This is a genomic window from Arthrobacter sp. P1_B3, from assembly GCF_056406615.1.
Map to the genome: position 1 here is coordinate 309373 of NZ_JBFTZV010000005.1, position 57671 is coordinate 367043.

Genomic DNA, 57671 nt, shown 5'->3' on the forward strand with positions numbered 1-57671 from the left:
GCCGAGGCGCTCGCCCGCGTCGCCGGCCAATGGCACCACTACCAGTCCAGTGCAAGGCTCGACGCCGCCGAAGCCGGCCGCAGGCACAGTCCGGAACGCTACGGGACCCTCATGACCGGGCATCTGGCGCAGGCTGCGGGCAGGCTTTTGTGAACGGCAGCCCTGCCCCCCGTGCGGCCTCCGTACCGGCCGCACCAGCCAAAACGGCGCGAGGCGTCCGGTGGAGCTTCGGGGCAGTGCTGGCCCGGCAGGGATTCCAAATGCTCTGCGCCGTGGTTCTGGCCCGCCTCCTGGGGCCGCAGAGCTATGGAGTCATCGCGGCGGCCACCGTGTACATCAACCTGGTGGCGCTGCTGTTGGACCAGGGCCTCTCCGCGGCGCTCGTCCAGCGGCCGGACGTGACCCGCCGCCTGGCAGGTGCCACAGCCATGCTAAACATCCTGGTGGCGGCCCTACTCGCGGTGGTGACCTGGTGCGCCGCTCCCTGGATTGCGCAGTTCTTCGGCGTGGCTGAGCTTGAGCCGATCCTTAGGCTGCTGGCTCTGGCGATCCCAGTCAAAGCCCTGGCCATCACACCGCGGGCCATGCTGTCCCGGAACCTGGCCCTCCACAGGGTCGGCGCAGCGGACATTGCGGCGGCAGCCGCGGGCAGCGCGGCCGGGATCGGCGCTGCGCTTGCCGGCGCCGGACCGTGGTCCATGGTCTACCAGGTGGTCGCCACTGACGTCGTCTGCAGCGCGTTGTTGCTGGCAGCGAGCCGGGGTCCCGTCCCCAATTTTGCCTTCCGGACCATCGCGCCGCTGTTCCGATTCAGCTTCAGCGTCTTTGCCACCGACTGTCTGGCCTACTTCTCCCGGAACCTGGACAACATCCTCGTGGGCCGGGTGCTCGGCGTCGCCGCACTCTCCCTTTACGGGATGGCCTACCGTATCCTCGTCATCCCGGTCCAGTTGATTGGCCAGACCGTCAACCGGGTCATGTTTCCCGCGTTTTCCCGCGCGGCCGGCAGCCCGGAGACAGTGGCCGCAATCCTTGTCTCCGCGACGAGGCTGCTGGCGATCTCCGCTGTTCCGCTGATGGTCTTTGTGGCATGCGCCGCCCCCGAGCTCGTGGGCCTGGTTCTGGGCCCCGAGTGGCTGCCCGCGGCCGGGCTGGTAAGTGTGCTCGCCATCGGGGGCGCACGCGAAACCGTTTTCTACGTCACGCCCTCCCTGATGAAGGGTCTGGGGCAGAGCGGGTTGATCGTGAGGTACGAGATCCTGGCCGCCGTTGTGCAGGTTGGCGGTATCGTGATCGGACTCCAGTTCGGCGTCTTCGGCGTCGCCGTCGGATACTGCGCTGCCGGCTTTATCCTCACGCCCGTGCTCCTGCGCATCCAGTCCCGGCTGACAGGTGTGACGACGATGTCCCAGCTGGCGGCAATCTTCCCCGCTGTCCACGCCGCAGCCTGGGGTGCGGCCGGATACGGGGCGCTGTCCCTGGCCACCGCACACGGCCCGTGGCACCTGTTCGGCGGGCTGGGGCTCTTTGCAGCCCTCACCCTCGCCGCGCTGCGGGTTTTCCACCGGCGCATGCTCTCGGGCTATCTCGAACAGGCGCGGGCATTCATTGGACGGCCTGCCCCGCGGCAAGCCCCTACAACGACAAGAGGTCAGAATGACTGACATCACACACCCCAGCGTTCGCCCCTCGGGCGACGAACTCGCCGTCAGAATCCCGGCGGACGGCCTCGTCGTTGCGGTGCTGACCTACCGCCGGCCCGATGACATCGCCCTGGCGCTGCCGCGGCTGGCGGCCCAGGCCGGTACAGTCCTGGTCTCACCGGGACAGGGAGGCCCAGACGGGCCCGAAAATCCGCAGGCCACCGTGCTCGTGATCGACAACGACCCCGAGGCGAGCGCCCGCCCCACCGTGGAACGGCTCGCCGGCACTCTCCGGCCGGGGCTGGTCCGGTACGTCCACGAGCCGAAGCCCGGCATCGCGGCGGCGCGGAACCGCGCCCTGCACGAGGCGGCATCAAGCGCGCTGCTCGTCTTCATCGACGACGACGAAGTGCCCTCGGAGCAGTGGCTGGCGCAGCTGGTGGGCCTGCAGCGCTCCAGCGGCGCCGCCGCCGTCGTGGGTCCGGTCATCAGCGAATACGAACACGCGCCGGAGCCCTGGATCGAGGCCGGCAGGTTCTTCCACCGCCGCAGGCTCCCCACCGGGACCCGGCTGGACGTGGCGGCGACGAATAACCTGCTCCTGGACCTGCGGCAGGTCCGCGCCTTGCGGCTCGCGTTTGATGAACGCTTCGGTCTCAGCGGAGGATCGGACACGCTGTTCACCCGGCGACTCGTCCAGCGCGGCGGATCCATGCTGTGGTGCGATGAGGCCGTGGTGGTGGACCGGGTTCCGGCCTCGCGGCTCACCCGCAGGTGGGTCTTGCGCCGCGCCCTTCGCAGCGGGAACTCCGCGGCGCGTGTCGACCTGGAACTCGCCGCAGGCATGGCGGCCCGGCTGGGGGCCAGGGGCGCTTCCCTGGGATCCGGATCAGTCCGGTTCGTCGGCGGGTCGGCGCGCCTGGCAGCGGGACTCATCAGCGGCTCAGTGCGGCAACAGGCGCAGGGAATGCGGGCCGCCGCCCGGGGCCTGGGTATGGCATCCGGCGCCTTTGGCTATGTTTACAGCGAGTACCGCCGAAAATAGTTTTGCTGCAGTTCACCGTCTCTGAGGCGTCGCCGCGGCAGGTTGGATACGAGGGAAATTTTGCAGCTAATACAAGCGACACGCCCGGGCGCGATCAAGCTGATATTCGACACGCCCCGTCGTTACCAATTTGCAACCTGCCGGGCACCTCGACTAGCGTGTCTGCACAGAAGCCGGGGTCGGGGAACGCCTCCCGGGAAGTCAGTCGCAAGGGCCACGGGTCCGCCCACGCCTCGCCCAGGTCTCAGTCACCTGGGCCTCAAGAACACAACTTGCGCTGACCATGCACCAAGCAACATACCGGCGCGGTCTCCACGCCGCCGGCAGACAGGCCCCGCGCGGGCCTCCCGCCAGTTCCGCTATGTCCTTGCGATTCCCCGTGCCCGGAGAGTAAGACAAAAGAGGTTTGACACTATGGCCATTGGCACGAAGAAAGTCCAGCGCAAGAACGTCCGCGCAACGTATGCCGCGGGCGCTGCGGCAGTGACAATCACTGCCCTCGCCCTGTCCGCGGCACCGGCCGTCCAGGCTGCGCCCGCAATGGCGCCCGCAGCGCTGACGGTTGGGTCCTACAAGCCGAGCGCGTCCACCACCGGTGTTCCGGCCGGAACGGCCCTGAAGCCGTACAACACCTCGGGTGCGGACCTCGTCATCACCAGGGACGGCACGGTCCTGGACGGGCTGGACATCTATGGCGACATCAAGGTCCGGGCCAAGAACGTGGTCATCAAGAACAGCCGGCTGCACGGCGGCAAGGCGATCCCGAGGTCCAACACCGGCGTCGTCGACGCCAACAACGCCGCCGTGGTCAACCTGGTGGTCCAGGACAGCACGATCGTCCCGGACAGGCCGTCCTACTACCGCGACGGCATCGTCGGCCACGACTACACCGCGCGGCGGAACCACATCCAGCGCTCCAACGATGGCCTGGGCATTTTCAACCGCCCGGGTGGCCCGGTGACTGCCAACGTCACGGCCGAAGCCAACTACATCCACGGGCTGACCTACTGGTCCTACGACCCTGCCCACAGCGACGGCACGCACAATGACGGCATCCAGGTCCAGGGCGGCCAGAACATCCGCATCGTCGGCAACAACATCGTGGCCAACTCCACGCCGGGCACCGGCAGCGCGCCGAACCCGCGCGGCACCCACGCGGGCATAGGCATCATGCTGCAGCAGAACGTTGCCAAGCTCGCCAACGTAGTGGTCGACAAGAACTGGGTGGATGACGGCCAATCGTCCATCAATATCGACAACGGCAAGTACTCGAACATCACGGTCACGGTCTCGAACAACAAGCTCGGCCGCAACCAGTTCGATTTCGGCAACGGCTCGAAGTACCCCGTCCGGGTTATCAACCGCGCCGCCAGTACCGTGGCCGGCCTGACCACCAGCAACCGCTGGGCCGACACCCAGGCCCTGCTGGTGGAAGGCAAGACCGGCGGCATCCGCTACAACTACTAGGATCCATGAGCGGGTCCTGACGGGCCGGATCCGGATAAGATCCGGCCCGTTTTGTGTGTCATCTGGCTTTCAGGCTCACGGTGGCGGACGTCTTGGCGTTGCCGAACGAATCGTTGGCCACAATCTTGTATTCATGGGTGGTTCCGGACGGCACGGAGTCGACGTGCTGCATCGTGGGACGGTACCAGAACCTGGACGAGACCCAGCGGGTGCTGATGATCTTCCCGTCCCGGTACAGCTTGTAGTTCAGCCTGGAGTTGTCACGGTCCCAGTTGGCCTGCCAGCTGATGCTGATCGTGCCGGATGAGGGCGATGCCAGCACGGGGTTTGTGGACGCGGCCGAGGACCTCGGCCCCTCCTTGTTCGGGGCGATGCTGGTTACGGCAAAGCGTGCAAGCCCCTGCTGCCCGCGCAGGTTGACGTTTAGGAATTCGCCGCCCATCACCACGTACTGATCATTTCCGGCAACGGTCCACGGCCCCTGGTTCTGGCCCGTGGCCGTCCCGGTGTCCATATCCGGGAACCACACGAGCAGCGTCGGCATGGGCTGGCCGGTGAAGCTCGGAAGACGTGAACTGGGCCGGGTCAGGGTCCCCGTCGCCGCCTTGCTGTAGGCGAGCGCCCGGTGCCAGGACCGGGGGTCGGTTTCTGGGAAACCGTCGATCTTCCCGCAGTCATGGGAGTGCCCCGCCTTGTACACCGCGGTGCTGCTGGCAAAGGTGCTGTAAGAGTCGCCCCGGCAGTCATCGATCCACTTGATGGCGAGGTTGGACCAGTTCGCGGCGAAGGATCCCTCGAGGTTCCCGGTGCCGCCGCTGTCAATGAGGATGAACGCCGTCCCGTACCAGCTGGTCCCGTCGCTCGAGAGTGACGTGATGGCCGCGTAGGTGCCGGCGTTGCGCACCACTTCGTTGGCCGGCGTTGGCAGGTTCTTACCGCCGACCGGGTCCACGGCGCCCAGGCCAAAGCCCGGCTCGCTGCTGCCGTTGAGCGTGGTGAAGGCCCCGCCGACAACCACCCTGCTGCGGTCGGGAGCCAGGACCAAGGCATTAACCCGTCCCCCGCCGGCCGCAGGCTTCCACGCCAGCAGGCCGCCGTCGGAAGCGCGGACCGCCGCCAGCCTCGATCTCACGGCGGATCCGACCGCGGTGAACGAGCCGCCTAGGTAGACCGTGGCCGGCGTGGCCACGATCGCGCGGACGGAGCCCGACATAGGCGGGGCCCAGCCGGGAATGAGGGCCCCGGTCGCCGGGTCGAGGGCCGCAACCTTCCGCACGGCGTGGCCGTTGACCTGGGTGAAGTCGCCGCCCACATAGAGCCGTTTGTGGTCCGGGGACGCCGTCACGGCCAGGGCCTGGGCATTGAGGGACGCCGTAAAGCTGGTGATGAGCTTTCCCGTGGTCAGGCTGAACGCCAGGATGTTTTTCCGGGCCGTCGTCTGCGTGCCGGCCGGGGCGCCGGCGGGGCGGGCAGTACTGAACTTACCCACGGCGTACACCGTGTCCGCGATGACGGTCTGCTGCCACACCACCCCGTCCACCTGGACCGTCGGCAGCGAATCCGCCGTCACCGTCACAGGGCTCGAGGGCAGGCTCGGGTCGGCGGGCGCGGAGTCCGCGGTTGCGCCCGGGGCGGCCGTAAAGGCCAGGGCTGTGGCCAGCGCAGCACTGGCACCCGCCCTCCAGACCCGGACCGCAGCCGGCCATCCGCGCCGCCATCGACGGAAACGGGGACCGCTCCGGGGCGGTTCTCCGTGGGCATGAAGCGCGGGCGCGCCCCCAGGCTTCCAGGACATCAGAATCCTCCTTCGCTCAGCATCGCCAATCCTTGAGTTACTTGAGTGACTTGCCCGGTTGCGGCTGCCCGTTCCCGGCCTTTCTGGTCTTACCTTCCATTCGCCCCGTCAGATGGGCCGCACATCGAGGTTGTCGAACCGTGCCAGCACCGGCGCGTTGGTCGCGGAGCTAGACAGGTAAGACAGGAGGCCCACGCCTCCCCCGCCCTGCAGGCCGGCGGTAGAGTCGGTGGCCGTGACGCTCCACGGTCCAGGCTCCGCCGCTCCCGTCCGCCAGGTCTTCGCCCGGAGCGTGGTGGGCGAGGCTCCCGAGACTTCCACCCTCAGCTGCAGCTGCTGGCCGGCCGCGAGCGTGATTCCCGGCGTGAACTGCCCGAGGACGGTCTCCGCACCGCCGGCGAGGCGGGTCAGCTGGAGCGTGGTGGCTCCGTTGGCCGCCACCTTGACCTTGCCGCGGTACTCGGCGGTTCCCACGCGCCGTCCGATCACTCCGAGGTAGGAGCCCCCTCCGTTGCCGATCTTGTCCAGCGATACCGTCACGAGCGAGTTGCTGGCGGCAGTGGAGACCGACGGCAGGAATGCTGACGGGCCCCGGCCTGCGGCCAGGTTCATGGTTCCTTGCCCTCCGCCGACCGAGAAGAACGACGCCGAGCCGTTCAGCGACCACGCTCCGCCGGTGTCCGCCGTTCCCCAGCCGGACGCCAGCGTCCGGCCAAAGGCGTCCTGCGCCAGGACCCCGCCGGAACTGACGGTGACGTCGTGGCTGACCGTACCGGTGGCGCCGCTGTTGTCCGTCACGGTCAGTGTCACGGTGTAGGTACCGCCGGACGCGTAGCTGTGCGACGCCGTGACGCCGGTGCCGGTGCCGCCGTCGCCGAAGGCCCACGAGTAGCCCGCGATGGTGCCGCCGGGATCCGAGGACGCGGCGGCGTCGACGTTCACCGTCAGCCCCGTGGTGCCGGCCGTGAAGGCAGCCGTCGGCGCGGTGCCGGAGGAGCCTGCGATGGTGATGCTGCGACTGTCTCCCGTGACGGTGTTTCCCAGCGGATCCCGGGCGGCGATCCTGTAGCTGTGCGCACCGGCGGCCAGTCCGGCGTCGTTGAACTCCAGGGCCGGGCGTTGCCAGAACGTGGACTGCGCGGAGACGGTATGCACCGGGACGGGGTTTCCGTCGCGCAGGACACTGTAGGCCAGGAACGAATTGTCGCGGTCCCAATTGGCCTGCCACTGCACCCGGACCCGCCCGGCGGCGGGGCTGGACAAGGTGGGCACGAACGCGGCCCCGGTGACGCGCGGGCCCTGCAGGTTGGGCGCCGCATCCCTGCGCGCAAACCGGGCCAGGCCCTGTTGCGGCTGCTGGTTGACGTTGCGGAACTCCCCCACCATCACCACATAGGTGTTGTTACCGGTCACGGCCCAGGGGCCCTGGCTTTGGCCGCTGGCAGTTCCGTTGTCCATGTCCGGGAACCAGTTCAACAGCGCCGGCGCAGGCTGCCCGGTGAAGGAGGGGTAGCCGAGGGGATCCCGCACGAGGGTCCCCGTGGCGGCCTTGCCGAAGGCGACCGCCCGGTGCCAGACGCGCGGGGTGACCTCGGGGAATCCACCCAGGTTGCCGCAGTAGTGCGGGTGCCCGGCGACATAGACCGCGGTGTCAGTGGCGAAGGCACCGTAGGAATCGCCATGGCAGTCCTCTACCCATTTGATCCGGCCGTCGGACCAGTTGGCCGCGAAGGCGCCCTCCAGGTTGCCGCCCGTGCCGAAAATGTAGCCGGTGCCGTAGAAGCTCGTGCCGTCCGTGGACAGCGACAAAACCGCCGAGTCGGTTCCCGCGTCGCGGACCACGTCGTTGGCCTGCAGGGGCAGGTTGGCGCCGCTGAGCGCGTCCACCATGCCGAGCCCGTAGCCCGGGCGGGACGAGTTGTTCAGCGTGGTGAACGCGCCGCCGACCACCACCCGTGCGCCCTCGGGAGAAAGGGCCAGGGCGTTGACCCGGCCGCTCGCGGCAACCGGCGCCCACGGCAACAGCGCTCCGTCCGCGGCGCTGACGGCCGCGAGCCGGGAGCGGGACGTGGTTCCGACGCCCGTGAAGGTGCCTCCCATCCACACGGTCCCGCCCGATGTCGCGATGGCCCGGACGGAGGCGTTCATCCTCGGCGCAAACGAACCGATCAGCGCTCCGGTCGCGGGGTCCAGCGCGGCGACCCGCAGGCGCTGCACGCCGTTGACGGACGTGAAATCCCCGCCGATGTACAGCCGGGATCCGTCCGGCGATGGCGCGACGGCGAGCGCCTGGGCATTGAGGACGGGCGCGAAGCCGGTAATGAGCCGCCCTGTGGTGATGTCGAAAGCCAGGATGTTGGCCCGGGCGGTCAACTGCGTCCCGGGGGCGGCGCCGAAGGGCCGGGCGTTGCCGAACTTGCCGACCACATAGACGGTGTTGCCGATCACGGCCGTTTGCCACGCCACGCCGTCGTGCTGGGCGGTGGGGAGGCTGTCTGCCGTGACGGTCACCGGGGTCTTGGGGTCGTTTGGGTCAAGGGGAGCGGAATCGGTGACGCCGTCGGGTGCCCACACGAGCGCCGCGGCTATGAACAGGGCCAGCGCAGCGGCCAGGGCACCCGCCACGGCAGCGGCGCGGCGGGTGCCCTGGCTTGTGGAGGAGCGGGCCCGCGCAGTGGTTGCGGGCTCCGCAGTGCTTCCGGTTCCGGCTTCTGTTCGCCACGTCATGGAATGATCCCTTCATCTGGAAGACGGGTACCCCTCCTCAGCCCGGCCCGTCCCGCGGTCAAGTCTTCAACGGCCCGCCCTCAGGTAGGCCGCACATCGAATTCGTCAAACCTCGCCTGCACCGGCGCGTTGCCCGCGGTGCTCCACAGGAAGGACATCAGCCCGACCGACCCGGCGCCCTGGAGCGTAGCCGAGGCGTCGCCGGCTGTGACGAGCCAGGATGCCGGTTCGGTGGCGCCATCGCGCCAGACCTTCGCCTGGAGGGCGGCGGGTGCCGCACCGGTCACGGTCATCCGCAGCCGGAGCTGGTCTCCTGCGGCCACGGTCAGGCCGGGCACCGTGACGGACTGCAGCGTGGTTTCCGTGCCGCCCACGAGCTTGGTCAGGTACAGGCTCGTACTCCCGGTGGAGGAGATCTTGAGCTTGGCCCGGTACTCGTCTGCCCCCGCCTTCCGCCCGATGATGCCGAGGAACATGCCGCCGCCGTTGGCGACCTTGTCCGTCGAGGTCTTGACCCGGACGTCCGCGGCCGGGACCGAGACTCCGGACAGGTAGGCCAGGCGCTGGGCTCCGGCCGTGCCCAGCGTCATGGAGCCAACCCCCGACGCCACGGCGTAGTTGCCCGCCGTGCCGGCGGCTGTCCAGGCCCCTCCGGTATCCGCCGTGCCCCAGCCCGGGGCCGCGGTCCGCCCGAAGGCGTCGGCGGCGATGGCCGAGTTGGGCGGCGGGTCTGTGACCGTGACCGTCGTCGTGGCGGTGCCGGTGGCCCCGTCGTTGTCCGGCACTGTCAGGACGACGACGTAGCTGCCGGCCGCGGCGTAGGTGTGCGATGGGGCGACGCCGGATCCAGTGGAGGCGTCGCCGAAGTCCCAGTCGTAGGAGGCGATCGTGCCGTCCGGATCTAATGTCCCGGCGGCGTCGAAGGCTGCGGTGCGGTTGGTGACCTTGGCCGTGAACTGCGCGGCCGGGGGCTGGTTTGGCTGCACCGAGACCTGCACGGTGTTTGTGCTGGACGCCCCGTCGTTGTCCGTGACCGTCAGGGTGACCGGGTAGGTTCCGCCGCTTGCGTAGCTGTAGGATGTGGTTTTCCCCGTTCCTGTGGCCGAGTCGCCGAAGTCCCAGGCGTAGGAGCCGATGGTGCCGTCGGGGTCCGCGGACGTCGACGCATCCACGCTCACAGTCAGCTGGCTGGTGGTGGACGTGAACGCCGCCGCGGGCGGTTGGTTCCCCGGCGGGGCCGTGGCCGTGATGGTCCGGGTGGTGCTCGTGGAGTTGCCGTCGCCGTCGGTCACGGTGAGTCGGACGGTGTAGGACCCGGCAGCCGCGTAGGCGTGCTGGGTGGTGACGCCCGTGCCGGTGCTTCCGTCGCCGTACGCCCAGGTGTAGGAAGCGATGGGTCCGTTCGGGTCCGAGGAGCCGGAGGCGTCGGCGCTGAGGCTCAGGTAGGTGATCGAGGAGGTGAAGGCTGCCGTGGGCGGCGTGGCCGGGACGGTGAGCGTGCGGCCGGAGGCGCGGTAGTGGTTTTGGACCTGCTGGAGGCCGAGGGCGGCGGGATAGAGCGCGACTTCGTCGATGTCGCCTTTGAGGCTGCCGCTGCTCGGCTGGCTGGGCCAGGTGCCCACCAGGTCCGATCCGATCCGCCAGTACCCGTCAAAGACCCGGCCCGAGGTGACGTCGGTGCGGAAGGCTGCCCGGGCGCCGTCGATGTAGAGGAACATGCCGCCGCCGCTGAGGGTGGCGGTGATCTGGTGCCACTGGCCGTCGTTGAACCCCGTGCCGCTGTTGATGCTCCGGACTGCCCCGTTCCAGAGGCCAAAGTAGATCCGGCCGGCGTCGTCCATGTAGACATTGCGGTCAGTGACCCGTGACGTGCCGCTGGCAACGTTGCCGAATCCGATGATTTTCCCGCCCGTTGTGCTGCTCGTGCGGACCCACGCTTCCGCGGTGAAAACGTCCGGCGCGCGCTGGAACGCGTTGTCCGCGGCGACTCCGTTGACGGTGCCGTCAAAGGTTCCGGCGCCGGCGGTTTCGCCGACGACGGCGCCGTCGCCCCGCAGCCCGGTTCCGGCAGCGGCTGCGAGGTCCTCGGCGCCGGCGGAATCCACCAGGGTGGGTCCGGAGGTGTCATTGAAGCGCCAGAAGTTCCCGGGGCGGTCAGCCTGGACGGCGTCGGCGTAGCCGCTGGCTGGCGTCGAGGCCGCGGCCGTGATCGAGACGGTGTCGGACCGGGACTCGTTACCGAGCGCGTCCGTGGCGAAGATCCGGTATCTGTAAGTCTGGCCCGGCACCAGCCCGGAATCGACGTAGCTCATGCCGGGCCGCTTCCAGAACGTGCTGTCCTGCGTGACGGTGTAGACAGGGGCGGCGGTGATGCCGTCCCGGATCACGCGGTAGGTGAGCCGGACATTGTCCGGGTCATGGTTGGCCTGCCAGCGCACCCGCACCGTCCCGGCTGCGGGCGAGCTCAGGGTTGGGTTGCTGCGGGCCCCGCTGAGGACCGGGCCGCGCGCGTTCGGTGCTTTGTCCCGGACGGTGAACCGGACGAGGCCCTGCTGGCGTACTCCGTTGACGGTGGTGAATTCCCCGCCCAGGACCACGTATTGTGCGTTGCCGGTGACGGCCCAGGCGCCTTGGTTCTGTCCGGTATAGGTGCCGGTGTCGAGGGCCGGGAACCAGTTGAGCAGCGAGGGTGAGGGCTGTCCGGCCCAGTTGGGGTAGCCGAGCGGGTCCCGGATGATGGTGCCTGTAGCGGCCTTGCTGAACGCGATGCCGCGTTGGAAGCTCCAGGGTTCGGTCTGCGGATAGCCGCCGACGTTGCCGCAGTAGTGGGCGTGGCCCACCTTGTAGATGACGTCGCCGGCCGGATAGACGGCGTAGGTGTCGCCGTGGCAGTCTTCCATCCAGGTGATCTGGCCGCCGTTCCAGCCGGCGGCGACCGTCCCTTCGAGGTTGCCGCCCGTGCCAAAGACGTAGCCGGTCGCGTAGACGTTGTCGGCGTCGCCGCTCAGGCTCGTGATGGCGGAGTTGACTCCCGCGTCCCGCACCCGCCCGTTGACGGCCCAGGGCAGGAGCCCGCCGTTGAGGGTGTCCACGGCGGCGAGCCCGTAGCCGGGATTGGCGGAGCCGTTGAGGGTGGTGAAGGCGCCACCGACCACCATGCGGGTGCCGTCAGGGGACAGGGCCAGGGCGTTGACCCGGCCGCCTTCCGCCGAGGGCGCCCAGGCTGTGAGGCCGCCGTTGGTGGCCTGGACGGCCGCCAGCCGGCTGCGCGCGGCTGATCCCACCGCGGTGAACAGACCGCCAAGGTAGACGGTGCCGGCGGTCGGCACGATCGCCCGGACGCTTGCGGCGACCTTGGGCAGGAAGGAGGGAATGAGCGCCCCCGTTCCGGGATCCAGGGCGGCGACCCGCCAGACGTTCGCACCGTTGACAGTGGTGAAATCACCGCCGACGTAGATCCGCGAACCGTCTGGCGATGCGGCGATGCTGAAAGCCTGGGCGTTCAGCACGGGGGCAAAGGGAAGCAGTTCGCCGGTGCTGAGGTTGTAGGCCAGGATATTGCGGCGGACCACGGTGTTGGTCCCGGCCGGTGAGCCCGCCGGCCGGGCGCTGCCGAAGCTCCCCGCCGCGTAGACGGTGTTGCCGACCACCACCTGCTGCCAGACGACGCCGTCGATCTGGGCTGTCGGCAGTGCATCCGCCGTCACCGTGGCCGGGTTGGCGGGATCGGCCGGCCCCGGCGGGACGCTGTCCGCCCCCGCCGGGGCCACTGCCGCCAGCCCCAGCGACAGCGCGAGCGCCGAAGCCGCCACGGCTGCCACGACCTTTTCCAGCAACCGTCGCGGGGCCGGGCCGCGGCCCCGCGCCTTTCCTGGCGCGGGTCCCTGCAGTGACTCCGGCATCGTCATGGCCTCCCCCAATGCCCTAGGCCTACGGGATCTTCACGGAGAGGGTGTCAAAACGCAACACCACCGGGAAGTTGGTGGACGATCCCGAGAGGTAACCGACGAGTCCTGCGCCGCCGGCCACCTGGAGCCCGGCCGTCGAGTCGCTGCCGTTCAGCTGCCACGCTGCCGGTTCGGCTGCCGATGCCCGCCAGACCTTCGCGCTGAGCGCCGTCGGTGCCGTGCCGGTCAGGCTGAGCCGGATGATCACGGGATCGTTCGGTGCCATGGTCAGGCCGGCAATCGCGAGGGGCCCGGCAATGGTCGTCTCGGCGTTGTTGATGACCCGGGTGAGGTACAGGGAGACGGCACCGTTGCTCCCGACCTTGATCTTGGCCCGGTAGTCGTTGTTGTTCGCCCGCCTGCCGAGCAGGGAGGCGAACATCCCGCCGCCGTCGGCGATCTTGTCGGCGGAGACCGTGACGGTTCCATCGAAGGCGGCGGTGGACACCGAGTTCAGGAACGCGCTCCGGCTGGCTCCGGCGGCCCCGAGGCTCACAGCACCGGAGCCGTTGTTCACTCCGAAGTTGGTGTTGCCTCCTGAGAGCGTCCAGGCTCCCCCGGTGTCCGCCGTGCCGAAGCCTCCGGTGACCGTCCGCCCGAAGGCGTCCGCGGCGACGACGGTGTTGGCCGCCGGGGCCGTGACGGTGACCGTGCGGCTGAGCGTGCCCGTGGCGCCGTCGTCGTCGGTCACCGTCAGGGTGACGGCGTAGCTGCCGGCACTGGCGTAGGTGTGCGACGCCGTCGCCCCGGTTCCGGTGCTTGCGTCACCGAAGTCCCAGGCATAGCCGGTGATGGTCCCGTCCGAATCCGCTGATTCCGAGCCGTTGAAGGAAGCGGCAAGGTCGGCGGCGGTCGAGGTGAACGCGGCGGTCGGGGCCACGTTCGCCGGCGGGGCCACCACGGTCACGGGATGCCCGACGCTCGCGGTGTTTCCGGTGTTGTCCGTCACCGTCAGCCTGACCGTGTAGGTGCCGCCTGCCGCATACGTGTGCTGCGCAGTCACGCCGGTGCCGGTGCCGCCGTCGCCGAAGTCCCAGGCGTAGGTGGCGATGGGTCCGTTGGCGTCCGCGGACGTGGTCCCGTCCACCGATGCCGTGAGTCCACTGGCCGCAGAGGTGAAACCGGCCACGGGCGGTGCGGGAGGGGCGTTGACCGTGCGGCCCGAGGCCACGAAGTGCGCCTGCACCCGCGACAGCGGCAGCACGGCCGGGTAGATGGCGACGTCGTCGATCTGGCCGTTCAGGTAGCGGCTGGTCGGACGGTTGGGCCAGCCGCTCAGGTTGTCGCCGCCGATGCGCCAGAAACCGTCGATCGGCCACGCGGACGTGGTGTCGGTCCGCCCGGCCGCGAGGGCGCCGTCGAGGAACAGCTGCATCCCGTTGGGGCCGAGGGTCGCCACGACATGGTGCCACTGGTTGTCGTTGAACGTCTTGGTTGTGCTGACGGTGATCCGGGAGGCGGTCCCGCTGGTGCCGGTTGGACGGACACCGAAGGAGAGCCGGCCGGCGTTGTCCATGTAGACGTTGCGGTCGAAGTCGGCCGAAAGTCCGGTCTGTGAATTGCCGTAGCCGATGATCTCGCCGCCCACGTTGGTGCCGGTCCGGAACCAGGCCTCGGTACTGAAGACCTGGGGGCGCATCGAAAGCGTCGGGCTGCTGGCCACGGAGTCGGTGGTGCCGTTGAAGGCGGCGGCGTTGTCTGCGTCCCCGGTCATCGCACCCGCGGCGCCGAAACTGACACCGGGCCGGACCATCAGATCGTCCTTGCCGGCGAGGTCCACGCCGGTGGCCCCGCCGGTTTCGCCGAGGCGCCAGTAGTTGCCAGGCTTGTCGGCCAGCACCTGCTGGGCGTAGCTCCCCGGTGCCGTGGTGGAGCCGGGGACCGTGATGGTGACGGTCTCGCTGCGGGCCTCGTTGCCGAAGGGGTCCCGGGCGAAGATGCGGTAGCCGTAACTCTGGCCGGCGGTCAGGCCTGAGTCCAGGAACGTCATGCCGGGCCGGTTCCAGAAGGTGGAGGCCTGGTTGACGGTGGAGATGACGGCGCCGTTGCGGCGCACCTCATAGGTGAGGTTCTCGTTGTCCTGGTCCCAGTTGGCCTGCCACCGGACCCGCACGGTGCCGGCGGCCGGGCTGGACAGTGTCGGGTTGAAGTTCACGCCGCTCAGCCGCGGCCCGCGCAGGTTCGGCGCGAGGCCGGTGCGCGGGAACCGGGTCAGTCCCTGCTGGGGCTGGTTGTTGATGGTGGTGAATTCGCCGGCCATCACGATGTAGTCGGCGTTGCCGGTAACCGACCAGGCGCCCTGGTCCTGCCCCGTGAAGGTGCCGGCGTTCAGGATCGGGAACCAGTTCAGGAGCGACGGTGCCGGGTTCCCGGCGAAGTTGGTGTACCCGTGGCTTTCGGCGGTCACCGTGCCGGTGGCCTTCTTGCTGAAGGCGATGCCGCGGTTGAACTGCCAGGGTTCGGCCTGCGGGAAGGCTCCGATGTTGCCGCAGAAGTGGGCGTGCCCGGCCAGGTAGACCGCGTCGCCCAGGGGCTGGATCGAATACGTGTCGCCGTGGCAGTCCTCGAGCCAGGTGGTGGAGCCATCGGACCACTTGACGGAGAACATTCCTTCCAGCGTGCTGCTGCGGCCAAAGGTGTAGCCGGCGCCGTAGACGTTGACGCCGTCGGTGGCGAGGGTGGTGATGGCGCCGGTCGAGCCGCCGTTGCGGGCGATGTTGTTGATCTGGAAGGGCTGGACGGCGCCGAGGGCCGTGTCCACCTTGGCCACGCCGTAGCCGGGGTTGCTGGAGCCGTTGAGGGAGGTGAAGGCCCCGCCCACCACCATGCTGGCGCCGTCCGGGGAGAGCGCGAGTGCGTTGACCCGGCCGCCGGCGGCAACCGGGTTCCAGGGCAGGAGCGCGGCGTTGGAGGCGCTCACGGCGGCGAGATTGCCGCGGGTCACGGAGCCGACGGCGTTGAACAGGCCGCCAAGGTACACCGTGGTGGACGTTGCCACGATCGAGCGGACCGACGCGGACATGCGGGGCAGGAAGCTAGTAATGAGGGCACCGGTAGCGGGGTTCAGGGCGACGGCCCGCCACACTGTGGAGCCGTTGTACGCGGTAAACGCGCCGCCGACGTACAGCCGCGACCCGTCCGGGGACGCTGCCAGTGCCGTCACCTCGCCGTTGAAGCTGGGCGCAAACGTGCTCAGCAGCTCACCGGTGGTGAGGTTGTAGGCCAGGATGTTGTTCCGCGGGACGGTGCCGGTGCCGGCAGCGGCGCTGGCGGGCCGTGCCTCGGTGAAATTGCCGCCGACGAACACCGTGTTGCCGATAATGACCTGGGCCCAGGCGACGCCGTTGATCTGGGCGGTGGGCAGGCCGTCGGCGGAGACGGTCACCGGGGTGGCGGGGCTGGCGGGATCCGCGGGAGCGGTATCCGCCGCGGCGGGCTGGCTGCCGACCAGTCCCAGCGAGAGGGCGACGGCGGCAGCCAGCAGCAGCGCCAGCAACTTTTTCGCGCCTGCCCGTGCACCCGTCAGGACGGTCGTGTAGGCGGTCTTGGCGGGTGCCGGTGCCGTCGTCGGTGCCGAGCCGGCGGGCGGCCCGGCCCCTCTCCTCCGAGCGCTCCCCAGCGTTGCGTTCCTGAGCATTTTCTTGTCCCCTTAGTTCGGTTGATGACTGACCGTGCTGGCACCCAGCGCGGCCACATCCTCGGCCGAAAAGAGGCCTCGAATGCAGTGATCGTTTTGGTTCTCTCCCACGTTTGTGCTCATGAGGCTCTGGCCTTGGCTGCCAGGAATGATCGGGAAGTGCCGGGGCACTGGCCCGATCTGGCGCACCGGGATTCCGGCGCGCAGGGCCACCCACTTCAGCCAGATGTCATCCGCGCGCGGGCACGAGGTCAGGAAGCCGTCCCCGCGCAGCCGCAGCGCCTCCAGCATCGCCGGCGGGTAGATGACGCCGGACACGCCGGTGGCGAAGTTTCCCGCCCGCACGGCCGTGTCACGGGCCCACGGCCAGGTCGAGTAGCCGGATACCTGGCCCCCCTCGATCCCCATGATGCTGACCCGGTACGCGCCCACGGTGCCGGGGTGGCGCTCGCCGGCGTCCACCAGCAGCGCCAGCCACTTCGCCGGGTAGACGATGTCGTCGTCGGCCGTCACGAGCGGCACGGTGTGCCGTGGCACGGATGAAACGTAGGGGTAGTACTTGGTGTGGGGTCCGTAATTGGACGCTCCGCCATTGGATGCCGCCCGGATTTCCAGGCCGCGGCGTTCAAGGCGCCGCAGTGACGCCGGGCACGCCGCGATGTCTTCAGGCGACTGCAGCCACAGCACAAGGCGCTGCGGCCGCACCGTGCCGCGGGCAATCGATTCCACCCCGAGCGACACCGTGCGGATCCGGTCACCGTAACTCGTCAGGGAGACGACCACCGGCGCGGATCCGGTGACGGGCCCGCGTGCCACCAGGTTGCGGACCTGCAGGTAAGCCACGGCGCTGGCGGCCCGCAGCCCTTTGCCCAACTTGCGTGCCCGCCGGACCATCCGGCGGGGAGCAGAGACCGGCGGGCCGCCCGGTGCCGGTGTCATGGCTTGTTTCCGGCCGGGGCACGGCCGGCGAACGTCGCAATGGGCGTCTCGGCTTCCAGGTTGAAGTGGATCGTCACGGTATCCCGCGCGTCGAGCGGCACGGCGAAGATGAACACTGCGACGCCGGTGGCCCCGGGTGCGACGCTGGCCGGGAAGGGCGCGGGGTCCGGTCCGCTGAGCTGGCTCGCCGGGGCATCGTCCTTGCCGTAGCTGACATCTACGAGCGCCCGGTCAAGCGCGAGCGGCGCCGCGGTGCTGTTGACCACGCTGATTTTGAACCGCACGGCGGGTCCGGCCACTTCGCCGATGCCGGTTGCCACGCCCTGGACGGCCGTCATGTCTGTGATGGTCGCCGACACGCCACCTTTGACGGTTTTCTTGGCTGTCAGCTCCACCGGGGCGGCCGTGGGCTGCGCGATCGCCGCGAGCTCCTGGTCCGTTTTGCCCTTCCGGTCCACGGGGGCCGGGTTGACCTCGGGCGGGCCGGACGGTTTCGTCGCCGTCGGCCGTGCGCCGGGGACGGCCGCCGGGTCCAGCGTTCCGGGGGCGGCGGCGGTGCTGGCGCTGCCCTGCCGGGCGGTATCGGGGCTGGCGGCCCCCTGCTGGGTGTTGGCGGGGTGGGCGGGGGCGCCGGCCGTGCTGTCCGGCCGGGCCTCCGGCGCCGCAGCGTTCCCGGCGGAATAGTTAAGCCCTGACGCCCACGCGACGCCGCCAATAGCCAGGAGCGCGGAGACTCCGAGCGACGTCGCCACCAGGCGCGTGCGGCGGCTGGTCATCCGGGGCTTGTCCGCGGGGGTGTTGGCCTGCTTGTTCATGGCCGGTCTCCCTTCGTGACGGGCTGCTCTGCCGGACGGGATATCGGCTGGACGGCGGAGAGTTCACGGAACCACTTCACTGACGCGAGCACGAGGAACCCGGCTGTGGCGGCGAAGATCAGCGTGTAGACGGTAAGGAAGACGGGCAGCACGCCGTAGCTGATGAAGGACAGACAGAGGACGCCGTAGTCCATCGGGATCACCAGCAGCGAACGGATCCAGGACCGCCCGCCGGGGTCCGCCACGGACACCCGTCCGCTTTGGCGCCGGAGTTGTTCGGTGAGGATCATGCCGAAGAACAGGACGGCGGACACGATTGCCGCACCCAGGGGAACCACGAGCCACCACCGGTCCACGGCGCCAAAGCGATAGAGTCCGACGGCGAGCGCGAGCGGCATTGTGGAGGTCTTCACGGCGTCGACCATGTGGTCCAGCCATTCCCCCGCGGGCGACCCGCCGCCCCGCATCCTGGCCACCTGGCCGTCGGCCGAATCACAGGCGTAGCCGACCACGAGGCACAGCGCCACACCGATGCCCAGCGCGCCGGAGGGCGGGAAGATCATCAGCAGGGCGATCCCGGCGAAGGTGAAGGCCGCGCTGATGACTGTCACCGCGTTCGGGCCCAGCCCTGCCTGCATCGCGGCCGCAGCCAGGAGCCGTCCCAGCCGGCGGTTGATGTAGCGCGAATACGCCGGTGCGCTGCGCGCGGCGGTTTTCTGCCCCACCGACAGGGCCCTCACGGTGTCCCAATAGCCGGCGGCGGCACTCTCCACGTGCGAATCGATGGCAGTCACTGGCCCGCTCCTAAGATTTGCTGGGCCGAGGCCGGGGCTGAAGGCCGCCGGTAGGCGCCGCGGGCCGAATGCGCCCGCAGGCGGGCGAGGTCATGGCAGAGCTCCTCATAGCCGTCGGTGACCAGGTCCCAGTTGTAGCGGTGCGCGATCAGCCGCGCTTGTTCTCCCCGCGCGGTCACATCGGAGCCGGGGCGCTCGGCGTCCGCGACCAGCCCGGCTACATCCTCTGGATCCGAAAAGTATCGGCCGGAGCTTTCCAGGACCTCACGATTGAAGCCGACGTCGAACGCGTTGGTGGCCGTTCCCGAGCCGATGGCCCGCAGAAGCGAGGGGTTCGTTCCGCCGACCGAGTGGCCATGCCAGTACACGAGTGCGTTGGCGTACAGCTGGTCCAGCAGTTCCTGGTCCCAGATCCCGCCGACGAAGCGGACCCTGGCGTCGGCCAGGGCGTGGACGGCGCTCGTGTAGCGGTTCGAATACGGCGCTGAACCCACGACGAGGAGCGGCAGCTGCGACCCGCTGCGGACGAACCCGTCCACAATCATGTGGACGTGGTTCTCCGGCTCGAAGCGGGCCACCACCAGGTGGTATGCCTGCGGTTTGAGGTCCAGTTGCCCGAGCTTGTCCGCGTTGCCCTCGGCCAGCAGCGGTGCGCCGTACGCGAGGTAAACGGTGTCGGCGTCGAATTTCTGCCGGTAGTAGGTCTGGATCCCGACGGCGTCGGCGATCAGCGCATCCGAGAGCTTAACGGCGAGCCGTTCCACGGCGAGGTAGTACTTCCGGCCGCCTTGGCCCCACTTGGCGCGTTTCCATTCCAGCCCGTCGACGTGGGTGGCCACCGGGATGCCCGCCGTCCGGAAAACCGGCAGGTAGGGTGCGTTGGCGGCGTTGAAGAGGATTGCCGCATCCGGCCGGTGCCGGAGCAGATGGGCGACCGACAGTCCGGTGTGGCTCAATGTCTCCAGGGACCGTTTGCGCATCGCCGGGAGGTGCACCAGTTCCATGCCCAGGTGCTCGGAGGGCTTGTCCGTGCCGTCCCCCGTGTCGCGGCAGTAGACGGTGATGCGGTGGCCGCGCTGCACCAGGCGCTGGCCGATTTCCTCGATGGCGGTTTCGAAGCCGCCGTAGCGGGCCGGGACACCACGCGTCCCCACCATGGCGACGTGCAGGCCGCTCACCGCCTCGCTCCTTGCCTGAGCTGCGACGGCGAGGCGGACTGGTTGATCAGTTCCAGGGCCGTGCGCAGGGCCGAACTGGAGGTGTGCACGGTGTACGGGAAGTAGATGACCTCGACGCCGACGGCGCCAAAGGCCGCCTGCAGCCGGTCGCCTTTCGCTGTGCCCCTCCAGTCGTCGCCCTTGAAGAAGACGTTGAAACGCAGTTCCTCCCAGACCTGGAGCTTGTCCGGGACAACTTCGGCGAAGACCTTATCCACGTAGCCGATGCTGGCGACGATTTCCATCCTCTCGGCGAGGGGGACCAGAGGCAGCCTGCCCTTGACCTGCCCCAGGATTTCGTCGGCCACGACCCCGGCAATCAGGTAGTCGCATTGGCTCTTGGCGTGCTTGAGGATGTTCAGGTGCCCGATGTGGAACAGGTCAAAAGCCCCCGGGGCATATCCAATTTTGAGACCCATTGTGTTCTGCTGCCTTCCCGTTTGACGCCGGCCCAGTACCGGTGTGTAGTGCGAATAATGCGAATAGTGCGTTTAGTAGGCCCCCACCGGATGAAGAATGACTCTGAGCGTTCGCCAGAGGATCATGATGTCGCCGGTCAGTGACCAGTTCTCCACGTAGTAGAGGTCCCAGCGGATGCTCTCGTCCCAGCCCAGAGTGGACCGTCCGTTGATTTGCCACAGACCCGTAATGCCTGGCTTGATCAGGAGCCGCCGGCTCACATCCCCCTCGTAGCCCGCGACTTCACCGGGCAGCGGCGGCCGTGGCCCCACCAGGCTCATGTCGCCCTTGAGGACGTTCCAGAACTGCGGCAGCTCGTCGAGCGAATACTTCCTGAGCCAGTGACCGCAGGTAGTGATCCGGGGATCGTTCTTGAGCTTGAAAAGCAGCCCCGCCGCCTCGTTGCGGTCCTGCAGCGCTGCCAGGTCCTGTTCCGCGGTGGTGACCATGGAGCGGAATTTGATCATCTTGAACCGCTCGCCATTGCGTCCCACCCGTTCCTGGCGGAAGAACACCGGCCCTTTGCTGTCGCGGACGATGATCCAGGCCAGGGCGCAAAGCACGGGTGAGAGGATCAGCAGGGCCGCCGCTGATGCCACGATGTCCACGAGCCGTTTGAGCGTGTGCTTGCCGCCGGTGAACCGCGGCAGTTCCACGTGCATGAGGGGCAGGCCTTCGACGGGCCGCCAGTGGATCCTGGGACCTGCGACGTCGGTCAGGCTCGAGGCCAGGACGAGGCCTGCCCGGGTGCCTTCCAGGGCCCACCCCAGCTGCCGGATGGACCGGGTGCCGCCCTGGAGCGGTCCGGCCACCACCACGGCGTTGGCCCCTGTTTCTATGACCTTTCCTGCAACCGAGTCGACGTCGCACAGTACAGGAACCCGTTCGGCGGAAATTTTCAGGTGGTTCTCGGTGTAGCCGGCCGGCAAGGCGGCCCCCACGACTTCGTAGGCGGCCCCGGAAACTTTTCCGAACTGCCGGATCACGTATTCGACGTCCGCGGGTTCCCCCACGACGATCACTTTGGAAAGGTAGTGGCCAAAGAGCCTCTGCCGGTTCAGCCAGGCCCGCCATTGCCAGCGGTTGACTAACAGCAGCAGGGCACCGGCCGGAAGTGCGAGGGCGAAGTGGCTGCGGACCACATCGATTCCCAGGAGGATGACCATGATCGCGATGCCGCCGAACACGCTCAGGGTCGCGTCAAGGACCCGTTTGTATTCCTCGGAGCCGATTCCCAAGACTGTCTCTTCGCGGGTGCGGTGCACTTCAAGCGCCAGGACCCAGACCAGGAGGATGGCAAGGCTCGCGACCAAGTACGAGCCGCTGTCCACGCCGCGGGACAGAATGGGCTCGCCTAAGTCGAGGCGGAAAGCGTAGGCGGCCGCGACGGCGATCGCCACAATGGCGGTGTCCGTGAGCCGGAGCCAGCGACGATAGCGTTTGGCCCAGGACTTCCCTGAGTCGACACCAGCGGCGGCTGGGTCGTCGTGGCCCACGGCCGGGGCGGCGGTCCAAGGCTGGCCAAGCGAACCGGCGCTCGTGGCCAGCACTGGCGCTGGCCGGCCGGTCAAACGGCTCCCCGGCGACCGGTACCCCCTGCGGCGCTCATCGACGGCGCTCATTTCGGGTCCGCGCTTTTCGTCGGCGCGGGCCCGCGAACAGACCGGTTAAGGGAGCCGGCGGCGGCTGGGGGGAGAGCCTCGGTCTCAGAAGGCTCTGACGCCGCCGGCTCCGACCTTGGCGCACGGTTGCCGGTTGCGGCACCGTACGATTCCAATGAAGGAGTTCGGTGAAGGGAGGTTAGGACACGACCACCTCTAATGGTGGCAGTGGCTGCCTCAGCAAGCAAGATGGTTTGAGGGACCAAACTTCCCTGCAGGTCATACCCGCGGTCAATTACCGCCCTGAAGTTCCTCATTTTGAGACCTTTGTGAGTTGTTCGTGGGACTGACTTAAGTCAAGCCCCGGGACCGGATCTGCACACGAGTAGCGTTTACCCGACTTCTGTCGGCGCGCTTGCGACAGCACTACTTGGGGATACTCCCGCCGGTCCCCCGGGCCACCCGGGCTGTACGCAGCCGCCGCCGCTGCCGGTCAGTAGTTCCGGAGCGCAGGGTTCAGGTTGGGGGTTCGAGGTTCAGGTGTCAGGTTCGGGATTCGAGTTCACGGTTCGGGGTTCAGGGAGCTGTAGCCCAGCAGGTCCGCGCGCCGGCCGACACCGAGTTTGGCGAAGATCCGTGACAGGTGCCCCTCCACGGTCCGCTGCGATACGCAGAGCGCCGAGGCGATCTCGGCGTTCGTGGCGCCGCGGGAGACAAGATCCAAGACCTCGGCTTCGCGGCCGGTCAGCGCTGCGTCGTGATCGCTGTGGACGATCTCCAGCTGCGCCGACATGCCGGCCTCAACGAGCCGGTGATGGACCCTGCGCTGGACCGCGGTGAGCCTCCACCGGTCCGGGTCATCTGCCAGGATCCGTTCGGCCTGCTGGGCGGCTTCAAGGGCCAGGAGCCCGTGCCCGCCGCCGAGCGCGTCGTCGCTGATGCCAATGAGGTCGGCAGCGTCCGACGCCGATACCGCCAGCGCGTAGGATTCCAGCAGGCGCGCCTCCGGGCCGTCCACTGCCCGGCTGCTCAGGGCCAGGGCCTCGGCCTCGGCCTCGGAGACGTCGCCACCGCGGATCGCGAGCCGCCTGATGTCGGTTTCAACGCCCCGCAGGCCCTCGTGCAGTGCCTCGTCCGCCAGCAGTGCCAGGGCCGATGCGCCGCCCTGGTCCGGGGCGCCCTCGGGCTCTGCCGCCCGACAATACGCCTCCGCCAGCAGGCGAAGGGTTTTGGGCTCCCGGTAGACCGAAAGCCGGAAAGCCAGGCAATGCTGGCTGGCCTCGTAATGCCGTCCGACGGCGGCAGCCGCGTAGGCTGCCACGGCGTGTGCAAACGGCAGCAGGTTCAAGGGGTCGGCGATGGCAAGTTCCTCCACGCCCAGCCGCACTTCGGTCAGGCATTCGCGCATCCTGCCCTGGCGCAGCCTCGAGTATCCCCGCATGAGGTGGAGCATGCCGCCGCTGTACAGCAGCCGTCCCGGCTCGCGGGCCGCGTAGTCGTCGAGGACCCGGCCGAGCCCGTCCCAGTCACCGGCCCGGATCAGGTTCAGGCAGTGGCGCACCACAAGGTCCTCGAACACCAGCGGAAGCCCCAGGCTCCCGCTGCGGGCGCCGTTCCATGCTTCCCCGTCCAGGCGCAGGCCGGTCCGCAGCTGGCCCTGCGCGGTCAGTAGTTCGGCGAGGAGAGAAATTGCCGGGACGCGGATTTCGGGAGGGGTTCCGGTGGTCTCGACCAAGTCGCGCAGCCCGGTTCCGACGGCCGTGAACCTGCCGTCCCACGTGCGGCCCAGGAGCTCTGCGGCCAGTCCAGCAGCGGCGGCGCCGCCCTCCAGCTGCTCCTCCGGGGCACGTCCGGGACCGTGCGTGGAAGTCACGGCATCCCGGGCCAGCGTCGCGGCCCCGAGCCGGGCGGCGAGCAGGGCAGCCAGATAGGACGGCCGTCCGGGCCGCACCGGCCGCGCCGACTCCAGGCACACCACAGCGGCCTGCGGGCGCCCGGCAATGAAGTGGGAATAGGCGAGCTGGATGCGGGCCTCGGAGAGGAAACGGGGGTCCCTTATGGCGCCGGCGGCGCGTGCAGCTGTCGCGGGATCCAGGGCCGTGTTCGCGCCGACAGCGGCGCGGAGCAGCTGGACAGGAGGGATCTCCACGCCGCAGTCCAGGGACCAGCGCAGCCGGTTCAGATCCGCTCCCGGCACTGAGGCACGTTCTGAGGGAAGCGACAGCACGCTCGAGCGCAGGGCGGAACTGCGGCCGGCCGGGACCCGGTGGCGGATGATCTCGCCAACTATCGGGCTGGCGGGCCGGACGAGCCGGTCGTGCCCGGCGGAGACGGCGATTATTCCGGCCGTGTCGAGCGCATCAACGGCTTTGGGCCCGCTGATCCGCAGGATCTGGGCCAGGGAGAGTGGTCCTGCCAGGGCCACGATTGTGGCTGCGGTCTTTTCTTCCGGCGTCATGGAGCGCAGCTGCCGGTCAACGACGTCGGCGGCCGGAACCCGGGCCATGTCGGGGTTCGCCAGGAGGAACCATACTCCGTGCCGGCAGCCCAGTGCGCCTGTGGTGCGGGCATGCTGGATCAGGGACATCAGCATGAGCGGGTTCCCGTCGGCGGCGTCATGAAACACCGCGCTGACCCACGGCGAGACGTCGGCCCGCAGGACCTGTTCGCACAGCTGGTGGGTTCCAGTCCGGCTGAGCGGGGCAAGATCGAACTTGGCAATAATTCCGTCGTCCCACAGGGAGAGGAACTCTTCCGGGATCATCGGCCCGGGCAGGCAGGTCGCCAGGATGCCCGCTGCGCCGGTGGCTGCGGCCTGCGCGAGTTGCCGGACGGTCCCGTGGTCGAGGCAATGCGCGTCGTCGACGACGAACAGAGGGCGGTCCGCCTCAGCTCTGAGGCTGCCGGCCATTGCCTCCACGACGGCGGCATAGGAGTCGAGTTCCCGGTCGGGAAGCCCGGACAGATACGGTGCCAGTGCGCCAAAGGGAACGGCGGCCAGGGCCGGGGTGGCCGTCAGCCGGATCACGTGGCTGCGGGGCCCGAGTTCGCGGAGGGCGGCCTTGACGACGGCGGTCTTGCCCGTCCCTGCCCCGCCGACGACGATCGCACCTGAGCGGGTGTCGTCGCGCAGGCAACGCACCAGATCCTTGAGCAGTGTTGACCGCTCGATCAGCGGGGCGGTCTCAGCCAGGCTTTCCATTGCCGGTTCTTCCTGCCGCCTGTTGCCTTTCCCGGAATGCCGACGGGGAAGCCGCCCGGATTCTGCCGGGGTCAGCCGAGCCGGGCGCTGTCTGCCGGAGTTGAGATGACATCTTTGAGTTCCGATCGGCTGGCGACATGCAGCTTCGAGTACACCTGATAGAGGTGTCCCTCCACGGTGCGGACCGACACGTGCATCTGTTCCGCGATCTTGCGGTTCGACGTGCCGGCAGCGGCCCGGACGGCCACTTCACATTCCCTCGCCGTCAGGGTCGAGGTTGTGAGCGAGTGAAGACCGTTCTTGGGACTGCCGAACTTGTCATCGAGCGACTGCTGCGCCCGCTGGGCGATCCGCAGTGCGATCCGGTTGCCGGCGTCGTTCGCGCAGCTGACGGCCTTCCGGGCCGCATCCCGGGCGAAGACGGCGTTGCCGGACGCGTCGGCGTCCTTGGACGCCGCCAGCAAGAGTTCGCTGTCGGCCTCCCGCATGCCCTCGGCCAGCCGCGAGCACAGGGCCGCGTACTGCCCGCTCACCCGGCCGCCGAGACTGCCGAGCTTGTGGCCCATCTGGCGGTCTCCCAACCTGGTGGCGGCGGACTGGAACAGGAGCGCCGGAGCCACGGCCGAGGATTCGGTGTCGTTCTCCGCCTCGGCTGCCAGGGCGCGGATGGATGCTGCCCGCTGGCCGAGCTCGGCCTGGGCTGAGAGTTCGAAATAACGTGTGAGCCGTTCTGCCAGCCACGCCGCGGGCGGCCGCGGCTGGTCAAGGTCGCCCAGCAGGAGGCCGGCCGTCTCCTCTTCGCCCTGGAGGGCGGCGGCATAGGCACAGACTGCCGTGGCCAGGCCGGTCAAAGCATCCGGGTCCTGCGCCCGGAGCTGCCACCTGCCGGCCTGGAGCCGGGACAGGGCCTCGTCCAAGTGCCCGGCGTGCAGGTCAATGACCCCGTGCCCAATCTCGAACATCCCGCCGAGCCGGGTCTGCGGTTCGATGCCGCCGTAGGTCTCGTCAAGATAAACGGATGCCTCCCGGAACTTTGCCGAGACCAGGAGCAGGAGCAGGAACCTGCCCCTGATCTCCCGAACCGCCCGGTCCGTGAGGTGCAGGTTCGCTGTGGCCGCCAGGACCTGCTTTCCCAGGGCCAGTGCCGACACGACGTTGCCAGTGACGGCCAGGGCCTCGCAGCGCACACTGGCGGTCACGAGGCGCAGTTCGCTGCCCAGGTCCGTTGTGTCCACGTGCTCGGTCGCGGCCAGGACATCGGCGTAGCGTCCCTGGAATGCGGCGAGCTCGGCCTCGGCCAGGCGCAGCTGCTCGCGGCCCGCTCGCACCGCGCGGCTGTGCTGCTCCGGTTCTGCCGCCAGCCGCTCCGCGAGCTCGCGCAGCCTGGCCATAGGATCGGCTCCCGGGGCCGGGCTGCGCTTTTCCAGCTCTGCGCGCAGGAGCTGCAGGGCCGTCCAGTCGGACACAGAAAGGTCCCGGCAGGCGGCCTCATCCAGCGCCTCCAGGACCCGACGCGCGGACTCCGCGTTATTCACCAAAATATGGGCATTCACCGATTCGATAGCCGTCAGGACAGAGGTTTCGCTTCCTTCCGCCTCCTGGATGAACCGCAGCGCGGCCGCGGGGTCGGACTCGCTGTTCGCGGTGTGGGCCGCGGCCAGCGCCACTTCCGGGCGCACCTGCTCTCCACAGTCCAGCGCCCAGGCGACGCCGGTCGCGCCGCCGGCGTCCAAGGCGTCCGAGTCCTGGAGCACGGCCGTGAGCCGGCGGCGGAGTTCGGCGCTGCGGCCGGGCGGGACTACGCTGGCGACGATTCCGGCCGTCACGGGGTTGGCGACGCTCACCATCGGCGGATGGTCATGGGTGACCCGGATCAGGGCCCGCTCCTGGAGCGCATCCATGTCCTGGGGGTTGGCGATCAGCATGAGCGTCTGCAGAGAAACCGACCCGGCAAGGGCCAGCAATTCAAAGACGTCGCGCTGGCCGGTGCCAAGCCGGTTCAGGCGTGCCTTCACGACGTCCCGGATCTCGCCGGTCAGGGCAATGGGGCCGTTGCCCAGGAACCATACGCCGTCCTGGCGGAGCACTGTGCCCAGCTTGATCTGTTCCCGGGCGAGGGAATGGAGGAACAGGGCGTTGCCTCCGCTCGCGCTCCAGAGCGCCCGGGCGGCGGTCAGGGAGAAACGGCCGCCGTATTCGTGATGCAGTGTTGCTGCCGTCTCTGCGAAGTCGAACGGTCCAAGGTCTACCCGCCGGAGCAGGTCATCCTTCCACAGGCCCATGATGTCGCCGCCGACGTGGGGCATGTCCACGCACGCCGCCAGCAGGGTGACGTGGGCCCCGGCGCTCAGCTGGGCCACCATCATGCTCGAGAGTTCGTCGAGGTCATGGGCGTTGTCCACGAAGAGGACGACTCGCCGCCCCTCGGATTTGTTGTGAAGCAGCTGGGTCAGTCCGCGCAGCACCATCAGGGGGTGCTCGAGGTGGGAGGCGTCGAGGTCGTTGAGCAGAACGCTCAGTGCCCCATAGGGAAGCTTGGAGGAAATCGAGCTGCCCCTGACCTGGACTACCAGGTACTCGTCTCCGAGCTGTTCAAGGGCGCGCTGGGCGATGAAAGACTTGCCGGCCCCGTGGTCGCCCACCAGGACAATACCGCAGCCGGACCCCGACGTCAGGGTCTCAACGATGTCGGCAACGACCTGCTGGCGGGTGAAGGGTTTGTCTTTGTGCCGGCCATATCCGTTTCTTTGCGCCGGAAAGATAGCTTCTGTCTGGCCGCTGCCCGCAGGCAAGCCGGCGTCTTGCTGGAACATATGAGAGACCTTCGCAATCAAAGTGTGAGCGGTGATACCTCAACGGTAGGGACTGCGCGTATTTTAGGTATGCGTAAGTAGTACTCGATTACGCAGCGAGTATTCAGGCCGCTCTACGTAGCTGTACTCAGTTGGACCCGCACCCCTGCAGGGTCCAAACCAAGTAGTCGGAATCCCGCTTCACGTGTCCCTGACCGTAGCGTCCCGGAAACCGGAGAATCGGCCCAGCCCAGGCCCCCGCTGGCCGCCCAACACGGCCCTAAGCAGCCCCGGCCGGCTGCTGTACGCTGGCGTCCGGCTGCTTCTCCGCTAGCGTCCGCCGATACCTGGAAGCTGCTCCCGGCCCTTCACGTTGAGCTTGGCGTAGCTGCGGTAGAGGTGGCCTTCAACCGTGCGCACGGACACCTGGAGCTCGGCGGCAATCTGCCGGTCGGTGAGGCCGCGTACCGCCAGCGCCACAATGTCGCGCTCGCGGCGGGTCAGTATGCCGAGCGAGTCATCACTCTTGGCCGCCTCCTCACCGGGGAGGTCGTCGGCCCGGTCCAGGCATCGCTTCCGCTGGGAGTTCGCCATGCGCTCCCTCAGGGTGTCGCCCGCGGCCCGGTAGGCGTGCGCCGCTGCGTCGTAGGCCAGGGCGGCAAAGGTCCACAGTTCGGCAGCTTCACAGGTTTTCGCGGCCTCAAGGTGGTCTGCGGCGTTGTCCGTGCTGATGGCTGCGGCGTAGGCGCAGATCGCGGCAGGCCGTGGGCCCTCAAGCCCGGCCCGGAGTTCGAGCAGCCTCGGTGCCGAGTCCGTGTCACCCAGGGCCAGGCAAAAGGCCAGCGCGTCGAGTTCGAGGCCGGAGGTGTCCATGTCCGGGTCCGGGTGTCCGAGCCGCTTCAGTTCCGCGATGGCGCCGGGGTAATTCCCGAGCCGGGCTTTTCCGTAAACCACGGCCATCGCGGCCAGCGAGCGCATGAACCGCGGCAAAGCCGCGGGGGCGGCCTCGAAGTCGGCGAGGAGAAGCTCCGCCTTCGTCTGGGCACCGACTTCGGCGGCCGCGGCGAACGCCATGGCCGCTGTGAGGGCGAACAGCTGCTGGGGGTCGGTCAACCGCAGGGCTTCGAGCGCGGCACTGAGGGTATTCAGGGCCTGGGCAGCCTTGCCCTGGTAGAGCAGGATGATGCCGTGGGCCGCGTGCACTCCACCGCCAAAGGAAATCAGGCTGGGCCCGGATCCGGCCACAAAGCCGGTCAGGAGCGTTTCGGCCCCCTGCCAGTCCCCGGAGTGGATTGCGGCGGCGGCGGAACGGACCACCAGGAAGTCGGTGAGGAAGTACAGCTCATCGTGATCGGCTCCGGCGGCCTCGATTGCCCGGGACATCACGGCAAGGGCGCTCACTCCCTTGCCACCGGCCAGGAGCCGCTCCGCGTCGAGACAGAGCCGGAACGCCTTTTCCAGCGTGTTCGCCGCCGGCCGGCTGGCGGCATCCGCCTCCTCGGCAGGGGCCGCCGCGTACTCGCCCGCCAGCGCAAGGACCATGGCTTCCATGGTGTCCAGGCGCTCCTTTGTGGCATGCTGAATGGCTTCGGCGTCGTCCGGCCGGGCCGCGGCGAGTCGTTCGGCGGCACGTTGGAGCACCTGTGCCCGTTTCATGATCTCTGCCGGCGTGTGGCCCAGCGCCGACATCACCGCGGCCCACAGGAGCGATCCGGCCAGGAGGCCGGGGACGGTGTTGCCCTTGCCGAAATCGGCGTCGAGGATGTCCCGCGCCGCAACGTAGTCGGAGGAGTTGTAGCGGGTCCGCGCTATCACGGCACGGGCCGCCATCTGCAGTTCCCGATCCTTGACCAGTGCGGCAGCCTTCCGGGCGAGCTCATCCTCGTAGAGCCGGCTGGCCAGCACCGCGGCCCGCAGCAGCTGCCGGTCCTCGACCTCCGCACCGCATTCGATCGACCAGCTCACGTGGCGCAGCAGCCCTTCGGCCGACGTCGGCTCGCTGTCCATCTTGCGCAGCAGGCTCTGCCGCAGCTGCAGGCTCCTCGCCGGCGAGATCAGGTTCCGCAGGGTGTCGCCGTACACGGTATGCCACAGCCGCAGCTCTCCGGTTACGGGGTCCGTCACGCGGATCAGTTCGCTGTCGATCAAAGATCCCACGGCCTCTTCGCCGGCCACAGACTCGATCAGTTCCCTGGATACCGGTTCGGCCAGCGCCACCAGGTTCAAGGCCTGACGTTCTTCCGGCGAGCGCAGCAGCAGCTGACGGCGCACGACGTCGGTCAGCCGGTCGCCGTGGCTGTTGAGGTGCCGGGTGAACAACCAGACACCGTTGCGCCGCAGCAGCGTGCCGTCGTTCTTGGCGTCGTCGAGGAGCCCGTTGAGGAGCATCGGGTTGCCGCCGGAGGCCTCCCAGAGGATCTCGGCGACGTTCGGCAACACCTGTGAGCCCAGTTCACCCTCCAGCATCTCTGTGGTCTGCGCGAGGGTGAGGGGGCGGAGGTCGTGCCGTTCGGCGATGCCTTCAAACCAGAGCTGCAGGAGCGGTTCCGGCAGTCCGGGCCGGGCGGCCGCGCCCACGAGCAGTTTGGCCCACCCCGCCGCGGCCAGCTCCGCCAGGATTCCGGCCGTCGCCTCGTCGAGGTCGTGGGCGTCGTCAACGACCAGCATCAGGGGTTTCTGGGTGACGCGCTTCTGCTCTTCCAGGTGCGCCCACAGCGTCCGCAACACGGCCAGCTGCGATGTTGCTTCCTGGACCGGCAGTCCCACGATGAAGGGGCCGAGGACACCGTAAGGCACCTTGGTCAATGACGCGCTGCCGTGGATCGGCACAGGCGTCACCTCGGCGCCCAGCTCAGCCACCACGGCTTCGATGAGCCTGGATTTGCCCATCCCGCTGTCGCCGAGGACGAACACGGCCACATGGCTGCCGCCCTGGAGGGCCTCCACTGCCGACATCAAATCTTCCGACCTCCCGGTCAAGGCGCGGGTAGGCGCCGTTCCGGGGTTTCCCGCCGGCCCCCTAGATGAGTCCAAGCAGATCACTTCGCGAAGAAACGCCGAGTTTCGTGAACACCTGATACAGGTGGCCCTCCACAGTTCTGACGGAAATGCCCACTTCCAGGGCAATGTCCTTGTTGGAGACCCCGTTCCCGGCCAGGGTGGCGATTTGCCGCTCCCGTTCCGTCAGCAGCGGCCCCTTGTTGCGCGGCATGACCGGCAGCGCCGGAACGGACTCCGAGAGGCTCTCGAGCATGCTGTACGCGGCGTTGGCGCTGGCGGTCAGTCCGGCACCCTTCGCGAAGTCGAACGCGAGCGCCGCGCACCTGGCCTGGACAGCGTCCAGTTCGAGGTTCGCAGCCTGCTCGGCGGCTTCGAGCATGATCGCTGCGTCCTTCTTCCGGCTGCCGACGGCGACCGTGCGGGACATCTCAGCAAGCGGCCCCTGCCGCAGCCCGGCGATTTCCTCCATGAAAAGGAAATCCTTGACGGTTCCGTTGACGGTGGCGCCGAACATGCAGATTCCGGCGAGGGTGTGGCGGCCCTTGCGGAAATGCGCCTCCGCGGACCGTACCAGCCTGTCCTTGGCCTCGGGGTCACCGAGCCACCGGGAGGCCATGTCCAGGCAGAACTCCGTGGAACTGCTGACAGTGAAGCGGGCCGGACCGTCAGCCGAGCGGGCCCGGTCCAGGTAGATCGTGGCCTGGACCGAGTTGCCGGTCTGGGCGTAGGCGAATGCGGTGGCAGCGTAGGCCTGGCGCAGGGACTGCAGGCTCGCCCGGACCTCCAGCTGGGCGATCGCGGCCAGCAGCGGATCCAGTGCCATGTAGCCGCGGCCGGCATAAACGTAGGCGAGCCCGACGGCGAGGTCGGTGGCGGCGCTGCCGGAATGCAGCCCGTGCCCTGCCCGGCCGCTCGCGTCCTTGAGCATGTCGATGGCCTGGCGCCACAGGCCGGAGAGGAGCAGCACATTGAAGGAGCGCCAGGCGAAGTTTTCGCGGATGCGCGGCACGTTGGACCACTCGCCCAGCTGTCCGCCGATCTCCCGCATGAGTTTGCGGGCATCGAGTTCGTGGCCGGTCAGGGACCAGGCCTCCATCAGGATGATGGCCGATCTGAGCCGGTGCACGGGATCGGCGCCCGGGACGTCTGTGGTGGCCGCGGTGGTGAGCCGCTCCATCATGGGCTCGAAATCCCCGATGAAGGAGAAGTAGTTGAACTCGCAGAGATCCAGGGCCAGCGCCGCCCGGGAAAGTGCCGCCGGGGCGGCGGGCGGCTCGTCCAGGCTCAAGTCCTGGAGCCGGACCCTGGCCTGCCGGAGCAGCTCGGGGACCTGGCCGGAGCGGCCCTCCAGCCAGGCCATGCAGTCAGCTTTCGCCGCAATGAATTCGGCGAAGTTCTCGGCCGCGAGGTCGTTGACCTGCCGTTCGGAGACATCGTCCAGCGCGGACATGGCCTGCAGCGGCAGCCCGAGCTGGAGGTAGGCCGCCGACTTCTGGAGTTGCCCCTCCACCCACTCAGGGTCCGCTGGGGACAGGCTGCCGGCGCATTTGAGGGCAAACTTCGGGTCGAAGAGCTTGACGGCGGCGCTGGCAGCCGCCACAGCGTGGGCGGGTGCCAGCTGGGCGTTGCAGTCGTGGGTCCACGCCGCGTAGGCCAGCAGGTCCTCGACAGTCAGCTCGTTCAGCTCATGTTCCTGGTGCCCGGGGACCTTGTCCCGGAGCTCCAGCCGGCGCTCCACGCTAAGCCAGTTACGGACAATGTCGCCGAGGTAGCGGTCGCCCAGCGTGACGAGGTGCCGGTCCGTGCGGTCGACGACGATCTGGCCGGCCTCTTCCATGTCGGCAATAACGCCGGGGCTGTACATCCTGGCGAGCCGGGACAGGGGCAGGGTCCGGGCGCATGAGAGGACGTCAATTACCTCCCGGGCCTCGGGCGTTTCCCGGGCATACCTGGCCCGGACAATGTCTTCCAGCGCCGTCCGGCCGTCCAGCACGACCTCATCAACCAGTGTCCATACCGATCCGGACAAGACCAGGTTTCCGCGTTCGATTTGTTCCGACACGACGGCTTGCAGGAGTGTGGGGCTGCCACCGACCAGCTGGTGCAGCTGGCTCGCCAGGGCCGTCGAGACCCGATGGCCCAAGGCTGACTGCAGGACCTCCAGCGTTTCGAGTTCGGTGAGGTTGGCGAGCCGGACCTCGGCCAGCTGGCCCGAGGTGATGAGCCAGTAGAAGTCTGGCGGAAGGTCTGTTGTGCGTTGGGCCGTTGCGATCAGCCGGGCGGTCCGGGTCTGCAGCAGGTTCAGCAGGACGCCGGTGCTGAGTTCGTCAAGGGCCCCGGCGTTGTCGAGGAGGATTACGCATTGGCGGCCGGCGGCGTCGTCGCGGATCAGCGAGGTAATGCCGTGCAGGATGGCGGTCGGCGAGCCCAGGGAGCTCTGCGGGAGCCGCGCAAGGGTGAAAGCCAGGCAACCGTACGGTGTTGCCGAACCCGGACCCGAGCTGCGGAGCTGGATGGTGTACACCTCGGGGCCGAATCCCGCGAGAGCAGTCCGGCCGACGAGCGTCTTGCCCACACCCCGGTCGCCCGTGATGACAACGCCCATCCGGTCCGGCGCCAGCAGTTCGCGGCGGACACGCTCGGCATCAGCGTTCCGCGCCAAACCGGACCACCCGTGCCTCGTGACCGGACCGGCAGCATGTTCTTCTTCGGCGGGTGCCAATGTAGTGGAAACATTCCCCCAGCCCAGCGATTCCCTCGACATGTAGTTTCCTTCGTACCGCTTTGCAGACAGCAACCCCGGACTGCCCACTTAGAAGTAGCGTATCCCTATCCCCCGACATGAGAGTAGACAGATCATAGCTGGAATGCCGAAAGCTTGGAAAGGAAACCCGTAATGCGGATGCAACTAAACCGCCCGGCGCCTGCCAGGGAGCCGCGACGGCTGCGTTGGGCGCGCTTTGGCTGCGTTTAGGTTCGGGCCGCGTCTAAGGGGCCTTGGCCGGGTGGAATTTTTGCTGGGCGGCGAGCAGACCGTCCCTGACCAGGACTTCGACGGCGTCGGCCGCTGAGTCGATGAGGAAGGGCAGTTCCTTCTTCTCCGGGGCGGAAAAATCGCGCAGGACGAAGTCCGCAGTCTCCATCCGGCCGGGCGGACGCCCGACGCCCACCCGCACGCGCAGGTAGTCCTTGGTGGCCAGGGCCTTGGAGATGTCCCTGAGTCCGTTGTGGCCGCCTTCGCCGCCGCCGATCTTGAGCCGCACGGTGTCGAAGGGGATGTCGATCTCGTCGTGGACGGCAATGACGTGGTCGGGGTCGATGCCGTAGAACTGGGCCAGGGCCGAGACGGGGCCACCGGAGACGTTCATGTAGGACAGCGGCTTGGCCAGCACGATCCGGGGTCCGCCGATGCCCAGGCGCCCTTCGAGGACCTGGGCGCGCGACTTGTGCGACTTGAAGCCGCCGCCGACGCGGGAGGCGAGTTCGTCCAGGACCATCTGGCCGACGTTGTGCCGGTTGTGGCTGTACTCGGATCCGGGGTTGCCAAGGCCTACGATCAGCCAGGTGTCGGTCATGGATCAGTCCTTCGGTGGGACGCGGCAGGGTGGGACGGTCAGGCGGGACGTGTCAGGCGGGGCCGCCGGCTCCGGGCTGCGGCGTGGGATACGACGACGTCAGAGACGACGGCGGCCGGGCCCCAGAGGGACCCGGCCACCGGTAAAATCGCCGGAATTACTCGGCTGCTGCTTCGGCTGACGGGGCAGCCGCTTCGCCCTCTTCGCCCTCTTCGACGTTTTCGACAGACTCGGAGATGTTGACAACGAGTGCTTCGGGGTCGGCCAGCAGGGTGGAGCCCTTCGGCAGGACGAGGTCGGAAGCGTGGATGTGCTCGCCGGCGCTGCGGCCTTCGATGCTGACCTCGATGGCGGTCGGCAGGTGGGTTGCCTCGGCCTCGAGGGAGACGGTGGTCATTTCCAGGTTGTGGACGTTGCCCGGAGCCAGTTCGCCACTGAGGTGGACGGGCACGTCAACGGTGACCTTCTCGCCGGTGCGGACGGTCAGCAGGTCGAGGTGCTCGATGATCTGCTTGATCGGGTTGCGCTGGATGTCCTTGACGAGGGCCAGGTGCTGCTCGCCGTTGATGTCCAGGGTCAGCAGGGCGTTGGCGGTGCGGACAGCCAGGGTGGTGGCTTTCGCCGGCAGGGTGATGTGGATCGGCTCTGCGCCGTGGCCGTAAATGACAGCCGGGATCAGGTTGGCCATGCGGGCGCGGCGGGCGAAGCCCTTGCCGAATTCGGTGCGGACTTCTGCTGCGAGCTTGTGCTCAGACATGGATATCTCCTCGTGGGATTTCAAGCTGTGGGACTAAACGGTGTTCAGCAAGGGCGGAGGTCTGTTTGCGACCTTCAACGCCGGGCTGCTGTGCAGCTGCCCTTCAGAAGGAGATTCAGACCCAGTCGATAACGGAGACCAGCGGCCGGTTGCCCGTATATACGGAATATACGGATACCGGCGCTCTCCCTCGCCAAGGTTTCGGTACAAGGCTACCAGCGCAGGGCCCGGTTTCTAAATCCGGGCCCTGCGCCGGCCGGCTCAGGCCTGGCCGTCGAACAGGCTGGTGACGGAGCCGTCGTCGAACACTTCGCGGATGGCGCGGGCGATCAGCGGTGCGATGGACAGCACGGTCAGCTGCGGGAAGCGCTTGTCCGGGGTGATCGGCAGGGTGTTGGTGACCACTACCTCGCGGGCGCCGGATTCGGACAGCCGGCGGGCTGCCGGATCGGAGAACACCGCGTGGGTCGCGGCGATGATGACATCCTTGGCGCCGGCGTTCTTGAGCACCTGGACGGCGCCGGAGATGGTTCCGCCGGTATCGATCATGTCATCGATCAGGACGCAGGTGCGGCCTTCGATCTGGCCGACGACCGTCTTGGAGACGGCCTGGTTGGGCACGGTGAGGTCCCGGCTCTTGTGCACGAAGGCCAGCGGCGCGCCGCCGAGGCGCTCGGCCCACTGCTCGGCGACGCGGACGCGACCGGTGTCCGGCGAGACGACCGTGACCTTGTCCGAGCCGACGCGGGTGCGGATGTAGTCGGCCAGGAGCGGGATGGCCATGAGGTGGTCCACGGGGCCGTCGAAGAAGCCCTGGATCTGCGAGGTGTGCAGGTCCACGCTCATGATGCGGTCGGCGCCGGCGGTCTTGTACAGATCGGCGACGAGGCGTGCCGAGATCGGCTCGCGGCCGCGGCCCTTCTTGTCCTGGCGGGCGTAGGGGTAGAACGGGGACACGACGGTGATGCGCTTGGCGGAGGCCCGCTTGAGCGAATCGATCATGATCAGCTGTTCCATGAGCCAGTTGTTCAACGGGGCCGGGTGGGCCTGGATCACGAAGGCGTCGGTGCCTCGGACACTCTCGCCGGCCCGCACGTAGATCTCGCCGTTGGCGAAGTCGTAGGCGTCCAGGGGCAGCAGTTCGGTGCCCAGCTCCTTCGCGATCTCCTTCGCCAGCTCAGGGTGCGCGCGCCCCGCGGCCAGCACCAGCTTCTTCTCGCCGTGTGCCGTAATTTCGCTCATGATTGCTAGCCCTCTTCTGTCGGTGCCGGAGTAGTGGAGGATGTTGGGGCGACGCCCACGGCGCCGGCGGACACGGCGCCGGCGGACTCCGCCAGGGCGGCGGAGACGGAACCGGGGCGGTTGGCCGGGACCCAGCCTTCGGAGTTCCGCTGCCTGGCCAGGGAGACGACAAGGGCCCCGGCCGGGACGTCCTGGCGGATGATCGCGCCGGCACCGCTGTAGGCGCCGTCGCCCACGCGGACGGGGGCGACGAACACGGTATTGGAACCGGTGCGCACACCCGAGCCGATCACCGTGCGGTGCTTCTTTTCGCCGTCGTAGTTGGCGGTGATGTTGCCGCAGCCGATGTTGGTGTCCTCGCCGATTTCCGCGTCCCCGGCATAGCCGAGGTGGGACAGCTTGGAGCCGCGGCCGATCGTGACGTTCTTGGTTTCGTAGAACGCGCCGATCTTGCCGGTCTCGCCCAGGACGGTGCCGGGGCGCAGGTAGGTGAAGGGGCCCACGCTGGCGCGCGGACCGATCGTGGAGCCGAAGCCGTGCGTGCGGATCACCTTCGCGCCCGCCCCCACGGTGACGTCGGTCAGCGTGGTGTCCGGGCCGACGACGGCGTCGCGCGCCACCGTGGTGGCACCGTGCAGCTGCGTGTTGGGCAGGAGGCGGACGTCCTCGTCGAGCGTCACCGTGGCGTCGATCCACGTGGTGGCGGGATCCACGACCGTCACACCGGCGCGCATCCAGGCTTCGATGATGCGGCGGTTGTGTTCGGCTCCGAGCGCCGAGAGCTGGACGCGGTCGTTGGCGCCCTCTACCTGCCAGCGGTCTTCGGTGACGACGGCGGCGACGCGGCCGCCCGCGGCGCGGGCCAGGGCCAGGACATCGGTGAGGTACTTCTCGCCCTGGGCGTTGTCCGTGGTGACGTGGACCAGCGCGTCGCGGAGCACGGCGGCGTCGAAGGCGTAGATGCCGGAGTTGACCTCACGGATTTCGCGTTCGGTGCTGGTGGCGTCCTTGTGCTCGCGGATTCCCGTGACGGTTCCGTCGTCGGCACGGAGGATGCGACCGTAGCCGGTGGCGTCCTCGAGCACGGCGGTCAGGACGGTGACGGCGTTGCCCTCGACCTCGTGGGCGGCGACGAGTTCGGCGAGCAGTTCGCCGGTGAGCAGGGGGACGTCGCCGTACGTGACAACGACTGTGCCGCACAACGGGCCTTCGGCGTCGAGCGCTTCCAGTGCGACTTCGACCGCACGGCCGGTGCCGGGCACATCATCCTGGTCCACGATCAGGGCTTGTGGATCGAGGGCGGAGACGTGCGCGGCCACGCGGTCGCGTTCATGCCGAACCACGAGGGCCAGTTCGCGGGGGTGGATACTGCGGGCGGCCTGGAGCGCGTGGCCGACCAGGGAGCGGCCGCCGATCTCATGGAGAATTTTTGGGGTACGGGATTTCATCCGGGTACCGGCCCCTGCAGCTAGGACAATCACGGCGGCTGGGCCAGTGTTCTCGGGGCTCACGTATTGGCTCTCCTTGCTTGGTTGCGCAGTGTGTCTCGCCAGTTCCGCCCATAGGACTCGAACCTATACTCCACGGCTCCAAAGGCCGGGGTGCTGCCATTACACCAGAGCGGACCGTGCCGGGCTTGACCTGTGGCACGAGAACCAATTCTGCCACGAAGGTTGACGCTCGTGCGACTCAGCGCCGCGAGAAGGGCGGCGGGCCGGTGCGGTGGCGGGGGCCGGTGACGGCCCGGTGCGGCCCGACGCAGCCGCGTGCGGCGGCACCGTAGGGCGGCTGGCCGGTGCGGGCGGCCCGTGCGGGGGCGGGTGCGGGGGCGGGGCCGGCCCCGCCGGTCGGTAGGGCATGATGGTGCAGTGATCAAGAGTGCAGGGGCATCCAGCGGGGCGGACGGCGGCAACGGCAGGCCCGCGCGTGCCCCCGGCCACGTTGCCCGGCCCCGTATGACGGGCCCGCAGCGGCGCACGCAGTTGATCGGTATCGGCCGGGGGCTTTTCGCTGTCCGCGGCCTGGACGGCACCACCATCGAGGAAATCGCCGCCTCCGCGGGCGTCTCCAAACCGGTGATCTACGAGCACTTCGGCTCCAAGGAAGGCCTGTATACGCAGGTGGTGGAAAAGGAGTTCCACATCCTGCTGGCCTCCATCAACGATGCCCTGGCCGAGGACGCCAAGCCGCGCGTCCTCGTGGAACGGGCCGCCCTTGCCCTGCTGACCTACATCGAGGACCGGACCGACGGCTTCCGCATCCTCATGCGCGACGCACCGCCGCCCCAGCCGGAACGGGCGTTCTCCACGCTGCTCTCGCAGGTGGCGGCCAGGGTGGAGCACATCCTCGAGGATGAGCTCGCCCGCCGCGGCTTCAGCCCCGCGGACGGGGCCATGTACGCCCAGATGCTCGTGGGGATGGTCGCGATGACGGGCCAGTGGTGGCAGGACAGCCGCACCCCGGACAAACGCGAAGTCGCCGCGCACCTCGTGAACCTGGCCTGGAATGGCCTGACCGGGCTGCAGAAGGATCCGGGTCTCCGCAGCCAGGACTGAATCCCAGGGGCTGGTGGGACTCGTTCGCTGCCACGGGACATGCTCAGCGCTGGTCACGAGGAATGGACATAACACCAACATGCCCATCCCTGAGGCGGCCCGAGGGACATGACCTGCGGGATTCACGCGCTCCGCGGGACATGCTCAGCGCTGGTCACGAGGAATGGACATAACACCAACATGCCCATCCTTGGGGCGAGCCGAGGGACATGACCTGCAGGAATCACGCGCTCCGCGGGACATGCTCAGTGCTGGTCACGAGGAATGGACATAACACCAACATGCTCATCCTTGGCCCGTGCCAAGGGACATGTCCTGGGTGTTTTCAAGGCTGCAAAGGACATGTCCAGTGTTGGCCTGCTCACTGGGACATGTCCCGTGGGAGTCACACGCTCCGAGGGGCATGTCCAGCCGTGCCCGAACACACTGAGCATGTCCAGCCGTGGCCGAGCACACTGGGCATGTCCCGCGGCAGCCGGGAGACTACTCCCCCAGCACTTCCAGGGCCTCGAGCCATTCGAGTTCGAGGGCTTCGCGTTCCCCGGCGAGTTCCTGGAGTTTCGCGTTGAGCGCGGCGAGCTGGTCGAACTTGCTGGCGTCCCCGGCCCCGGCCGTCATCTGGGCGTGGATCTTGTCTTCCTGCTGCTTGAGTTTGCCCAGCTGGCGGTCGATCCGGTTCTTGGCCTTGCGGGCGTCGCGCTTTTCACCCTCCGAAGGGCCGCCGGCGGCCGGCGCGGCACCCCCGCCGGAGGAGGTGACGGGGTTCCCGCCGCCGGTGATCGTGGAGCCGGCGAGGGCTCCTTCGCGCAATTCGAGGTACTGGTCAACGCCGCGCGGGAGGGCGCGGATCTTGCCGTCGCCCAGGAGCGCCATCTGGTGGTCCGTGACGCGCTCCAGCAAGTACCGGTCGTGGCTGACCACAACAAGCGTGCCCGGCCAGCCGTCGAGCACGTCTTCGACGGCGGCGAGGGTATCGGTGTCGAGGTCGTTGGTCGGCTCGTCAAGCATCAGCACGTTCGGCTCCCCCACGAGCAGGCGCAGGAGCTGCAGCCGGCGGCGTTCGCCACCGGAGAGGTCCCTGACCGGGGTCCACTGCTTCTCGTTGGTGAAGCCAAGCTGCTCCACGAGCTGGCCGGCGGTGAATTCCTTGCCGCCGACGTTGAAGGAGCGCTTTTCACGCTCGATCACTTCGATCACGCGCAGGTCCGAGACGTCGTCGAGTTCCTTGACCTCCTGGGTGAGGACCGCGGTGACCACCGTCTTGCCGCGCTTGACCTTGCCGGAGGTGGGCTGGATCTCGCCGTTGAGGAGCTTCAGCAGGGTGGTCTTGCCGGCGCCGTTGACGCCCACGAGGCCCAGCCGCTCGCCCGGGGCAAGCCGCAGGGTGATGTTGTCGAAGAGCTTCTGCCCGGCATCGCCGCCGAGGAAGTCCAGCGAGACGTTCTCAAGGTCCAGGACGTCCTTGCCGAGCCGGGCCGTGGCCATCTTGCTCAGCGCCGTCGAGTCGCGCGGCTCGGGGACGTCGGCGATCAGGGCGTTGGCTGCCTCGATCCGGAATTTGGGCTTGGCGGTGCGGGCCGGCGCACCGCGGCGGAGCCAGGCGAGCTCCTTCTTCACGAGCTGCTGGCGCTTGCTTTCGACCACGGAAGCGGAGCGGTCACGTTCGGCGCGGGCCAGCACGTAGGCTGCGTAGCCGCCGTCGAACGGGTCCATGATGCCGTCGTGGATTTCCCAGGTCTTGGTGCAGACCTCATCGAGGAACCAGCGGTCGTGGGTGACCACGAGGAAGGCGCCCTGGTTGGCCCGCCAGCGCGTCTTCAGGTGCCGGGACAGCCACGCGACGCCTTCGACGTCGAGGTGGTTGGTGGGTTCGTCGAGCATGATGACGTCGTGGTCCTCGATCAGCAGCTTGGCCAGCGCCACGCGCCGCTTCTGCCCGCCGGAGAGCGCATGGACGTTGGCGTGCCAGTCGACGTCGGACACCAGGCCGCCCATGACTTCGCGGATCTGGGGATTGCGGGCCCATTCATAGTCGGCCTGGTCCCCAACAATCGCGGCGCCGACGGTGAGGTCGCCGTCGAGCACGTCGCTCTGGTCCAGGTAGCCGATGTTGACCTCGCTGCGCTTGGTCACCCGGCCGGAGTCCGGAGTGGAGCGCATGGCCAGCAGCCGCATAAGGGTCGACTTGCCGTCGCCGTTGCGGCCCACCATGCCGATCCGGTCTCCCTCTTCAAGGCCGAGGGTAATGCCATTGAGGACGGTACGGGTTGCATACGAAACCGTGAGGTTCTCGCCGCCGAGCAGGTGTGCCACAGGGAACTGCTTTCTTAGGTGTATCGGTGAAGTAATGCGGTGGGGAGCTCGAAAAGCTCCTAAAGGAGCGTATCGGAGATGATGCGGGCCCCGTGCACCGGGCCGTGCACGGCCAGGGCGTCGAAACTGTGGTGGCGGAGCTCTTCGGCGAGCCCGGCCGCGGCAGCGGGGCTGTGCGCGAGGAACGCGACCGTGGGTCCGGAGCCGGAGACGATTCCCGCGATCGCACCGCAGGCCTCCCCGCGCCCCAGGGTCTCGCGCAGGCCCGGGGCGAGCTCGATCGAGGCACGCTGCAGGTCGTTGACCAGGACACGGCTCAGGGCGTCGGCGTCGCCGGTGCGCAGTGCCGTGATGACGCCGGGATCCACGGCTTCCGGTTCGTCCACCGCCGCGCCCTCGGCCGCGCGCAGCCGGTCCAGGGTCCGGAAAACCTCCGGGGTGGACAGGCCGAAGTCGGCGGTGACGAGGACCCAGTCGGTCTGGGCCTTGACGAGGGCCGGCGAGAGGTCGTCGCCCACGCCCAGCCCGACGGCGGTGCCGCCGAGCAGCGCGAAGGGGACGTCTGCGCCGAGTTCGGCGGCCAGGTGGGCCAGCTCGTCGCGGGACAGGCCGCTGTTCCACAAGGCGTCGCAGGCCAGCAAGGTGGCGGCGGCGTCGGCGGACCCGCCGCCCATCCCGCCGGCCACGGGCACCCGCTTGGTGATCTCCAGGTGGACACCGGTGGAGTGCTCCGAGACGTCGGCCATGATGGCTGCCGCCTTGTAAGCCAGGTTGCGGTGATCGAGCGGGATGTCCACGCCGTCAAGATCCAGAGTGCTCGCGGAACTGATGCTGACGGTGATCTCGCCGGTATCGGTGCTGGTGGCCGCGACTTCTTCGTAGAGTGAGACGGCCAGGTAGACGCTGGCAACTGAGTGGTAGCCGTCCGGGCGCAACGGCCCTACGTCCAGTGAGACGTTGACCTTGCCTGGAGCCTTGACTCGAACAGTCCTCGCGGCAAAGCGCCCTCTCACTGCGTTCATGGCTCCACGCTATGGCATCGCGGCCCGCGCTCCAAGCACGGAACAGCTCCCAGGGGAACTCATCAGGAGCTCAGAACGACTTCAGGCGACCGGCTGCGTGTGGGCTTCGGCGATTCTAGCGAACGCCGCAATGTCGATCACTTCACCGCGGGCGGTCGGGTCGACGCCGGCGGCCCGCAGGCAGCGTTCGGCCTCGGCGGCGCTGCCCGCCCAACCGGCCAGGGCGGCCCGGAGCGTCTTGCGGCGCTGCGCGAAGGCGGCGTCAATCACGGCGAAGACCTGCTCCCTGGTGGCAGTCGTGACGGGGGGCTCCCGGCGCGTGAAGGCGACGAGTCCGGAATGGATTTTGGGTGCAGGCCAGAAGACGTTCATGCCGATCACGCCGGCCTTGCGCATGCTGCTGTACCAGGCGGCCTTGACCGAAGGCACGCCGTAGGTCTTGGAACCGGGCCCGGCCGCGAGGCGGTCGGCGACTTCATCCTGGACCATGACCAGGCCGTGCTGCAGGCTCGGGAAGCGCTGCAGGAGGTGCAGCACCACGGGAACGGCAACGTTGTAGGGAAGATTCGCCACGAGCGCGGTCGGCTCGACGGGCAGCTCGGTGACCCTCATGGCATCGGCCAGGACGAGGTGGAAATTCCCAACGGCGTCCGGCCGCCACTGGCCCACCGTGGCCGGCAGGCGCCCGGCGAGGACCGGATCGATCTCGACGGCGACCACGCTCCGGGCGGCGTCCAGCAGGCCAAGGGTGAGCGAGCCGAGGCCAGGACCGACTTCCAGCACGGTCTCGTCGGCCCGGATGTCAGCGGTGTTTACGATCCGCCGGATGGTGTTGCCGTCAATGACGAAGTTCTGGCCGAGGGTCTTCGTGGGCCGCACGCCGATTTCTTCTGCCAGCCGGCGGATATCGGAGGCACCCATCAGCGGTGCGGGCGCCGCTCCGGGCAGGCTTTCGGGGGCGGAGGGGCTCGGTTCAGTCACCTAGGTATCCTATCCCGGCGCGGGTACGCCGCAGGCCGGGTCCGGAGCGAATCCGGACCCGGCCTGTGCGGTCCCCTGGCTGTGGTCGGCAGCCGCGGAGTCGGGCGGGCAGCAGCCGGCGGTCAGCCGCCGGGCTGGCCTACGGCTCTGGCGTGCTAGCTGGAGGCGGCCCAGCCGCAACCCCAGGGCTGCAGGCCGCGCTGCGCGTAGACGCGGTTGGCGATGTCGATCTGCTGGGCCTTGGTGGCCGCAGCGGCGTTCGGGGCGTAGGCGCCGCCGCCGGAGCCGAGCCAGGTCCTAACGTCGAACTGCAGGCCTCCGTAGTAGCCGTTGCCGGAGTTGATGGACCAGTTGCCGCCGGATTCGCACTGCGCGATCTTGTCCCACATGCCCTGGTTCATCATGGCGGGGGCGGACGCGCCGGTGTTGGCGGCCGGCGTGGGCTTTTCCTTCGTGCCGACGGTCACCTTTTCGGTGACGGGCTGGGCGCTGACGGTCTCGGACACCAGGGTCCGGGAAGCTTCGCGGCCGTCCACGAGGACCAGCTTGAAGCTCTTGCTGGTGGTGCCGGCGACGCCGGCCTGGGTGACCGTCTTCTCACCCTTGAACATGTCCGCGCTCTCGGTGGTGAGTGTTTCGAAGGCAACGGGCTCGGTGGTGTTGGCCGTCTTGCTGACGTCGACGCGGGAGACCTTGATCACCATGTTATTGACCACGGGGGCGTTCCCGGGCTGGGAGACGCGGTCGCTGGCTCCGAGCGAAAGCCCGGCGTCCTCAAGCACCTTGGCCACGGTGGCCGCCGTCGTGGTGGTCGCGGCAGCCTTGCCGTCCGCGACGACGCTCACGGTCTTCGGCGTCGAGATGGAAACGAACGAGCCGGACACGGCGAGCTGGGCGTCCTTGGGCACGGAGACCTGCGAGGCGCTGGCCACGCCGAGTTCGGTCACGAGCCCTTCGACGGTGGGCGAGGTCGTGGAGATGGTCCGCTCGGCGCCGTCCAGGCTGACCTTGACGGCTTTTGCGAGGTTGACGTTGATGACGGACCCGTCCTGCACGTGGGCGTCCACCGAAGGCGAGACCCTGTCGGATGGCTGCAGTTCAACCTTGGCACCCTTGACGACCTCTCCGACGGTTCCGCCGAAGGATTGGACGGAGCTGACTTTACCATCCACGTTGAGTGTGATCGTCTTGTTGTTGCCGACGAAGGCCACGAGGCCCAGCACCAGCGCCACCAGCACCACGAGCTGCGTGCCAACCTTGACGAAACTGAACTTTCCGTCCGATGTGAAGAACTTGACCACAATTGCCCGAATCTCTTGGACCTTCCGGGCACGGGGATAAGTGCACGTGGCCACCCTCCGTGAGCGCGCCAACGGCGGCTCCGGACAGCGTCCGGAGCGTCACGGAAAATGCGTGCACTGCCTCACCCAAAACGAGAGCGCGCATGTGGTTCGTTGGCCACAATGCACGCCCTGCTGGAGTGAAATTATCCGTAGGCCTTCCCCGACCCCGGCTAATAGTTGCCCACTGTAATCGAAGCGTTATAAAGGAGCCAAGAATTTGTGCATACCCGGTATCTATCCCGCGCGGCTGAGAGGGGGCAGTTCAGTCCCAGGATCCGTACGCCCGCACGGTATTGGCGGCGATTTGCGAGCACAGCTCGGATAGCTCAGACCCAGTCACATTGGCCATGGCCCGAACCGTATACGGAACCATGTAGCTCGCGTTCGGGCGGCCGCGATGCGGGTGCGGGGTAAGGAAGGGCGCGTCGGTCTCGACCAGGACCCGGCTCGGCTCCGCGATGGCCAGCGCTGCCCGCAGGTCCGCCGCGTTCTTGAACGTCACGGTTCCGGCGAAGGACATGTACCAGCCCTCAGCGTTGCAGGTCCGGGCGAGGGCCTCGTCGCCGGAAAAGCAGTGGAAGACCACGCGCTCCGGGGCCCCCTCGTCGCGCAACACCTGGACGACGTCGTCGTGGGCGTCGCGGTCATGGATTTGCAGCGTCAGTCCGAGCCGTTTGGCGATGTCGATATGGCGGCGGAACGAATAGCGCTGGTGGGCCAGGCCCTCCCCCTCGGTCCGGAAAAAGTCCAGGCCGGTCTCACCGATCGCCCGGATCCTCGGATGGGCGGCCAGGGCCTCGATCTCGGCCAGGGCGTCCTCGAGTCCGCCGCGCCGGGCATAGCCGGGGGCATCGTTGGGGTGGAGGGCAACTGCGCCCAGGAGCCGGGGGTCAAGGTCAACCGCCTTGACGGTAAACCGGGACGACTCGAGGTCGCAGCCCACTTGCACCGCACCTTGGACGCCCACCGCTGCGGCGGCGTCGAGGGCGTCCCTGATGCCCACGGTGAGCTCCGCGTCGGGAAAGTCCAGATGCGTGTGGTTGTCCATGACCGACACGGGCAGCGGCTCCGGTGCGGGCGGATACCCGCTGCGTCCGGTACCGTCAGTTCCGGGCGCCCGGAACGGGACGGGAGTGAGGGGATTGAGCATTCATCCACCCTAACCGGCGCCCAGAAATCCCCGGAACTCTCTGTCAGGCCCGGCAGTTGTGTTAGTAGTCTGTAAGTACTCTGTTATTTCCCCGTTAGGAAACAGGCGAACGCTGCTGCGGGGTCCGGCGGCCGCTGGCGGTCGGTTCCGGGACCCACCAGGGCTGAAAGGCTGCCGATGGATTACCACCGCACTTCCGTAGACGACATCCTCCCCGAAGGACAGAGACTCCCGGGCCGCCCCGGCCTGGACCCAAACGCAGCCGGACACCGGTCCTCGGCGCCGGCTATGGACGCGGACGCCTTCCACTCAGCCAGCACCCGGATCCTGACGGCCATTAATACGGTCATTGACGGCAAGGCTGAAGCGGCCAAGCTGGCGCTCACCGTGCTCCTTGCCCAGGGCCATCTGCTGCTGGAAGACGTCCCGGGGGTGGGCAAGACGCTGCTGGCCAAGACCCTGGCCCGCACTATCGACTGTTCCGTCAACCGGATCCAGTTCACGCCGGACCTGCTCCCGTCCGACGTCACAGGCGTGTCCATCTACAACCAGGCGACCCGGACCTTCGAGTTCCGGCACGGCGCGGTGTTCGCCAATATCGTCATCGGGGACGAAATCAACCGCGCCTCGGCCAAGACCCAATCAGCCCTCCTGGAGTGCATGGAGGAGCACCAGGTCACGGTGGACGGCACGTCCTACCGGCTGGATGAGCCGTTCATGGTGGTGGCGACGCAGAACCCCATTGAGATGGAGGGCACGTACCCGCTGCCGGAAGCGCAGCGGGACCGCTTCATGGCCCGGATTTCCATGGGCTACCCGGACCGCGAGTCCGAGATGGAGATGCTGGAGACCCATCAGGCATCCTCTCCCCTGGCCCGCGTGACGGCAGTGGTCACCGCGGCGGAAGTGGCCGCCATGATCGCCACGGTGCAGCAGGTCTACGTGTCCCGGTCCATCAAGGAGTACACGGTGGCCGTGGGACGGGCCACGCGCGAAAGCGGGCTTCTCCGGCTCGGCGCAAGCCCGCGGTCCATGCTTCAGCTCCTGCGTGCGGCGAAGGCCACCGCCGCACTGGAGGGCCGGGACTTCGTGCTGCCGGACGACGTCGTCAGCGTCGCCGAAGCGGTGCTCGCCCACAGGATCATCCTCGACCGCAAGGCGGCCAGCGCGGGCGAAACGCCGCAAAGCGTCATCCGGGCCATCATCGCCAAGATCCCCGTCACGCCGGAAGTGACGGCTTCAACCAATGGAACCGGCCGCCCTGGTCGGAAGCAGGCCTCAGCCATGGCAGCCGCGCCCTCACCCAAACTGCCGAATCCGCGCTAGGGCATGGTTCCGCCGTGGCGTTGAGGGATCGGTTCCCCGGACACTTCTTCAGCACCCGCGGCTGGGGCCTGCTCGGAGCGGGTGCGCTGTCCCTGCTGGCCGCGCAGATCATGGGGCGCCGGGATTTGCTGGCGCTGGCCGTACTGCTGCTGGTCCTGCCGGTGCTGGCCCTGGCCGGAACCCGGGTCCTGAAGCCGAGGTTCCAGGTCTACCGCGAATTCAGCCCGTCGCCGGTCGAAACGTCCGCGCGCACCACGGTGCGGCTGGCCGTCGCGCGGACCGGGGCCGGTACAGGCCACGCGATCATGGAGGAACACTTGCCGGCCCGGTTCGGCGAATCCCCGGTCTTCCGTTTCCCGGCCCGTGCGGCCGCCGGCGGCACCAGCCGCTATGAGTACCACCTTCGCTCGGCCCGGCGCGGCCAGTTCCTGATCGGGCCCGTCACGGCGGAGTTCAGCGACCCCTTCGGGCTGTCCTTCCACCGCCATGCGATTGACGACGGCGACCTCCTCACCGTGACGCCCGCCGCTGTGGAGCTCCCCGAGACAGGGCTCGCCGGTGCCCGCGGACACGACGGCGTCACACCCACCCGGGCCCGGGCCAATCCAAGCGACGATGACGTCATGACCCGCGAGTACCGGCACGGGGATCCGCTGCGCCGCGTGCACTGGGCCGCGACCGCCCGGCACGGGTCCCTCATGGTGCGGCAGGAGGAATCCGTCACGACCCCCGAGGCAACGATCATCCTGGAGCAGCGCCTCTCGGCTTTTCCCCACGGCGTGTTTGGCCACAGCGCCCACTCCCCGGGCGGCCACTCGGGGAGCGGGGAGGGCGACGGCCATGACTTGCTGACCTGCGACGCCTTCGAATGGGCTGTCACGGCGGCGATGTCGATCGGCGCGCACCTCGCGGAACGCAACTACTCGCTGCGGTTCCTGGACAGCGCGGGCCGGCCCGCCTTCCGGAATTCTCCGTCCGCTCCCGACCCGGAAGCCGAGGAGTACACCGGAACGGCCGGGCTGCAGTCCATCGCGGAAAGCCTGGCCGCCATCGAACTTTCCGGCCCGCACCACCATCACCACACCCGCCCGCCCCGTGACCGCGCCCAGGGGCCGCGGCCGCAGTCGCGCCCGCAGGAGGCCAAGGCCGGACCCAACGCCCCGCAGGTCTTCGACGACGCCCTGATGGTCAAGCTCTCCGCCCACCGCTTGCGGGGACCGGTCCTGGCGGTCCTGGGCAGCCTGTCCCTGGCCGAGGCCCGGGCGCTGTCGCCGGCAGCCGGGTTCGGGGCGAACGCCTTCGCGCTGCTGGTCACGGACCAGGCACAGGATTCCGGCGAAATGCCCGAGGTACTGGAGGCCTTGCGGCTGGGCGGGTGGCGGGCCGTGGCGGTAACTGCGCGGAGCCCGCTGCCGGATGCATGGGCGGCCTTCGACCAGGCAGACCCGGCGATGTCCTCCGCGGCCGACGTCCGCCGCGGCGTGGGGGGCCGGCCATGACGCTCGCGCCGCACCGCAGCTCCGGATCTGACGCCGGCCCGGCCGGCACGGAAGAACCGACAGTCCTGTCCCCCGGCGTGACGTCCCGGCCGGACGGACCCGGCGCCCAGCCCTGGGTGATGGGGACCGCCGTCGCGGTGGCCGTCGCGGGCGCCGCCCTCGGCTTCAACGGCGTCCTGCGTGGGTGGGCCTGGTACTCCCCGGTGTTCAGTGTCGTCCTCTCCGTCGCGTTCTCCATGGCGGTGCTCCGGTCGCTGCGGGCCCGGACCTGGCTCGTGGCTGCCGGCGGACTGGTGGCGCTCATTGTGGCCCTGACCTTCATTTTCTTCCGGCAGCACAGCATTGCCGGGTTCATTCCGTCGCCGGAGACCATGAATTACCTGGGAAAGTTCCTCCGGCGGGCCAGCGAAACCGTCCTTGCCGAGAGCACCCCGGTGGCCCCCAACGCCGGCATCGTCATGCTGATCTGCGCGGTGCTCGGGCTCCTGGTGATCCTCATCGATGCCCTGGCGTTCCCGCTGGCGCTGCCGGCCACGAGCGGGCTGGGGATCCTGGCAATCCTCGTGGTACCGGCCATGGTCAAGCCGCAAAGCGTGGGAGTGCTGGGGTTCGTGGGCGCCGCCGTCGGGTATCTGCTGATTCTCGGGTGCAGCCACTGGTTCACGCCGGATGCCCGCACCCTGGCCGACACGGCCCGGAACCCCGGGCAGCTCCGGCGCGGCGCGATCACGGCCGCCGCGGCGTTGACCGTCACGCTCCTGCTGCAGCCGGTCATCCCGGGTTTCGACCAGGGCACGTTCCCGCAAGGCTCGCGGCTGAACCCGTTCGGCAGCGCCACCGGCCTGAATCCGATGATCAGCCTGGGCACCAGCCTGCGCAGTCCCTCGGGCGAGGGCCGGATCACCTTCGCCACAAACGCGCCGACGACGCCGTACCTGCGCTCGGTGACGGTGGACAACTTTGACGGCGATTCCTGGTCCCCCGATGACCGGGAGTCCACCCGGCAAACGGGGACCGGCAGGATCGAGTCCGGGCTTGACACCGCCCCGACAGAGCTCCGGGTGATCACGGCCGTCAACACCGGCCAGTACACGAGCCCGTACCTGCCCGCGCCGTATGCGCCGGAAGCGGTCAACGGCCTGACGGGGCGCTGGAGCTGGGATCCTGCGACGCTGAGCATCAAGGGGGTCGACACCAATTCCCGCGACCAGCAGTACCTGGTCACGTCCGTCACTCCGCAGCTCACGGCGGCGCTGTTGGCGCGGGCTTCCGAGCCGGTGCGCGGGATCCCGGAGCACTTCCTGCGGCAACCGTCGAACGTTCCGGAGGTTGTGAGCAGCACGGCCAAGACCGTGACGGCCGGAGCAGCCTCGCCGTATGCGAAGGCCATGGCCATCCAGCGGTACCTGCGCTCCACCGAGTTCGCCTACTCCCTGCAGTCCCCCGTGCAGGGCGGCTACGACGGGAACGGCCTGTCCGTGCTGGCGGACTTCCTGAACCAGAAGAGCGGCTACTGCATTCACTTCGCCTCGGCCATGGCCGTCATGGCCAGGCTGGAGGGCATTCCGAGCAGGATCGCCGTGGGCTACGCCCCGGGACGCCCCACCGGGGCCACGGTGGCGGTCTCGGGCCAAGGTCCGCTTCCGGAGTTCGAGGTCGATGCCCGGGACGCCCATGCCTGGCCGGAGCTCTACTTCCAGGGCGTCGGCTGGGTCGCGTTTGAGCCGACGCCGTCCCGCGGCCTAGTTCCGGCCTACGCCACGGAGGCCTCCTTGCCCAGCGGCGCCAGCACCAACGAACGCAACGACGCCCTGACCCCCGGGGACGGTTCCACCCCGGCACCGTTCCCGGTCCCCGGCACGGTTCCGGCGCCCGGGGCCGGCACGCCGGCGCCCGGGGGCACGCAGGTGGCACAGGCGTTGTACGGCGTTGGTGCGGCGCTGCTGCTGGCACTGCTGGTGGCCACCCCGCGGCTGGTGCGCAGCGGCGTGCGGCGCCGCAGGCTGAGGACGGCGGCCCGCGGCTATCCCGGCGCCACGGCAGGAACGGCCCTGCCGGCCTGGGCGGAACTGCGGGACTTGGCCACGGACTACGGCGTGGCGCCCGGAGCGAGCGAGACGCCGCGGCATTTCTCGGAGCGGTTGCGTGCCTCGGCGGCGTTGGGGGAACCCGACGGCGAGGATGCGCCAGGGCAGCGGGCCGCGGCCGCGCTGACCGAGGACTTTGAACGTGAGCAATACGGCCGCCCGGGCGGCGCCGGGGGTCCGGCGCAGAACGCAGACTCCCCGGATCCGGCCGACTCCGCCGCGGCCAGGATCGCCCTGGTGCAGGCCTCGCTGCGGGCCAACGCGGGGGCACTGGTCCGGCTGCGCGCGGCCTGGCTGCCGCCGTCGGTCATCTCCGACTGGCGGCGGGCCCTCCCGCGGCCCCGCCGGCTCCTCGCCCGCACAGCACAACGCACCCGGCGGGGGCTCGCAGGATCCTGGGGGAAGATCCGCAGCTCCGTCCGCCGGGTGCGTCGCGGTTAGGTTGTGGGCTTAGCCGGCGTACGGGTCGGCGATGCCGATGTACTGGGTGTAGAGGTATTCCTCGATGCCCTCGAGGCCGCCCTCACGGCCCAGGCCGGACTGCTTGACCCCGCCGAACGGTGCCGCGGCGTTGGAGACCACGCCGGCGTTCAGGCCCAGCATGCCGGTCTCGAGCCGTTCGCCCATCCGGATGCCGCGGTTCAGGTCCCGGGTGAAGACGTAGGCCACGAGCCCGTACTCGGTGTTGTTCGCGAGCCGGACGGCCTCGTCCTCGGTGTCGAAGGTGATGATCGGGGCGACGGGTCCGAAGATTTCCTCGGACAGGATCCGGGTGCCCTCGGTCACGCCGGTGAGGATGGTGGGCTGGTAGAAGTAGCCCGGGCCCTCGACCGCGGAACCGCCGGTCACCGCGACCGCGCCGGCAGCGACGGCGTCGGTGACGAGCTCGTGGACCTTGTCCCGGCTCTTCGCATCGATCAGCGGGCCGACCTTGGATTCGGCCTCGGTGCCCCGGGCCGTGGTCATCTGCGCCATCTTCGCGGCGAACTTCTCCGCGAATTCCTGCGCGACGGACTCGTGCACGATGAACCGGTTCGCCGCGGTGCACGCCTCGCCCATGTTCCGCAGCTTCGCCAGCATCGCCCCGGCGACGGCGGCATCGACGTCGGCGTCCCCGAACACCACGAACGGGGCGTTCCCGCCGAGTTCCATCGAGGTCCGCAGCACCGTCTCGGAGGCGTCCGCCAGCAGCCGGCGGCCGACCTCGGTGGAGCCGGTGAAGGACAGCTTGCGCAGGCGCTGGTCCTTGATCAGCGGCCCGGTCGTGGCACCGGCGGTGGAGGTCGGGATGACGTTCAGGACACCGGCGGGCAGCCCGGCCTCGACCATCACTGCCGCGAAGAGCTGCGAGGTCAGCGGGGTCAGGTTCGCGGACTTGAGCACCATCGTGCAGCCGGCCGCGACCGCGGGGGCGATCTTGCGGGTCGCCATCGCGAGCGGGAAGTTCCACGGCGTGATCAGCAGGCACGGGCCCACCGGCTTCTTGGTCACCAGCAGCCGGGACTTCCCGTCCGGGGAGACGGAGTAGCGGCCGAACGCGCGGACGGCCTCCTCGGAGAACCAGCGCAGGAACTCCGCCCCGTAGGTGACCTCTCCGCGGGCCTCGGCCAGCGGCTTGCCCATCTCCAGTGTCATCAGCAGCGCGAAGTCCTCGGCCCGCTCGGTCACGAGCTCAAAGGCGCGGCGCAGGATCTCGCCCCGTTCCCTGGCCGGGACCTTCGCCCAGGACTCCTGCGCGGCAGCGGCCGCGTCCAGGGCCGCCTTGCCGTCCTCGGGACCGGCGTCGGCAATGCTGAGCAGGACCTTCCCGGTGGCAGGGTCCTCGACGTCGAAGGTCTTCCCGGACGCGGCCGGACGCCACTCGCCGTTGATCAGCAGGCCCGTCGGAACGGACGCCAGCAGGGCGCTCTCGCGCTCCGCGGAAACAATAGGCTGGGCAGTTACAGTCACAATGACTCCCTCGTCAGCAATTCGGTTGGCCCTAGTTTGTTGGCACTAGTTGGTTTGAATTAGTTTTTGGCTTCGGCGCTCGTTCCCGCAAGCAGGCCCGGGCGTCTGGATTACTGCCACGGTACTGCTGCGCTCACGGGCAAGTCTATGCATGCGCGCACTACCCGATCCAGAATATGCTGTGCAGCTGCACAACTGCTCCATGCCATCCGCGGGGTCCGGATCCAGCTGGCCGGTGCGGCTCAGAGCCGCCCGGAGCCCGCGGCTTTCATCACCGCGCGGCGAGCACCGCCGCATAGAGTTCGCGCTTGCTGACTTTCGCGTCGTCGGCCACGGCGGCGACGGCCTCCTTCAACCGGATGCCTTGGGCTATCAGCCCGTTGACGGCAGCCACGTGGTCTTCGGGACGGCCTGGTTCGCGTTCGGGAGCACCGCCCACCACCACCGCGATTTCGCCGCGCACCTCGTTGGACTCGGCCCATTCGAGCAGTTCACGCAGGGTGCCGCGGATGACCTCTTCGTAGGTCTTGGTCAGTTCACGGCACACGGCGGCCCGGCGGTCGGCGCCGAAGCTTTCGCGCAGGGCCCTCAGCATAGGTTCGAGCCGGTGCGGCGCCTCGAAGAACACCATGGTGCGCCGCTCGGCATCGAGGTCCGCCAGCCGCGAGGAGCGTTCGCCCGCCTTGCGGGGCAGGAACCCTTCGAAGCAAAAGCGGTCCGTCGGCAGGCCGGAGAGGGCCAGGGCGGTCAGCACGGCGGAGGGGCCCGGCGCCGCAGTGACGGTGAGCCCGGCCGCCACGGCGCCTTCAACCAGCCGGAACCCCGGGTCCGACACGGACGGCATGCCGGCATCGGTCACCATGACCAGAGTCTTGCCGGACCGGACCTGCTCCAGCAGGTCCGCGGTCTTGGCCACCTCGTTGTGCTCGTGATAGCTGATGATCCGGCCGGCCACGGTGATGCCGAGGTTCTGCACGAGGCGGTGCAGCCTCCGGGTGTCCTCCGCGGCAACGATGTCCGCCGTCGTAAGCAACTCCACGAGCCGCGCCGAGGCATCGCCGGCGTTACCGATCGGCGTCGCCGCGAGGACGATCCTGCCGGGGCCGCCAGGGGCGGAAACAGGGGCCGGAACGACGGCGGCCGCGCTGTCGTCGGCGGGAGGAAGGGGGGAAGTGCTGGGTTCGTGGTCCACAGGACCAGCCTACTGCCGCCGGGGCGCGGCCCTGCGAGCACAGCCGCGAAAGGTAGCATGGCAACGTGATCCAGACCCCCACGCGGCAGCCCGAGGCTGGCCCCGCCGCATCGCCGACAACAGGTCCGAGCAGCGCCAACGGCAGAGCCGGCGGCCGCTTCCGCACCGGCCGCAATCTGGAGGGACACCGCTGGATCGGCCGCCCCGCCGAGGCCAACACGGCCGAGGCCCTCCGGGAACGCCTGATCGGCAGCATCCAGAGCTGGCGGGACTACCCGGCGTCGCTTCGGCTCTGGTACTGGCTCATTCCAGTCCTCACGGCCGCGCTGGGCGGCGTACTGCGGTTCGTCCGGCTGGACACGCCGCGAAACCTGGTCTTCGACGAAACGTACTACGTGAAAGACGGGTATTCATTCCTGGTCAGCGGGTACGAGCGCAGCTGGCCCGACCGGGCGAACGACTCCTTCATCGCCGGCAATCCCGGCGTGCTGCTGAATACGCCGGAGTACGTGGTCCACCCGCCGGTCGGCAAATGGATGATTGCCGCGGGCATGTGGCTGTTCGGGGCGGACAATCCCTTCGGCTGGCGGTTCGGTGCGGCCCTGACAGGGACGCTGTCCATCCTCCTGCTGGCCCTGATCGCGCAAAAGCTCTTCCGCTCGCTGACCCTGGGCGCCGTTGCCGGCGTCCTGCTCGCCGTGGACGGCCACCACGTCGTCATGTCCCGGACCTCGCTGCTGGACATCTTCCTCATGTTCTGGGTCCTCGCCGCGTTCGGCGCCCTGCTGATGGACCGCGACGACGGCCGGCGGCGGCTGGCAGCCCGGCTCGGCCGGCAGGCCGCAGCCTCCGCCACGGGGCGTCCCTCCGCGCTCCAGCTCACCTCCGGGCCCTGGCTCGGCATCCGGTGGTGGCGCCTCGCTGCGGGAGTGTGCCTGGGCCTGGCGGTCGGCACGAAATGGTCCGCCCTGTTCTTTCTGGCCGGGTTCGGCCTGCTGACCGTCTTCTGGGACCTCAGCGCGCGGCGCATCGCCGGCGTGCATGCCTGGATCAGCGGCGGCATCCTCAAGGACGGCGTCCCGGCCTTCCTGAGCATCGTTCCGGTGGCCGCCGTGGTCTACGGCGCCACCTGGACCGGCTGGTTCCGGTCCAAAGACGCCTACTTCAGGCACTGGGCCGAGACCAACCCCTCGGCCGAGTGGGGCTGGCTGCCGAACGCCGTACGCTCCCTGGCGCACTACCACCTTGAAGCCTACAAGTTCCATCAGGGCCTGAGTTCGGACCACCCGTACGAGGCCAGCGCCTGGAGCTGGCTGGTCATGGGCCGGCCCACGTCCTTCTTCTACGAATCCCCGGGGCAGGGCAGCCCGGGCTGCGATCTCAGCAACTGCACCACCGCCATCCTCTCCGTGGGCAACCCGCTGATCTGGTGGAGCGCGGCCGTGAGTCTGGGCGTCCTGCTGTTCTGGTGGGCCGGCCGCCGCGACTGGCGCGCCGGCGCGGTTCTGGCCGGAGTCGCCGCGGGCTATCTCCCCTGGTTCCTGTACCCGGAGCGGACCACCTTCTTCTTCTACGCGGTCTCCTTTGAACCGTTCCTGGTGCTGGCGCTGGTCTATTGCCTGGGGCTGGTGCTCGGCCAGCGCGGCGACCCCCTCTGGCGCCGGCGATCCGGGTTCTACCTGGTGGCGCTGTTCGTGGTGGCGGCCGTGCTGGTGTCCGCGTTCTTCTATCCGGTCTGGACCGCCGAGGTGATCCCGTACCAGGACTGGCGTATCCGGATGTGGATGCCGTCCTGGATCTAGGGCAGGATTGCAGGGGAAGTCCGCCGAACTCCGGGCGGACCAGGAAATGGAGACTCGGCTGTGAGAGAAGCAAGCACCGGACTGCTCGTGGAGCTGGATCCGGAGAGCAACGTGACGGACCTGCTCCTGGAGCAGCACGCGAAGGACCCCGTGCACGCCCTCTACTCCCGCAAGGGCCCCAGCGGCTGGACCGATGTCTCCGTCCAACAATTCCTGGGGCAGGTCACGGCCCTGGCCAAGGGCCTGATTGCCGGCGGACTGACACCTGGTGAAACCGTCGCCGTCATGTCCGCCACCCGGTATGAGTGGACGGTGGTGGACTTCGCCATCTGGTTCGCCGGCGGCGTCACCGTCCCGATCTACGAGACCTCCTCCGCGGCCCAGGTCGAATGGATCCTCCACGACTCGGGGGCCCTGCGGGTCTTCGTCGAGGACCCTGCCAAGGCGGCCCTCGTCCAGGGCGTCCTGGACGCCTCCGCCGTCCTCGGGGACCGGCTTGTCTCCGTAGTGCGGATGGAGAACGACGGCGCGGCACCGAACCTGGCGAGCCTGGCCGCGGCCGGCACCGGGGTGACCGACGCCGAGCTCGAACGCCACCGGACCGCTGCGTCCCTGGCGGACGTTGCGTCCCTGGTCTACACCTCCGGCACCACCGGCAAGCCCAAGGGCTGCGAGATCACCCACGCCAACTTTGCCCTGGTCGCGAAGAACGTCGCCCTCTTCCTGCCCGAGATCCTCCTGCAGCCGCGTTCGCGGACGCTGATGTTCCTGCCCCTGGCGCACGTTTTAGCCCGGGCGGTGCAGGTCATCTGCCTGAGTTCCGGCTCCACCCTCGGACACACCGCAAGCGCCAAGGAGCTCCTGGAAGACCTGGCCAGCTTCAAGCCCACTTTCCTGCTGGTGGTCCCCCGGATCTTCGAAAAGGTCTACGCCGGAGCCGCGCAGAAGGCTGCCACCGCGGGCAAGGGCCGCATCTTCACGGCTGCAGCGGCGGCCGCGGTCGACTACTCCAAGGCCCTGGATGCCGCCTCCCGGGGCAGCGGCACCGGACCCGGACTCTTCCTGCGTGCCCGGCACGCAGTCTTCGACCGGCTGGTGTACCCCCGGCTCCGGCAGGGGTTCGGCGGCCAGCTGCGGTACACGGTCTCCGGTGCCAGCGCGCTGAGCTCCAACGACGCCCACTTCTTCCGCGGCGCTGGCATCCCCGTCCTGGAAGGCTACGGCCTGACGGAAACCACGGCGCCATGCACGGCCAACACCCCGGCAAGGACCAAGGTGGGCACAGTCGGCATCCCGGTGCCGGGAACCACGGTCCGGGTGGCCGACGACGGTGAGATCCTGGTCAAGGGCATCGGCGTCTTCAAGGGCTACCACGCCAACGAGGCCGCCAACGCGGAGGCGTTCGTCGACGGTTTCTTCCGGACCGGCGACCTCGGCTCCCTCGACGAGGACGGCTTCCTGACCATCACGGGCCGGAAGAAGGACCTGCTGGTCACGGCCGGCGGCAAGAATGTCGCCCCGGGCCCGCTCGAGGAAAAGATCCGGGAGCACCAGCTGGTCGGACAGGCCGTGGTGGTTGGCGACGGCCGGCCGTTCGTCTCGGCACTGGTCAACCTGAACCCGGAAGGACTGCACAACTGGTGCACGGCGCGGAAGGTGCCCGTCATGGCCCCGGGCGAAGCCGCCGCCGACGAGAGCGTCCGGGCATCAATCCAGGGCGCCATCGATGAGGCGAACCTCCTGGTCTCCAAGGCCGAGTCCATCCGCAGCTTCGTCATCCTGGACGCCGACTTCACC

At 68.7% G+C, this 57671-nt stretch carries 34 protein-coding genes and 1 tRNA gene (1 of these 35 running past the window's edge); 9 read left to right on the forward strand and 26 right to left on the reverse strand.

Annotated elements, in window-relative coordinates; translation table 11 throughout:
• Window positions 1-29 precede the first annotated feature (29 nt).
• The 3 genes from AC1D2F_RS08160 to AC1D2F_RS08170 all read left to right on the forward strand — a co-directional run bounded on the left by AC1D2F_RS08160 (window position 30) and on the right by AC1D2F_RS08170 (window position 4155).
• Window positions 30-1664 (forward strand): lipopolysaccharide biosynthesis protein, encoded by a 1635-nt coding sequence (locus AC1D2F_RS08160; protein ID WP_476966526.1) that lies wholly within the window; start codon window positions 30-32, stop codon window positions 1662-1664.
• Window positions 1657-2688 carry a glycosyltransferase family 2 protein gene (locus tag AC1D2F_RS08165; protein WP_476966527.1) on the forward strand — a complete coding sequence of 344 codons (1032 nt, stop codon included), beginning with the start codon at window positions 1657-1659 and terminating at the stop codon, window positions 2686-2688. The genes AC1D2F_RS08160 and AC1D2F_RS08165 overlap by 8 nt, the downstream gene beginning before the upstream one ends.
• A 414-nt stretch (window positions 2689-3102) precedes the next feature.
• Entirely contained in the window at window positions 3103-4155 is a 1053-nt protein-coding gene (locus AC1D2F_RS08170) for a hypothetical protein (RefSeq protein ID WP_229993200.1), read from the forward strand.
• A 58-nt stretch (window positions 4156-4213) separates the two neighbouring features.
• On the opposite strand, the gene AC1D2F_RS08175 is transcribed toward AC1D2F_RS08170, so the two are convergent.
• The 19 genes from AC1D2F_RS08175 to AC1D2F_RS08265 form a co-directional block, all read right to left on the reverse strand.
• The gene (locus AC1D2F_RS08175; RefSeq protein ID WP_229993199.1) at window positions 4214-5950 is read right to left on the reverse strand and encodes a hypothetical protein; all 1737 of its coding nucleotides are present in this window, start codon (window positions 5948-5950) and stop codon (window positions 4214-4216) included.
• 108 nt (window positions 5951-6058) lie between these two features.
• A complete protein-coding gene (locus AC1D2F_RS08180) occupies window positions 6059-8677 on the reverse strand; it encodes a PKD domain-containing protein (RefSeq protein ID WP_229993198.1) in 2619 nt (872 codons plus the stop codon).
• Window positions 8678-8757: 80 nt separating this feature from the next.
• Window positions 8758-12585: a PKD domain-containing protein gene (locus AC1D2F_RS08185; RefSeq protein ID WP_476966528.1), complete on the reverse strand. Its 3828-nt coding sequence runs from the start codon at window positions 12583-12585 to the stop codon at window positions 8758-8760.
• A gap of 22 nt (window positions 12586-12607) precedes the next feature.
• Window positions 12608-16261, reverse strand: a complete 3654-nt coding sequence (locus AC1D2F_RS08190) for a PKD domain-containing protein (protein ID WP_476966529.1) — start codon at window positions 16259-16261, stop codon at window positions 12608-12610.
• A 12-nt stretch (window positions 16262-16273) separates the two neighbouring features.
• On the reverse strand, window positions 16274-17200 hold the full coding sequence (locus AC1D2F_RS08195) for a hypothetical protein (RefSeq protein ID WP_229996221.1): 927 nt from the start codon (window positions 17198-17200) through the stop codon (window positions 16274-16276).
• Window positions 17197-18015 carry a hypothetical protein gene (locus tag AC1D2F_RS08200; protein WP_364747261.1) on the reverse strand — a complete coding sequence of 273 codons (819 nt, stop codon included), beginning with the start codon at window positions 18013-18015 and terminating at the stop codon, window positions 17197-17199. Before AC1D2F_RS08200 ends, AC1D2F_RS08195 begins: the two co-directional genes overlap by 4 nt.
• A complete protein-coding gene (locus tag AC1D2F_RS08205) occupies window positions 18012-18809 on the reverse strand; it encodes a CDP-alcohol phosphatidyltransferase family protein (RefSeq protein ID WP_229995033.1) in 798 nt (265 codons plus the stop codon). Before AC1D2F_RS08205 ends, AC1D2F_RS08200 begins: the two co-directional genes overlap by 4 nt.
• The gene (locus tag AC1D2F_RS08210) at window positions 18806-19978 is read right to left on the reverse strand and encodes a DUF1972 domain-containing protein (RefSeq protein WP_364747516.1); all 1173 of its coding nucleotides are present in this window, start codon (window positions 19976-19978) and stop codon (window positions 18806-18808) included. Before AC1D2F_RS08210 ends, AC1D2F_RS08205 begins: the two co-directional genes overlap by 4 nt.
• Before the next feature lie 5 nt (window positions 19979-19983).
• Window positions 19984-20445 carry an FAD synthase family protein gene (locus AC1D2F_RS08215; RefSeq protein ID WP_229995032.1) on the reverse strand — a complete coding sequence of 154 codons (462 nt, stop codon included), beginning with the start codon at window positions 20443-20445 and terminating at the stop codon, window positions 19984-19986.
• Between the two features lie 72 nt (window positions 20446-20517).
• Entirely contained in the window at window positions 20518-22107 is a 1590-nt protein-coding gene (locus tag AC1D2F_RS08220) for a sugar transferase (protein ID WP_229995031.1), read from the reverse strand.
• Between the two features lie 541 nt (window positions 22108-22648).
• Window positions 22649-25288 (reverse strand): helix-turn-helix transcriptional regulator, encoded by a 2640-nt coding sequence (locus AC1D2F_RS08225; protein WP_229995030.1) that lies wholly within the window; start codon window positions 25286-25288, stop codon window positions 22649-22651.
• Window positions 25289-25359: 71 nt separating this feature from the next.
• Window positions 25360-28101: a LuxR C-terminal-related transcriptional regulator gene (locus AC1D2F_RS08230; RefSeq protein WP_476966530.1), complete on the reverse strand. Its 2742-nt coding sequence runs from the start codon at window positions 28099-28101 to the stop codon at window positions 25360-25362.
• Window positions 28102-28410: 309 nt separating this feature from the next.
• Entirely contained in the window at window positions 28411-31122 is a 2712-nt protein-coding gene (locus tag AC1D2F_RS08235; RefSeq protein ID WP_476966531.1) for a helix-turn-helix transcriptional regulator, read from the reverse strand.
• On the reverse strand, window positions 31100-33844 hold the full coding sequence (locus tag AC1D2F_RS08240; RefSeq protein WP_476966532.1) for a LuxR C-terminal-related transcriptional regulator: 2745 nt from the start codon (window positions 33842-33844) through the stop codon (window positions 31100-31102). The genes AC1D2F_RS08235 and AC1D2F_RS08240 overlap by 23 nt, the downstream gene beginning before the upstream one ends.
• A gap of 223 nt (window positions 33845-34067) precedes the next feature.
• Window positions 34068-34655: an aminoacyl-tRNA hydrolase gene (gene pth, locus AC1D2F_RS08245; protein WP_229995026.1), complete on the reverse strand. Its 588-nt coding sequence runs from the start codon at window positions 34653-34655 to the stop codon at window positions 34068-34070.
• Window positions 34656-34812: 157 nt separating this feature from the next.
• Complete coding sequence (locus AC1D2F_RS08250; RefSeq protein WP_476966533.1) at window positions 34813-35412, reverse strand: 50S ribosomal protein L25/general stress protein Ctc; 600 nt, start codon at window positions 35410-35412, stop codon at window positions 34813-34815.
• 261 nt (window positions 35413-35673) lie between these two features.
• Window positions 35674-36654 (reverse strand): ribose-phosphate diphosphokinase, encoded by a 981-nt coding sequence (locus AC1D2F_RS08255; protein ID WP_026537748.1) that lies wholly within the window; start codon window positions 36652-36654, stop codon window positions 35674-35676.
• A gap of 5 nt (window positions 36655-36659) precedes the next feature.
• Entirely contained in the window at window positions 36660-38165 is a 1506-nt protein-coding gene (gene glmU / locus AC1D2F_RS08260; protein ID WP_476966534.1) for a bifunctional UDP-N-acetylglucosamine diphosphorylase/glucosamine-1-phosphate N-acetyltransferase GlmU, read from the reverse strand.
• 42 nt (window positions 38166-38207) lie between these two features.
• Window positions 38208-38279: transfer RNA gene (locus AC1D2F_RS08265), tRNA-Gln, on the reverse strand.
• A 330-nt stretch (window positions 38280-38609) separates the two neighbouring features.
• On the opposite strand from AC1D2F_RS08265, the gene AC1D2F_RS08270 reads away from it, so the two are divergent.
• Window positions 38610-39209, forward strand: a complete 600-nt coding sequence (locus tag AC1D2F_RS08270; RefSeq protein ID WP_229995035.1) for a TetR/AcrR family transcriptional regulator — start codon at window positions 38610-38612, stop codon at window positions 39207-39209.
• A 483-nt stretch (window positions 39210-39692) separates the two neighbouring features.
• On the opposite strand, the gene AC1D2F_RS08275 is transcribed toward AC1D2F_RS08270, so the two are convergent.
• The 5 genes from AC1D2F_RS08275 to AC1D2F_RS08295 form a co-directional block, all read right to left on the reverse strand.
• The gene (locus AC1D2F_RS08275) at window positions 39693-41522 is read right to left on the reverse strand and encodes an ABC-F family ATP-binding cassette domain-containing protein (RefSeq protein WP_364747255.1); all 1830 of its coding nucleotides are present in this window, start codon (window positions 41520-41522) and stop codon (window positions 39693-39695) included.
• A 59-nt stretch (window positions 41523-41581) separates the two neighbouring features.
• Window positions 41582-42544 (reverse strand): 4-(cytidine 5'-diphospho)-2-C-methyl-D-erythritol kinase, encoded by a 963-nt coding sequence (locus tag AC1D2F_RS08280; RefSeq protein ID WP_229995022.1) that lies wholly within the window; start codon window positions 42542-42544, stop codon window positions 41582-41584.
• Window positions 42545-42625: 81 nt separating this feature from the next.
• On the reverse strand, window positions 42626-43465 hold the full coding sequence (gene rsmA / locus AC1D2F_RS08285; RefSeq protein WP_414645536.1) for a 16S rRNA (adenine(1518)-N(6)/adenine(1519)-N(6))-dimethyltransferase RsmA: 840 nt from the start codon (window positions 43463-43465) through the stop codon (window positions 42626-42628).
• Window positions 43466-43680: 215 nt separating this feature from the next.
• Window positions 43681-44826, reverse strand: a complete 1146-nt coding sequence (locus AC1D2F_RS08290; RefSeq protein WP_229995020.1) for a transglycosylase family protein — start codon at window positions 44824-44826, stop codon at window positions 43681-43683.
• A 304-nt stretch (window positions 44827-45130) separates the two neighbouring features.
• Window positions 45131-46018 carry a TatD family hydrolase gene (locus AC1D2F_RS08295; RefSeq protein ID WP_364747249.1) on the reverse strand — a complete coding sequence of 296 codons (888 nt, stop codon included), beginning with the start codon at window positions 46016-46018 and terminating at the stop codon, window positions 45131-45133.
• 177 nt (window positions 46019-46195) lie between these two features.
• On the opposite strand from AC1D2F_RS08295, the gene AC1D2F_RS08300 reads away from it, so the two are divergent.
• From AC1D2F_RS08300 to AC1D2F_RS08310, 3 genes are read left to right on the forward strand one after another with little or no spacing between them, the layout of a single operon-like run.
• Window positions 46196-47344 carry an AAA family ATPase gene (locus AC1D2F_RS08300; RefSeq protein ID WP_364747247.1) on the forward strand — a complete coding sequence of 383 codons (1149 nt, stop codon included), beginning with the start codon at window positions 46196-46198 and terminating at the stop codon, window positions 47342-47344.
• 14 nt (window positions 47345-47358) lie between these two features.
• On the forward strand, window positions 47359-48843 hold the full coding sequence (locus tag AC1D2F_RS08305) for a DUF58 domain-containing protein (protein ID WP_229995981.1): 1485 nt from the start codon (window positions 47359-47361) through the stop codon (window positions 48841-48843).
• Window positions 48840-51371, forward strand: a complete 2532-nt coding sequence (locus AC1D2F_RS08310) for a transglutaminase TgpA family protein (protein ID WP_476966535.1) — start codon at window positions 48840-48842, stop codon at window positions 51369-51371. The genes AC1D2F_RS08305 and AC1D2F_RS08310 overlap by 4 nt, the downstream gene beginning before the upstream one ends.
• A gap of 9 nt (window positions 51372-51380) precedes the next feature.
• Here the strand turns inward: AC1D2F_RS08310 and AC1D2F_RS08315 are convergent, their stop codons facing one another.
• A complete protein-coding gene (locus AC1D2F_RS08315; protein ID WP_364747243.1) occupies window positions 51381-52880 on the reverse strand; it encodes an NAD-dependent succinate-semialdehyde dehydrogenase in 1500 nt (499 codons plus the stop codon).
• Window positions 52881-53151: 271 nt separating this feature from the next.
• Window positions 53152-54072: a 16S rRNA (cytidine(1402)-2'-O)-methyltransferase gene (gene rsmI / locus AC1D2F_RS08320; RefSeq protein WP_414645526.1), complete on the reverse strand. Its 921-nt coding sequence runs from the start codon at window positions 54070-54072 to the stop codon at window positions 53152-53154.
• 65 nt (window positions 54073-54137) lie between these two features.
• On the opposite strand from rsmI, the gene AC1D2F_RS08325 reads away from it, so the two are divergent.
• Together AC1D2F_RS08325 and AC1D2F_RS08330 are read left to right on the forward strand one after the other, a co-directional pair.
• On the forward strand, window positions 54138-55874 hold the full coding sequence (locus AC1D2F_RS08325) for a dolichyl-phosphate-mannose--protein mannosyltransferase (RefSeq protein ID WP_364747241.1): 1737 nt from the start codon (window positions 54138-54140) through the stop codon (window positions 55872-55874).
• A 60-nt stretch (window positions 55875-55934) separates the two neighbouring features.
• On the forward strand, window positions 55935-57671 hold the 5' portion of the coding sequence (locus tag AC1D2F_RS08330; RefSeq protein ID WP_476966536.1) for an AMP-dependent synthetase/ligase. It continues 93 nt past the right edge of the window; the window shows 1737 of its 1830 coding nt (coding positions 1-1737); it begins with the start codon at window positions 55935-55937; its stop codon lies off the right edge, out of view.

Excerpts from the sequence above, each read along its gene's own strand:
- AC1D2F_RS08160 (WP_476966526.1), top strand. The coding sequence starts at position 30 with ATGGCACCACTACCAGTCCAGTGCAAGGCTCGACGCCGCCGAAGCCGG.
- AC1D2F_RS08165 (WP_476966527.1), top strand. The coding sequence starts at position 1,657 with ATGACTGACATCACACACCCCAGCGTTCGCCCCTCGGGCGACGAACTC.
- AC1D2F_RS08170 (WP_229993200.1), top strand. The coding sequence starts at position 3,103 with ATGGCCATTGGCACGAAGAAAGTCCAGCGCAAGAACGTCCGCGCAACG.
- AC1D2F_RS08175 (WP_229993199.1), bottom strand. The coding sequence starts at position 5,950 with ATGTCCTGGAAGCCTGGGGGCGCGCCCGCGCTTCATGCCCACGGAGAA.
- AC1D2F_RS08180 (WP_229993198.1), bottom strand. The coding sequence starts at position 8,677 with ATGACGTGGCGAACAGAAGCCGGAACCGGAAGCACTGCGGAGCCCGCA.
- AC1D2F_RS08185 (WP_476966528.1), bottom strand. The coding sequence starts at position 12,585 with ATGACGATGCCGGAGTCACTGCAGGGACCCGCGCCAGGAAAGGCGCGG.
- AC1D2F_RS08190 (WP_476966529.1), bottom strand. The coding sequence starts at position 16,261 with ATGCTCAGGAACGCAACGCTGGGGAGCGCTCGGAGGAGAGGGGCCGGG.
- AC1D2F_RS08195 (WP_229996221.1), bottom strand. The coding sequence starts at position 17,200 with ATGACACCGGCACCGGGCGGCCCGCCGGTCTCTGCTCCCCGCCGGATG.
- AC1D2F_RS08200 (WP_364747261.1), bottom strand. The coding sequence starts at position 18,015 with ATGAACAAGCAGGCCAACACCCCCGCGGACAAGCCCCGGATGACCAGC.
- AC1D2F_RS08215 (WP_229995032.1), bottom strand. The coding sequence starts at position 20,445 with ATGGGTCTCAAAATTGGATATGCCCCGGGGGCTTTTGACCTGTTCCAC.
- AC1D2F_RS08220 (WP_229995031.1), bottom strand. The coding sequence starts at position 22,107 with ATGAGCGCCGTCGATGAGCGCCGCAGGGGGTACCGGTCGCCGGGGAGC.
- AC1D2F_RS08225 (WP_229995030.1), bottom strand. The coding sequence starts at position 25,288 with ATGGAAAGCCTGGCTGAGACCGCCCCGCTGATCGAGCGGTCAACACTG.
- AC1D2F_RS08230 (WP_476966530.1), bottom strand. The coding sequence starts at position 28,101 with ATGTTCCAGCAAGACGCCGGCTTGCCTGCGGGCAGCGGCCAGACAGAA.
- AC1D2F_RS08240 (WP_476966532.1), bottom strand. The coding sequence starts at position 33,844 with ATGTCGAGGGAATCGCTGGGCTGGGGGAATGTTTCCACTACATTGGCA.
- pth (WP_229995026.1), bottom strand. The coding sequence starts at position 34,655 with ATGACCGACACCTGGCTGATCGTAGGCCTTGGCAACCCCGGATCCGAG.
- AC1D2F_RS08250 (WP_476966533.1), bottom strand. The coding sequence starts at position 35,412 with ATGTCTGAGCACAAGCTCGCAGCAGAAGTCCGCACCGAATTCGGCAAG.
- AC1D2F_RS08255 (WP_026537748.1), bottom strand. The coding sequence starts at position 36,654 with ATGAGCGAAATTACGGCACACGGCGAGAAGAAGCTGGTGCTGGCCGCG.
- AC1D2F_RS08270 (WP_229995035.1), top strand. The coding sequence starts at position 38,610 with ATGACGGGCCCGCAGCGGCGCACGCAGTTGATCGGTATCGGCCGGGGG.
- AC1D2F_RS08280 (WP_229995022.1), bottom strand. The coding sequence starts at position 42,544 with ATGAACGCAGTGAGAGGGCGCTTTGCCGCGAGGACTGTTCGAGTCAAG.
- rsmA (WP_414645536.1), bottom strand. The coding sequence starts at position 43,465 with ATGGGTGCCTCCGATATCCGCCGGCTGGCAGAAGAAATCGGCGTGCGG.
- AC1D2F_RS08295 (WP_364747249.1), bottom strand. The coding sequence starts at position 46,018 with ATGCTCAATCCCCTCACTCCCGTCCCGTTCCGGGCGCCCGGAACTGAC.
- AC1D2F_RS08300 (WP_364747247.1), top strand. The coding sequence starts at position 46,196 with ATGGATTACCACCGCACTTCCGTAGACGACATCCTCCCCGAAGGACAG.
- AC1D2F_RS08310 (WP_476966535.1), top strand. The coding sequence starts at position 48,840 with ATGACGCTCGCGCCGCACCGCAGCTCCGGATCTGACGCCGGCCCGGCC.